The sequence below is a fragment of the Alteribacillus sp. JSM 102045 genome, assembly GCF_041949975.1.
GTDB lineage: Bacteria > Bacillota > Bacilli > Bacillales > Marinococcaceae > Alteribacillus.
On record NZ_JBHFQG010000029.1, the window covers coordinates 1 to 48,821 of the forward strand.

At 42.1% G+C, this 48,821-nt stretch carries 47 protein-coding genes and 2 pseudogenes; 46 read left to right on the forward strand and 3 right to left on the reverse strand.

Going from position 1 to position 48,821, the window contains the following annotated elements; translation table 11 throughout:
- The 23 genes and pseudogenes from ACE1TI_RS16370 to ACE1TI_RS16480 all read left to right on the forward strand — a co-directional run.
- Positions 1 to 222 (forward strand): annotated as a pseudogene (locus ACE1TI_RS16370) (hypothetical protein); the annotation flags it as partial.
- Positions 223 to 294: 72 nt separating this feature from the next.
- Positions 295 to 2,055 carry a thiamine pyrophosphate-binding protein gene (locus ACE1TI_RS16375; protein ID WP_375008630.1) on the forward strand — a complete coding sequence of 587 codons (1,761 nt, stop codon included), beginning with the start codon at positions 295 to 297 and terminating at the stop codon, positions 2,053 to 2,055.
- 34 nt (positions 2,056 to 2,089) lie between these two features.
- Positions 2,090 to 2,923 (forward strand): sugar phosphate isomerase/epimerase family protein, encoded by an 834-nt coding sequence (locus ACE1TI_RS16380; protein ID WP_375008631.1) that lies wholly within the window; start codon positions 2,090 to 2,092, stop codon positions 2,921 to 2,923.
- Positions 2,924 to 4,123: a CaiB/BaiF CoA transferase family protein gene (locus tag ACE1TI_RS16385; protein ID WP_375008632.1), complete on the forward strand. Its 1,200-nt coding sequence runs from the start codon at positions 2,924 to 2,926 to the stop codon at positions 4,121 to 4,123. It begins immediately after the preceding gene.
- A gap of 387 nt (positions 4,124 to 4,510) precedes the next feature.
- On the forward strand, positions 4,511 to 4,792 hold the full coding sequence (locus ACE1TI_RS16390; protein ID WP_375008633.1) for a hypothetical protein: 282 nt from the start codon (positions 4,511 to 4,513) through the stop codon (positions 4,790 to 4,792).
- Positions 4,793 to 4,904: 112 nt separating this feature from the next.
- Entirely contained in the window at positions 4,905 to 5,336 is a 432-nt protein-coding gene (locus tag ACE1TI_RS16395) for a hypothetical protein (RefSeq protein WP_375008634.1), read from the forward strand.
- A 277-nt stretch (positions 5,337 to 5,613) separates the two neighbouring features.
- Positions 5,614 to 6,177 carry a shikimate kinase gene (locus ACE1TI_RS16400; RefSeq protein ID WP_375008635.1) on the forward strand — a complete coding sequence of 188 codons (564 nt, stop codon included), beginning with the start codon at positions 5,614 to 5,616 and terminating at the stop codon, positions 6,175 to 6,177.
- 121 nt (positions 6,178 to 6,298) lie between these two features.
- Positions 6,299 to 6,616, forward strand: a complete 318-nt coding sequence (locus ACE1TI_RS16405) for a terminase gpP N-terminus-related DNA-binding protein (RefSeq protein ID WP_375008636.1) — start codon at positions 6,299 to 6,301, stop codon at positions 6,614 to 6,616.
- On the forward strand, positions 6,610 to 6,897 hold the full coding sequence (locus ACE1TI_RS16410) for a hypothetical protein (protein WP_375008637.1): 288 nt from the start codon (positions 6,610 to 6,612) through the stop codon (positions 6,895 to 6,897). Before ACE1TI_RS16405 ends, ACE1TI_RS16410 begins: the two co-directional genes overlap by 7 nt.
- A gap of 484 nt (positions 6,898 to 7,381) precedes the next feature.
- Complete coding sequence (gene aroQ / locus ACE1TI_RS16415; protein ID WP_375008638.1) at positions 7,382 to 7,831, forward strand: type II 3-dehydroquinate dehydratase; 450 nt, start codon at positions 7,382 to 7,384, stop codon at positions 7,829 to 7,831.
- Between the two features lie 246 nt (positions 7,832 to 8,077).
- Positions 8,078 to 8,155, forward strand: a pseudogene (locus ACE1TI_RS16420) (spore germination protein); the annotation flags it as partial.
- 193 nt (positions 8,156 to 8,348) lie between these two features.
- Positions 8,349 to 8,810, forward strand: coding sequence for a flavin reductase family protein (locus tag ACE1TI_RS16425; RefSeq protein ID WP_375008639.1), 462 nt, complete (start codon positions 8,349 to 8,351; stop codon positions 8,808 to 8,810).
- A gap of 519 nt (positions 8,811 to 9,329) precedes the next feature.
- Entirely contained in the window at positions 9,330 to 11,126 is a 1,797-nt protein-coding gene (locus ACE1TI_RS16430) for a XylR N-terminal domain-containing protein (RefSeq protein WP_375008640.1), read from the forward strand.
- A gap of 295 nt (positions 11,127 to 11,421) precedes the next feature.
- Positions 11,422 to 11,619, forward strand: a complete 198-nt coding sequence (locus ACE1TI_RS16435; RefSeq protein ID WP_375008641.1) for a hypothetical protein — start codon at positions 11,422 to 11,424, stop codon at positions 11,617 to 11,619.
- A 98-nt stretch (positions 11,620 to 11,717) separates the two neighbouring features.
- The gene (locus ACE1TI_RS16440) at positions 11,718 to 13,259 is read left to right on the forward strand and encodes a 4-hydroxyphenylacetate 3-hydroxylase N-terminal domain-containing protein (protein WP_375008642.1); all 1,542 of its coding nucleotides are present in this window, start codon (positions 11,718 to 11,720) and stop codon (positions 13,257 to 13,259) included.
- 28 nt (positions 13,260 to 13,287) lie between these two features.
- Positions 13,288 to 13,851 carry an FAD synthetase gene (locus ACE1TI_RS16445; RefSeq protein ID WP_375008643.1) on the forward strand — a complete coding sequence of 188 codons (564 nt, stop codon included), beginning with the start codon at positions 13,288 to 13,290 and terminating at the stop codon, positions 13,849 to 13,851.
- A gap of 41 nt (positions 13,852 to 13,892) precedes the next feature.
- Positions 13,893 to 14,678, forward strand: a complete 786-nt coding sequence (locus ACE1TI_RS16450; RefSeq protein WP_375008644.1) for a dioxygenase family protein — start codon at positions 13,893 to 13,895, stop codon at positions 14,676 to 14,678.
- 82 nt (positions 14,679 to 14,760) lie between these two features.
- Complete coding sequence (locus ACE1TI_RS16455; RefSeq protein WP_375008645.1) at positions 14,761 to 15,885, forward strand: muconate/chloromuconate family cycloisomerase; 1,125 nt, start codon at positions 14,761 to 14,763, stop codon at positions 15,883 to 15,885.
- 1 nt (position 15,886) lies between these two features.
- A complete protein-coding gene (locus ACE1TI_RS16460) occupies positions 15,887 to 16,357 on the forward strand; it encodes a DUF3237 domain-containing protein (RefSeq protein ID WP_375008646.1) in 471 nt (156 codons plus the stop codon).
- A 25-nt stretch (positions 16,358 to 16,382) separates the two neighbouring features.
- A complete protein-coding gene (locus ACE1TI_RS16465; RefSeq protein ID WP_375008647.1) occupies positions 16,383 to 17,228 on the forward strand; it encodes an alpha/beta fold hydrolase in 846 nt (281 codons plus the stop codon).
- Positions 17,225 to 17,917 carry a CoA transferase subunit A gene (locus ACE1TI_RS16470; RefSeq protein ID WP_375008648.1) on the forward strand — a complete coding sequence of 231 codons (693 nt, stop codon included), beginning with the start codon at positions 17,225 to 17,227 and terminating at the stop codon, positions 17,915 to 17,917. The genes ACE1TI_RS16465 and ACE1TI_RS16470 overlap by 4 nt, the downstream gene beginning before the upstream one ends.
- Positions 17,910 to 18,560 (forward strand): 3-oxoacid CoA-transferase subunit B, encoded by a 651-nt coding sequence (locus tag ACE1TI_RS16475; protein WP_375008649.1) that lies wholly within the window; start codon positions 17,910 to 17,912, stop codon positions 18,558 to 18,560. Before ACE1TI_RS16470 ends, ACE1TI_RS16475 begins: the two co-directional genes overlap by 8 nt.
- Entirely contained in the window at positions 18,560 to 19,762 is a 1,203-nt protein-coding gene (locus tag ACE1TI_RS16480; protein ID WP_375008650.1) for an acetyl-CoA C-acyltransferase, read from the forward strand. The genes ACE1TI_RS16475 and ACE1TI_RS16480 overlap by 1 nt, the downstream gene beginning before the upstream one ends.
- Before the next feature lie 1,352 nt (positions 19,763 to 21,114).
- Here ACE1TI_RS16480 and ACE1TI_RS16485 read toward each other — a convergent pair.
- Together ACE1TI_RS16485 and ACE1TI_RS16490 are read right to left on the reverse strand one after the other, a co-directional pair.
- Positions 21,115 to 22,623 carry a gluconokinase gene (locus ACE1TI_RS16485; protein WP_375008651.1) on the reverse strand — a complete coding sequence of 503 codons (1,509 nt, stop codon included), beginning with the start codon at positions 22,621 to 22,623 and terminating at the stop codon, positions 21,115 to 21,117.
- A gap of 123 nt (positions 22,624 to 22,746) precedes the next feature.
- The gene (locus ACE1TI_RS16490; RefSeq protein WP_375008652.1) at positions 22,747 to 23,604 is read right to left on the reverse strand and encodes a MurR/RpiR family transcriptional regulator; all 858 of its coding nucleotides are present in this window, start codon (positions 23,602 to 23,604) and stop codon (positions 22,747 to 22,749) included.
- 295 nt (positions 23,605 to 23,899) lie between these two features.
- Between ACE1TI_RS16490 and gnd the strand changes: the two genes are divergently transcribed.
- From gnd to ACE1TI_RS16515, 5 genes are all read left to right on the forward strand, one after another.
- Positions 23,900 to 24,796: a phosphogluconate dehydrogenase (NAD(+)-dependent, decarboxylating) gene (gnd, locus tag ACE1TI_RS16495; protein ID WP_375008653.1), complete on the forward strand. Its 897-nt coding sequence runs from the start codon at positions 23,900 to 23,902 to the stop codon at positions 24,794 to 24,796.
- A 123-nt stretch (positions 24,797 to 24,919) separates the two neighbouring features.
- The gene (locus tag ACE1TI_RS16500) at positions 24,920 to 26,017 is read left to right on the forward strand and encodes a TRAP transporter substrate-binding protein (RefSeq protein ID WP_375008654.1); all 1,098 of its coding nucleotides are present in this window, start codon (positions 24,920 to 24,922) and stop codon (positions 26,015 to 26,017) included.
- A 98-nt stretch (positions 26,018 to 26,115) separates the two neighbouring features.
- Positions 26,116 to 26,373: an HPr family phosphocarrier protein gene (locus ACE1TI_RS16505; RefSeq protein WP_375008655.1), complete on the forward strand. Its 258-nt coding sequence runs from the start codon at positions 26,116 to 26,118 to the stop codon at positions 26,371 to 26,373.
- Between the two features lie 292 nt (positions 26,374 to 26,665).
- On the forward strand, positions 26,666 to 27,238 hold the full coding sequence (locus tag ACE1TI_RS16510; RefSeq protein WP_375008656.1) for a TRAP transporter small permease: 573 nt from the start codon (positions 26,666 to 26,668) through the stop codon (positions 27,236 to 27,238).
- A 30-nt stretch (positions 27,239 to 27,268) separates the two neighbouring features.
- Positions 27,269 to 28,549 carry a TRAP transporter large permease gene (locus tag ACE1TI_RS16515; protein ID WP_375008657.1) on the forward strand — a complete coding sequence of 427 codons (1,281 nt, stop codon included), beginning with the start codon at positions 27,269 to 27,271 and terminating at the stop codon, positions 28,547 to 28,549.
- A gap of 479 nt (positions 28,550 to 29,028) precedes the next feature.
- Here the strand turns inward: ACE1TI_RS16515 and ACE1TI_RS16520 are convergent, their stop codons facing one another.
- On the reverse strand, positions 29,029 to 29,217 hold the full coding sequence (locus ACE1TI_RS16520; protein WP_375008658.1) for a hypothetical protein: 189 nt from the start codon (positions 29,215 to 29,217) through the stop codon (positions 29,029 to 29,031).
- 174 nt (positions 29,218 to 29,391) lie between these two features.
- Here ACE1TI_RS16520 and dgoD point away from each other — a divergent pair, with 174 nt between their 5' ends.
- The 18 genes from dgoD to ACE1TI_RS16610 form a co-directional block, all read left to right on the forward strand.
- Positions 29,392 to 30,540 carry a galactonate dehydratase gene (gene dgoD, locus ACE1TI_RS16525; RefSeq protein ID WP_375008659.1) on the forward strand — a complete coding sequence of 383 codons (1,149 nt, stop codon included), beginning with the start codon at positions 29,392 to 29,394 and terminating at the stop codon, positions 30,538 to 30,540.
- A gap of 144 nt (positions 30,541 to 30,684) precedes the next feature.
- Complete coding sequence (locus ACE1TI_RS16530) at positions 30,685 to 31,200, forward strand: TRAP transporter small permease (RefSeq protein WP_375008660.1); 516 nt, start codon at positions 30,685 to 30,687, stop codon at positions 31,198 to 31,200.
- Complete coding sequence (locus ACE1TI_RS16535) at positions 31,197 to 32,477, forward strand: TRAP transporter large permease (protein ID WP_375008661.1); 1,281 nt, start codon at positions 31,197 to 31,199, stop codon at positions 32,475 to 32,477. The genes ACE1TI_RS16530 and ACE1TI_RS16535 overlap by 4 nt, the downstream gene beginning before the upstream one ends.
- 21 nt (positions 32,478 to 32,498) lie before the next feature.
- Complete coding sequence (locus tag ACE1TI_RS16540) at positions 32,499 to 33,527, forward strand: C-terminal binding protein (RefSeq protein ID WP_375008662.1); 1,029 nt, start codon at positions 32,499 to 32,501, stop codon at positions 33,525 to 33,527.
- On the forward strand, positions 33,514 to 34,434 hold the full coding sequence (locus tag ACE1TI_RS16545; RefSeq protein ID WP_375008663.1) for a dihydrodipicolinate synthase family protein: 921 nt from the start codon (positions 33,514 to 33,516) through the stop codon (positions 34,432 to 34,434). Before ACE1TI_RS16540 ends, ACE1TI_RS16545 begins: the two co-directional genes overlap by 14 nt.
- A 144-nt stretch (positions 34,435 to 34,578) precedes the next feature.
- Positions 34,579 to 35,394: an ATP-dependent sacrificial sulfur transferase LarE gene (gene larE / locus ACE1TI_RS16550; protein WP_375008664.1), complete on the forward strand. Its 816-nt coding sequence runs from the start codon at positions 34,579 to 34,581 to the stop codon at positions 35,392 to 35,394.
- Entirely contained in the window at positions 35,391 to 36,164 is a 774-nt protein-coding gene (gene larB / locus ACE1TI_RS16555) for a nickel pincer cofactor biosynthesis protein LarB (protein WP_375008665.1), read from the forward strand. The genes larE and larB overlap by 4 nt, the downstream gene beginning before the upstream one ends.
- On the forward strand, positions 36,146 to 36,871 hold the full coding sequence (larC, locus tag ACE1TI_RS16560; protein ID WP_375008666.1) for a nickel pincer cofactor biosynthesis protein LarC: 726 nt from the start codon (positions 36,146 to 36,148) through the stop codon (positions 36,869 to 36,871). Before larB ends, larC begins: the two co-directional genes overlap by 19 nt.
- Positions 36,872 to 37,366: 495 nt before the next feature.
- Positions 37,367 to 38,413 (forward strand): TRAP transporter substrate-binding protein, encoded by a 1,047-nt coding sequence (locus ACE1TI_RS16565; RefSeq protein ID WP_375008667.1) that lies wholly within the window; start codon positions 37,367 to 37,369, stop codon positions 38,411 to 38,413.
- Between the two features lie 180 nt (positions 38,414 to 38,593).
- Complete coding sequence (locus ACE1TI_RS16570) at positions 38,594 to 39,847, forward strand: nickel pincer cofactor-dependent isomerase, group 22 (RefSeq protein WP_375008668.1); 1,254 nt, start codon at positions 38,594 to 38,596, stop codon at positions 39,845 to 39,847.
- A 6-nt stretch (positions 39,848 to 39,853) separates the two neighbouring features.
- Positions 39,854 to 41,200: a hypothetical protein gene (locus tag ACE1TI_RS16575; protein ID WP_375008669.1), complete on the forward strand. Its 1,347-nt coding sequence runs from the start codon at positions 39,854 to 39,856 to the stop codon at positions 41,198 to 41,200.
- A 28-nt stretch (positions 41,201 to 41,228) separates the two neighbouring features.
- The gene (locus ACE1TI_RS16580) at positions 41,229 to 43,442 is read left to right on the forward strand and encodes a dihydroxy-acid dehydratase domain-containing protein (RefSeq protein ID WP_375008670.1); all 2,214 of its coding nucleotides are present in this window, start codon (positions 41,229 to 41,231) and stop codon (positions 43,440 to 43,442) included.
- Positions 43,443 to 43,738: 296 nt separating this feature from the next.
- Positions 43,739 to 44,680: a U32 family peptidase gene (locus ACE1TI_RS16585; protein WP_375008671.1), complete on the forward strand. Its 942-nt coding sequence runs from the start codon at positions 43,739 to 43,741 to the stop codon at positions 44,678 to 44,680.
- Positions 44,681 to 44,842: 162 nt separating this feature from the next.
- The gene (locus tag ACE1TI_RS16590) at positions 44,843 to 45,619 is read left to right on the forward strand and encodes an IclR family transcriptional regulator (protein ID WP_375008672.1); all 777 of its coding nucleotides are present in this window, start codon (positions 44,843 to 44,845) and stop codon (positions 45,617 to 45,619) included.
- Between the two features lie 309 nt (positions 45,620 to 45,928).
- Positions 45,929 to 46,831: a fumarylacetoacetate hydrolase family protein gene (locus ACE1TI_RS16595; protein ID WP_375008673.1), complete on the forward strand. Its 903-nt coding sequence runs from the start codon at positions 45,929 to 45,931 to the stop codon at positions 46,829 to 46,831.
- A gap of 12 nt (positions 46,832 to 46,843) precedes the next feature.
- Positions 46,844 to 47,152: a UxaA family hydrolase gene (locus ACE1TI_RS16600; protein ID WP_375008674.1), complete on the forward strand. Its 309-nt coding sequence runs from the start codon at positions 46,844 to 46,846 to the stop codon at positions 47,150 to 47,152.
- A complete protein-coding gene (locus tag ACE1TI_RS16605) occupies positions 47,139 to 48,317 on the forward strand; it encodes a UxaA family hydrolase (protein WP_375008675.1) in 1,179 nt (392 codons plus the stop codon). The genes ACE1TI_RS16600 and ACE1TI_RS16605 overlap by 14 nt, the downstream gene beginning before the upstream one ends.
- A gap of 89 nt (positions 48,318 to 48,406) precedes the next feature.
- On the forward strand, positions 48,407 to 48,821 hold a 415-nt coding region (locus tag ACE1TI_RS16610), incomplete at its 3' end, for an aldehyde dehydrogenase family protein (protein ID WP_375008676.1).

Genomic DNA, 48,821 nt, shown 5'->3' on the forward strand with positions numbered 1-48,821 from the left:
ACTCGAGGTCGTATGTCGCCGTTTGGCGGCTTCTCCGGATCATCTTTGTTGTCATGGACACGGAGGACGAGAGGTGCACAGAAAGGCGCTACGCCGCTCCTGCGGGAAAAGCAACGGCTGAAGACCCCGAGGGAGCGTTTTACTCCCGAGGAGGCTGAAGCGTTGCCCGCGGAAAGCGAAGTGTATTTCAACTGTGGCTGTATTCAACAACAAAGTATGTGAAAACAGCCTTAAGGAAAAAGAAAATAAGCTCTTCAAAGAGGGCTTAAATATAATATACGAGGAGGAGCTTTCATGACAAAAGAATTTGTTTCTCACCAGCTGGTAGATTACTTGGAACATAATAATGTGGAACATATCTTCGGACTTTGCGGACACACAAATATTGCTGTGTTATCAGCTTTAGAAAAAAGTTCTGTAAGATTCATTGATGTACGGCATGAACAGATTGCTGCTCATGCAGCCGATGGCTATGCACGAGCAAAAAAAGAAACATCCGTTGTTCTTTCTCACCTTGGACCAGGGTTAACCAATGCTGCAACAGGTGTAGCAAACGCAGCCCTCGACTCTATTCCAATGGTTGTCATCGCAGGGGATATTCCTTCCCATTTTTACGGAAAACATCCTCACCAGGAAGTGAATTTACATGCTGATGCTTCTCAATATGAAATTTACCGTCCTTTTGTTAAACGGGCATGGAGAGTAGACCGTCCTGATTTGTTTCCGGAAATCTTAGACAAAGCATTCTCCCTTGCTCAGAATGGACGTCCCGGTCCGGTTCTGGTATCCGTTCCAATGGACATCTTTTCAGAACAAATCGACACAGCTCTGTTTGATCGGGTAAAACAAAACAACAAAGACTTAACAAAGCCATCGATTAGCGATGCAAAAGCGCGTCAAGTTATTGAAAGATTACTTGAAGCAAAAGATCCTGTATTTTATGTAGGCGGGGGTATTATGCTGGCTGATGCAGCAGAGGAATTCCGCGAGCTGGTAGACCACCTTGGCATCCCTGTTGCCTATTCCCTGATGGGGAAAGGGGCTGTCTCGGATGATCATCCGTTAACCCTTGGTATGACAGGGTTCTGGGGTACGAAGTTTATTAACGACAATTGTCGTGACGCCGATTTAATTCTAGCGCTGGGAACCCGTTTCTCGGAGGCTGATTCGAGCTCATGGTATCCAGAGTACACCTTCGATATTCCAAAAACAAAGCTCATTCACATTGACATTGACGGAAAAGAGCTTGGAAGAAACTATCCAGTAGAGCTAGGCATTGTAGCAGACCTGAAAGAAGCATTAACCGAACTAAATCGGGTGGCCAAAGAGATGGTGCCAGAGGGAAGAAAGAATCCAAAAATGGAAGAAGCCATTGCAAACTACCGTAAAGAATTTTTCGGAAAAATCGAAGAGCATCAAAAAAGTGATGCATTCCCGCTGCGTCCGGAGCGCATTTTAGCTGATGTTCGTTCCGCCCTGCCAAAAGATGCTTATATTACAACCGATGTGGGCTGGAACAAAAACGGGGTAGGTCAGCAATTCCCAGCTTATGAAGCAGGCACTATTTTAACGCCGGGAGGCTACGCGACGATGGGATTCGGCTCTTCTGCAGCTCTTGGTGCAAAACTCGCTGACCCTGAAAGAGTAGTTGTTTCTTTAATTGGAGATGGAGGTTTCGGCCAGAATCCGTCTGTAATGGCAACTGCAGTCGAGGAAAACATTCCTGTTATTTGGGTGGTTATGAATAACAGTGCATTTGGAACAATCGCCGGTCTGCAAAAAAGTCATTATGATACGACCTACGGAACGGTATTTAAAAAAGATGGCGAACCTTACTCCCCTGATTTTGCAGCTGTAGCAAAAGGTTATGGCGTCAATGGTGTAAAAATCACCAAAGCAGAAGATTTTAAACCGGCGCTTAAACAAGCGATCCAAAGCAACAAACCGTTTTTACTTGATGTTTCGATGAAAAATGAACCGGTACCAACGGATGGCCACTGGAATATTATGGATATTTATTCCCCTGGCAAGAACATTTATCACGTGTCTGTATAAAACTTTGAAAACATGGAGGAGGAGCAAAAAGACGATGACAAGAAAATTTTCTTTAGCACACCTTACCGTGCTCGATTGTGCGCCCCCTGAAATGACCTATCTTGCTGCTCGGGCCGGCTATGATTTCGTCAGCTTCCGCCCCATCTACATGGGTCTTCCTGGGGAACCCAATTATGAACTGGCTGAAAATAAACAGATGCTCTGGGAAACCAAGACGGCATTGTCTGAGACAGGTATGAAGCTCTTGGACATTGAACTTGCCAAAGTCTACAATGGGGTCGATCCGAAAAGTTATCTGCCTGCCATGGAAGTCGCTGCTGAACTTGGAGGACGGCACGTTCTCAGCAGCATATGGACAGATGATCGAAACTATGCGATTGAACGTTTTGCAGAAATTTGCGAATTGGCAAAACCTTTTGGCCTCACCATAGAGCTGGAGTTTGTACCGATTGCGAGCGTGCACAATCTCGATGGCGCTTTAGATGTATTGAACACCGCAAAGCAGGAAAATTCCGGTCTTATGATAGATGTCCATCATTTTCATCGCTCGAAAGATAAAGTAGAAGATTTAGATGCGGTGCCGCGCGATTGGTTCCGATATCTCCACCTTTGCGATGCACCAGGAGAAATTCCAGCTTGGAAGCCTGAAATGACCAGGGTCCTTCGAGAAGAACGCTCCCTGCTTGGAGAAGGCGGTATTGATGTTGGAAGCATTCTTAGCAGAATTCCTGACATTCCTTATTCGATTGAACTGCCAAACGCAAAACTTACCCAAGAATTAGGTCAAGAAGAATTTGCGCGGCGCTGTTTACAGTCGGCAAAGGACTATTTAAATACACATCCATTAACAAAGCAGGAGGTGAATTAGGTGAATAGTGCACCGTTAGAAGGAGTAAAAGTTTTAGACGTATCAACGATGATCGCTGCTCCGTATGGATCCGTACTCTTAGGAGATTTTGGAGCAGAGGTTATTAAAGTCGAAATGCCGGGAAAAGGCGATACTTTAAGGCATGTAGGCCCATTTAAAGGAGATGAGCCTCTTAGATGGCCGGGACTTTCCAGAAACAAAAAATCGCTCACCTTGGATTTGCATACAGACGAAGGGATAGATATTTTAAAAAAACTCGCATACGAAGTAGATATTCTGATCGAAAATTTTCGTCCGGGAACTCTGGAGAAATGGGGAGCAGGCTATGAAGAATTGAAAAAAATAAACCCAAACCTTCTTATGATAAGAGTTTCGGGATATGGGCAAACGGGACCGTACAAAGAAAAAGCAGGTTTTGGTACTCCTGCCACAGCGTTTAGCGGATTCACTTATTTACAAGGATATTCAGACCGCCCGCCCGTCAGTCCATCTTTCTCGTTAACAGATTATATCACTGGTGTCTATGTAGCCTTTGCGGCCGTGACCGGTTTATATCATAGAGATACAAACGAAAACGGTGCAGGACAAATTGTAGACATCGCACTTTACGAAACGGTTTTCCGGATGATGGAGTTTCTTGTCGCAGAATATGATCAGCTCGGAAAAGTGAGAGAACGTGCTCCAGGTTTAAGCGGACATTCCAGCCCGGCCGGAACATTTGAGACAAAAGATGGGCATTATGTCGTATTAGTAACAAGTACGGACACGACGTTTAACCGTTTGGCGAAAGCAATGGGAAGAGAAGATCTCTTAGAACATGAAAAGTTTTATACAAATTCAGTAAGACTTCAAAATGACGAGGAAATGGTTAAGATCGTGGAAGATTGGATGAAAACCAAGGAACGGGACGAACTGGTAGAGTATTTAGGCGAATACGGAGTCCCAGTAAGCCCGATCCTCAATATACAGGATATCTTTGAACACCCTCAATATCAAGCCCGGGAAAATATTATTGAGCTTGAACACCCAAGATTAGGAAAAATAAAAACACCTGGAATTGTACCAAAGTTCGAAAAAACACCAGGAAGTGTAAGAAATCTCTCTCCAGATCTTGGGGAAAACAATGAAGAATTGCTATCTTCGATGCTCGGATATTCCGACGAACAAATTGCGGAGTTAAAAGAAAAAGGAGTTATTTAACAATATTCATCGGTATGGGATCCCCGTACCGATGAATTTATTGCAGCAGGAAGCAGGTGAAAAACCATTTTCTTTTTGTATTCTTTTATCATTTTTTTATATATTATCTATCAAGTGTGGCCATTGCCTCTCATAAACTATGCACTTGGTATTTTATCGATCATTGTCCTTTTGTGGACAGTAGGGAAGACAGGACTTTTGTACCGAACGGTCGGTCTTATTTTTTTAGGGCTTGGTTTGATGGTCGTTATTACCCAAGAGCACTGGAAATTTTAACGTATTTCAGCTCGCTGTTTGGGCTGCTCGCATTATTTTTTGTGCTTCCTTTTATGATTACGATTATCAAACTTGGACGCTACGATAAGAACTTAAGCCGAATGATTTGGCTTGAACACCAGCAATGCAGGAACTCTTTACAAGAAAACCTCGTTCGCAACCTACGTGCTGACGTTTTTTTTAAAAATTGCTACCGTTCCTATAATTATTGGTTCTGTTCGCAACAAGGTAAAAGAATTTGGAAATGCATTCATGCAGCAATTTTTCTCCCATGGGATATTTCGTCCATATGCCCTTGTCTTATTTTGGAGTCCTATCGAAATTTTACTTGCTGACCCTCGATATCACGGGGCAAAGCTATTTATGGTTATTGCCGGTATTGTGGGTGAATAGTCTCTTATTTCTATTTGCTGATTGAAGAAAATGGAACAGCTATGATTTAACGGATGACACATGGCAGCATAGATTAGAAAACTTGGCCTCTATTAAAATGAAAGGCTTTGAAATGGGTCTTGCCGTATTAATGTTTATAATGATTGTGTTAACCATCAATCATTGGGGCGGCCTTGGGTTTCTTTTTACGGTAACCGTAACGATTATACCTTTTTCATTTGCCTGGTCTATCGCTATTAAAAAACCAAAAATGTATAGGCGGCTTGGATACTTGATGGCAAAAAATAATACAGATAAGCTTCATGGATTGTTTTTTCTTTTCTTGTTCGCCGGTTTTTTTGTAGAGTTCATGCCGTATACAAGCCCGTTTGCATATATTAATAACGTCATTCAATATGTTTACGAAACCAATATGTATTTTCTGGTGTATTTTCTGTTGTTTTTTCTAATCGGAATGTTTATTTTTGGACTGGCGTTTGCAGGCTTTCATCCACTTGTTACCGTCGCACTGCTGGTGCCATTCATACAATCCTTTTGCAGGTGAGCTTTCATTTGGATTAACGCTTACTATTTTTAAGCTCCGCCGTGTGTACGATGATGATCGGTCCGTTTAACGTAACACCGGCCGTGCTGGGAATGTATATTAACATGAATCCTTACCAGGTCAGCATGAAAAATGTTTTGTTTGCTTTCCTATTTATAATGTGGAACATCTCGATGGCTTATGGAATCACGAAGCTGCTTGGAGCGGTTTGACACTTAATTTGTAAATTGGTTAGAATGAGATCATAATCTACAGGTAGAGGAAGAGTGTTTGTTCTATGGAAAATGTACCTTCGCTAAGAGAAAGAAACATTGCTCTTATTGGTTTTATGGGAGTAGGAAAAACGACCATTGGAGAACTGTTATCTAAAAAATTATACCGTGATTTTGTAGATATCGATAAGGTGATTGAAGCGAAATACGGCATGGAAGTTTCCGAAATCTTCCGAACCAAAGGGGAGAAAGAATTTCGAAGAATAGAAAAGGAAACTTCTATTGATTACTGCAAAAACAGACGCTTAAAAATTCTTTCTCTTGGCGGTGGAGCATATACTCAGGACGAGATTCGTGAGGCATGCATGAAGTACTGCATTGTTATTTCGCTCGATCTCACATGGGATTCATGGAAAGACCGGTTAAGCTTAATTATTGATAACCGCCCGGTTTTGCATAATAAATCGATGGAAGAAATAGAAGCTCTTTTCCAAAAACGCCAGAGCACCTATAATATAAACAGCTTTCAAGTGAAAACGGATGAGATGAACGCAGAAGAGGTGGCCGATGAAATTGTCAGCCTCTTAAAACTCGGCTGGGAATGGTACCAGCCTCATGCGGTTGATTAAAGAATATAAATGGAGCAGTCTGAGGGTGATATTGTACCCCTAAAGTAGACACGAAAAAGAAACTGCCGGTATTCTACAATTACGACAGTTTCTATTCGAGTACCTTTAGGGGGTTTTTTGTGTGTCTGAAAAACGAAAGAAAGGATCTGTTTATCCGGTTAAGCTTAAAAAACAAGCTATTGATTTGTATTATAAGGGCTTTGGACGTACAGATATCGCAAAAGAGTTAAACATTTATAATAAAAAATTAGTAAATGAATGGGTGCGAAAATATGAAAAAGAAGGATTTTCTGGTTTAGAAGATCGTCGTGGCTTGGCACGAGGCGGAAACAAAGGAAGGCCGCGTAAAAAGCCGTTAACGTTGGAAGAAGAAAATGAACGCTTAAAAATAGAAGTGGCGTATTTAAAAAAGCTCATCGCACAGAAAAGGGGGTGTTAAGGAAAGACGAAGAATTTGCTTTTGTGTTGGAAAATGAAAAGAAGTTCTCGATTACCATGTTAACGAATTATATTTTTGCTTCTCGTTCGGGATATTATAAATGGAAAAACGAACATGAGTATCGTTTGAAACACCTACAAGACGAAGAACTTTATGATTTAATATCCAAGGTATTTGAACAATCAAAAGGAACCTATGGGAAGTGGCGCATTAAAGCAGCCCTTTACCGGGAGGCATTTCAAGTGCGAACTGCCATATTTCGGTTCTCCTCAAACCTTTGAAGAGTGCACGAAGCCATTGACGCTTATATCTTTTATTAGAACGAAGAACGTATTCAAAATAAATACGGCATGAGTCCGGTAGACTACCGATCTCAGGCCGCTTAGTAGTACAAAATCTAGAAACTCAGTTGTCAAGGCACCGTGGAATACCGGAGTGAAGCGAGGATATGCCGCGAAAGGCCTTGATCGGCTTTGCTTTTTACAAACTATCCATTGGCGTTCAAGAGACGACACGTCGTCTTGAACGCCTTAACTAAGAAGTGAGTCATTTTAGCACATGAATTTGTCCTGCTAATCAGGATTTGATTTATTAGTGTCTACTTGACAGGTACATGTTCAGGGAGAGGCTGCTCTTTTTTCGTGAAAGTCGTGGGGACGGCCGGAAACCGAGCGGATAAGGGATCCTAAGTCGGTTAAAGCACTATCAGAGCAGTAGTAGTCCGTTCATTCAAATGTTAGAATATTCATACTAGGAGGAATGATTATGAAAAAAGTATTGATGCTGCACGGCATTAACCATAATATGTTTGGCAAAAGAGATCCGAAAATGTACGGGACTATAACACTGGACGAGATTAATAAAAATATGACCGAGCTCGGGGAAGAGCTGGAGTTGGAAGTAGAAACATTCCAAACCAATCATGAAGGAGAAATGGTGGAGCGTATTCACCAGTGCTATCAGGGCAAGGTGGATGCTGTCATTATTAACGCAGGAGCCTGGACGCACTACAGCTACGGTATTAGAGATGCATTGGCTATCTTGGAAGTGCCGTTTATTGAAATTCACATGTCTAACATACATGCAAGAGAAAGCTTTAGGCACCATTCGGTATTTGCTGATATCGCCCACGGCCAGATCAGCGGCTTTGGTGTGGACAGTTATCTGCTTGCGTTAAGAGCAGCTAAAACATTGATAGATGAACGAAATGTATAGCAGGTAAAAATTTCTGCTACTTCTTTCGATTCATGACTTTGATTTTCCAACATCGGATTTTTCAATAAGGGTCTCTCGATCTACTTCTCTCATATTGCAGGAGATAAAACAAATTCTCATTGAACTGCTAAATGGTTTAATGATACACCACAACATATCAGACATGGTGACAACAGATGATATGGAATCAAATCCCGTTATTTATAACAGCTCTGAAAAAGAACGTTTGTTCCTGTTATATCCTATTTTGAAGCTTTACGTGAAGCAGGTTTAAGACTTCCCAAGCAGATTGGTTCTAATGTGAGCATAGTTGGTGCACTTGTATGTCAAGGAAGAGGAATTAGATTTTCATGAAGAAGGAATGAAATTTTTCAATATATTTTCTATCAATTCCTTTTTTTCTGCAAATAAACGGAAGATCATCTATTAGTTTTTGCGGTTATTAACTACATTTAATATTGTTACAATTAAAACGCATTCAGTCACAGAAAAATTACTTTAAAGGAGAGTGCTATAAATGGATCCAAAAGATTTTCGTAACTGTATGGGACACTTTGCTACTGGAGTCACGGTAGTAACGAGTGAGACTGAAACAAAAACGCATGGGTTTACCGTCAACTCATTTACTTCGGTTTCTCTTGACCCTATGCTTGTATTAGTATCAGTAGATCGAAACACAAAGGCTTTAGATGTATTGAAAGATAATAATTTTATAGTCAATGTTTTACGTGACGATCAGCAAGATACAGCAATGCATTTTGCGGGACGTCCTCAAGATCCGAAACCTTTTGAATGGGAGAAAGGTTTGTTGGGACAGCGCATAAAACATTCACTTGCTCACATTGAGTGTGAACCTTGGGTTGCTTATGATGGTGGAGATCATGTTCTTTATCTTGGTGAAGTTAAAAATTTTGAATATTATAGCGGCCAGCCATTGCTTTATTTCTGCGGTAAGTTTTCGGAAGTTACAGGAAAATAGTTGTATCTTTTTGAAATCGCATACAAACGAATTCAGTTTTGTCGAAGAATTTTATCACAAGATTCATTCGATTGACTCGGAAAGAGTAAACGGAATTTTATGAGACATGGAAGGACCTGGAGGTAAAAGACGAAGAAAGCTTTTCTACTTGGCTGTAAGTAGAATCTTCTGAAGCCCCAGCCTTCCCTTTATCTAAGAAAAGAACAGCAAAAGATTGGAAAACTTCGGGATTTTTTATCAAGTAATTGAGTTGTTAGGGCAAGAGCATTCTTGCTGCTGCTTATATTACAATAAAATGAAAACGGTTTCCTGGTGTATAAGGTTAACACTCCATTACAAATATGGACATTTTCATGAATGGTATAGGATCTTGCTGTTTAATACTATATGATATAAGTGCTAAGCTTAAGTATTTTTAATTGAGGTGGCTAAATAAAAACGAACCTTTGTAGGTAATGAAATGTCAGAGGTACATAATTAGATAGAGATAGTCACAAAAGAAAAAAAGGGTGACCATACATGAAAGCTAATCGTTTAATGCTGAATGATTTAATGGAAGTGAATCCGCGAACGGGAGTAATAACACTAAACAATAAACGAATGGCTCTTATGTCTGTCCAAGCTTTAGGTATTTTACGCAGGGATTTAGTTGACACCCTGAGTATGGAACGTGCGAAAGGTTTCTTAATGAGATATGGAAGAGCTTGTGGACAAAAGGCTGCCGAAGATTTAGAACAAACGTATAAATGGGAATCAACGGAAGAATTAATGTTAGCTGGTCCCGCCCTTCATACTTTGGAAGGAGTTGTAACGGTAGAAGCAGAAAATATAGAATATAATGATGACACACTACATTATACTGGTTATTGGAGAAATTCATTTGAGGTTGAAGAACACCTTTATCATTATGGAGAAAGTAAGACTCCAGTATGTTGGATTTTGGTTGGATATGCAAGCGGATTTCTCACGAAACTTTTTGGAAAGCAAGTACTCGTCCATGAAGAAAAATGCAAAGGAAAAGGAGATCCTTATTGTTATTTCGTAGCGAAAACCTTCGATCCTGCGGACAAAAAGCAACAAGCAGATTTACGTTATTATGAAGCAGAGTCCTTAATTTCTGAATTAGATCGTTCCTATAAAGAGATCAAGGAATTAAATGAAAATATCATTGAATCCGAAAGAGTCCAAAAAAAATTAACAGATTTATTATTAGAAGATGAATCATTATCGAGTATGCTTGAAGTAGTTTCTGCTGCTCTTCACAAAAGTATTATTATTGATTATCGATACGGCAAGAATGAAGGTGTTTTTTTAGAAGAAGAAGCATTTATTGAAGAAAATTTGTTGGAGAATCCGAATAACTTAATAGACAATCAAAAGATGATGGAAATGTATCCTATTCATGCAAAGGGTAAAAATTTAGGAAATATGATAGTAATTGGAGAGGAAAAAAACAAAAAGAAAGAGGAATTGATTATTCAACGTGCACTTACTATTTGTTCGATTAAAATTTTTCATGCATTCCAATTAATTCAGTCTAAGTGGCAAAAGAAAGAAGAATTTTTTGAAGAACTGCTGAACAGTGAAAAAGATGAAGAAACACTTCAAATAGGAAGTCATGTGTTTGAGTTTAATTCTCAAAACGACAATCGAGTTCTTACAATATTAGTGGATGATAAAGAAAGCAATGAACTGATTTTAGAGCATCTGAACAGTAAATATACAGCACTGGATATATTTTTGAAGGATAAGTATATTATTTTAATTTTATCTGAAGACTATAATAAAAACCTGGAAAATTTTGCGAAAGACCTTCAAGCTTCCATTGAAAATAAATTTAAGAAAAGCATAACGTATATAGGTGTCGGGAGGGCAGTAAAAGGCCTGAAAAAGCTGGCAAAAAGTTACCAGGATGCTAGTCGTATCTGCGACTTCCTACAACTGGTCCATCCAAATGACAGTCATATATCATACTTTGAAGAGTTAGAACCAATAGTACTTCTTCTCAAAGCCACGGACCAAGAAGATCTTATTGACTTCTGTAAAAAAATGATTGGTGATTTAATTGAATATGATAAGGAAAATCAAAGTAATCTTTTAATAACACTTAAATCTTATTTAGACAATAATGGAAACTTACAAAAAACTGCAAATGATCTACATTTATCGATAGCTGGTTTACGATATCGTCTTGATAAAATTGAGTCGTTTGGTAAGAAAGGGTTAAAGACAGGGTCTGGCCGGTTTAAATATCAGTTGGCCATAAACATGTACTTTTCCATGCAAATCATGGATAATTCTTCGAATATACTTTAATGAAAAAGACTACTCTTTTTTATAAGAAAGGATAAGCCGTTGACAAGAGCACGTAATGTGCCTGTTGACGGCTTTTTTAAAAGCTAAGAAAGTATATATAGTTTTTCAAAACAGCAAATGAATAAAAAATATTATCGGTAAACCATGTTTTTTTACAGTTACGATAATTCAGATAAAAGTCTATACTGTACACATATCATATTTGAAAGCGCTTTAAACTATTGGCTTCCTTTTCAGAAGGCAAAAAAGGTTTAGAGCAAGGGAAATGTAAAACCAAAAGAAAGGGGGAACAAACATGAGCAAACAAACGAGAAAGATTGACATGAAAGAGGGAAGCTCGATTAGTTCAAATTTCACTAAACCCCCAGCCCTAAAAAGTCAATCATTAAAACCCGCAGGAAAAGATAAGATAAATTCAAATAGGAAGCACTCTATTCATCAAGCAAGTGCTGCTACAAGGCATATATTTAAAAATGAATGGGGGGTCGGATAAATTTCAGCTGGATTCGGTAGTTTCCTAGTAACAATAGATTGGAAAGCTACTTTGAAAATTTCTAATAATAACATTGACTATTTGAAGGAGGAAGAATAATGGTAACAACAATAACAAAAAACAGACCTCTTACTGGTGCACAATATTTAGAAAGTTTACGAGATGGCCGGGAAGTATGGTTTCATGGAGAAAAAGTAGACGATGTTACTACCCATCCTGCATTCCGGAACGCTGCTCGCTCAATCGCCAGAATGTATGATGCATTGCATGATGAAAAAACAAAAAATATTTTAACAACCAAAACGGATACTGGCAATGGAGGCTACACTCAAAAATTCTTTAAATACGCTAGAAGTGCCGATGACCTTTTGGCATCAAGAGATGCGATCGCCGAATGGGCTCGTTTATCATATGGTCAAATGGGAAGATCTCCAGATTACAAAGCTGCTTTTATGGCTACCTTAGGTGCGGATCCTGATTATTATGCACCGTATGCCGATAATGCAAGAAGATGGTACAAAGAAGCACAAGAAAAGAACTGGTTTTTCAATCACGCAATTATTAACCCGCCAGTAGATCGTAATAAACCAACAGAAGCTGTCCAAGATGTCTTTGTTAAAGCGGAAGCAGAGACAGATGAAGGGATTATTGTTAGTGGGGCAAAAATGGTAGCCACTGGTTCTGCATTAACCAATTATAATTTCGTTGCTCACTACGGAGCAGTTCCTGTCGGATCCGAAAATATGGCTCTAGCATTTGTAGCGTCTATGGATACACCGGGAGTCAAACTTATTTGCAGACAATCTTATGAAATGAACGCCGCTGTAATGGGAAGTCCATTTGACTATCCACTAAGCAGCCGTTTTGACGAAAACGATGCCGTTCTTGTTTTTGAGAAAGCGCTTATCCCTTGGGAAAATGTTTTCATTTACAAAGATGTAGATAAAGCTAACAACTTTTTCCCAGAAAGTGGTTTCCTGCAGCGTTTTACGTTCCATGGTTTAACAAGACTGGCTGTAAAATTAGATTTTATTTCAGGGTTGCTTATTAAAGCGGTACAAACAAGCGGAGTCGATCAATTCCGCGGAGTCCAAACACATGTTGGTGAAGTTATAGCATGGAGAAACATGTTCTGGTCTCTCAGTGACTCAATGGCATTGAATCCAGACAAGAGCAGAAACGGTTCGGTCGTGCCCAACCTAAATGCTGGACTTTCCTACCGTGTGTTCATGTCTGAAGGATGGCCGAAAATTAAAGAAGTCATTGAAAATGTAGTAGCAGGAAACTTAATCGTTCAGCCATCCAGTGCAGACGATTTCAAAAATCCTGAACTGCGCTCTTTGATCGATAGAATTTACCGTGGATCAAATGATATTCAAGCTTTAGAAAAAATTAAGTTGGTTAAATTGCTCTGGGATGTGGTTGGTTCAGAGTATGCTGGAAGACATGAACTTTATGAAAGAAACTACTCTGGTAACCATGAAAATATTCGGTTTGAAAACTTGACAATGGCACACCAAACAGGAGAAGCAGATAAATTTGTAAAGTTCGCTGAAGAGTGCATGAGTGACTATGATCTCGATGGATGGGTAAATGACACGTGGATCAATCCAGATGACGTAAACTATTTTAAAAAATAATTTTGATGCGTAAGGGGAGGAAATAATTGTGTATATTTATAACAACAATGAATTGAATTTGGAATCTTCTATTATTTCCATTGGAGCTTTTGATGGTTTGCACCGCGGACATCAAACGTTGATAAGACAAGCTGTTCATCGTGCGCGAGAACTAAATGTGCCGTCTGTTGTTTACACTTTTAACTCTCCCCCTCGCGCTTTCTTTCAGAACAGTATCGTTTTAACGTCCTTAAATGAAAAAATAGAACTGATAAAACAGTTTGAAGTGGACTATATAGTCGTTGCAAACTTTAACGAACAATATGCGTCACGCCCTGCGTCAGCGTTTATTGAAGAACTTTGTTCACTTGCACCAAAGGAAATTTTTGTCGGTCCTAACTTCACCTTTGGAAAAGGCAAAAAAGGAGATGTTTGCTTACTCTCTGAAAATTTTAAAGTAAACGTTCAACCCTTGATCACCTGCGAAAATGGAGAAATTATATCCTCTACTAGAATAAGAAATCTACTTAAAAAGGACAAACAAGCTCAAGTAAGTAAGCTGTTGGGCCGAGAATATCACAGAGCAGTAAAACAAGCTGTTTCCCAGTTATAGGGAGAGGGTTATGAATAAATAACTATAGGAGGAAATCACAAATGGGTGAAAAAATTGCTACAAAAAAGAATGCACGAGTAGAAGAAGTATTTAACCTGTTTATCACACACATTCAAAATTTTTTGAGAGAAGCCAACCTGAACCACCAAGAGTACACGAATTTTGTAAACTGGGCGGATCGCTTAGGAAGAAAAGGAGAGCTTCCTTTGTATGCAGATGTATTCCTTGAAACACACGTGCTTGAAGCCATGTACACCAATATGCCTGGTACCCAGCCTTCTCTGTTAGGACCTTATTTTGCAGAAGGATCTCCATTAATTGAAAGCGAGCCAGGTGAACCGCTTGTTTTAACACAGCGTCCAGATGAGCCAGGCGATGTACTGTATTTTAAAGGCCACGTAGAAAACACAGAAGGCAAGCCTCTGGCCAACACCCGTATTGAATTTTGGCAGAATGACAATTCGGCAAAATATTCAAACTTTGATTCTGATGCACCTGACTTTAACCTAAGAGGTCATTTCTATACAGATGAAAATGGAGACTTTGAAGTTAAAACAATAGTCCCTGTTCCTTACTCCATTCCAACAGATGGACCGACAGGAGAGTTCTTGGAATATATGGATCAGCATTCTATGCGTCCTGCCCACCTTCACATCATGTTTGAAGCAGAAGGTCATGACACTCTTATCACTCAAGTCTTCTTTGAAGGTGATGAGTGGCTTGAAACAGACGTAGCAGAAGGGGTGCGTGAAGAGCTTATAACGAAACTGGAAGACAAAGGCGACCACAAAAAAGCATCTTTAAACTTTGTGATGCGTCCTGAATAAAAATTTTGTAAGGGGCATTTTGAATGTCCCCCTTTCTTTTTTCCAGCTGAGAATGAGAGTTACTTTACGATCGGAGGATAATATGGAAAAAGTATCTATTAAAAATGTAACCACACAATTATTGGACATTCCTATCAAAAGGCCGCACCAGTTTTCTGCAGTGAAAGTATCTTCTAAAAGTTTTGTTTTAATTAAAATTGAACTTAGTAACGGGGTCATTGGTATTGGAGAAGGGACAACTCCGGGTATTTTTTGGAATGGAGAAAGCGTTGAAACAATGAAGCTTGTTATCGATCAATATGCTTCTCCTCTTTTGCTAGATCAAGACCCCGTTCATACTGAAGCATTGCTCCAGAAATTGAATCGTCAAATCCGCGGTAACTACTTCGCAAAAGCAACCATAGAAATGGCTCTCTTTGATGCCCTGGGAAAAATGTATAATGTCCCTGTTCATCAATTACTGGGAAGCCTCTATACAGATAAAATTCCAGTTCGCTGGGCCTTGGCATCTGGAACACCAGAAGGCGACATCGAAGAAGCAAAAGGCCATGTTGCCTCTGGAAATTACGAAAATTTCAAAACAAAATCCGGCAAAGAAGCTCCCGAAAATGATGCTATACGTTCTATCAAGATCGCAGAAGGAATTAAAGGTCATTCTAAACTTGGAATTGATCCCAATGGTTCCTGGGACCGTTTAACCACGATGAAATGGATGGACACTTTCTTTGAAACGGGGATCGACTTCCTTGAGCAGCCTCTCCCTCCTGCTGACGTTGAAGGAATGGCGAGATTGGCTGCTATGAAAAAAGTTCCAATTATGGCAGATGAAAGTGCCTCCACTATTGAAGATGCCATGCGGCTTGCAAAAGAAAACGCCGCCGATATTTTTTCATTAAAAATCCATAAGGCTGGTGGGATGAAAAATACGATTAAAGTGGCAGGCATTGCACAAGCATCCGGTATTTCCTGTTTTGGAGGTACATCACTGGAAAGCTCCATCGGTACTGCCGCATGTATCCATGCTTATGCTTCTATTCCCAATCTTGATTATGGAAGTGAATTATTCGGTCCGGATTGGCTAGCCGATGATTTGGTAAAAGAACCACTCACTTCAAAAGGCGGATATGTGCACGTCCCAGGCAAACCAGGTTTAGGGGTAGAATTAGACGAAGAAAAAGTTTCTACCTATTTAAGAAAGGAGAAATAATATGATGAGACATTTACCTGCCCCCCCTCTCTCCTTCTTAGCTGACATGGAATTAACTGTAGAGGGAGCTCATTTACCAGGAAAAACCCCGGCCGGCAATAGACGGATCATCCGGGTAACCGGCGGTGCTCTGCGCGGAGATAAATTGAATGCTGAAGTTGTACCTGGCGGTGATGACTGGATTACCGTTCAGGAAGATGGAACTATCATACAGGATGTCCGCATACTTTTACGTACTGACGATGATGCTTTGATTTTAATGTCTTACCGTGGCATCCGTACTGGAGAACCTGAAGTGTTGAAACGACTCGATAATAACGAGGGCGTCGATCCAGATGAATATTATTTTAGAACGTCTCCGATTTTTGAAACAGCTTCTTCCAAGTATGATTGGCTGAATAGACGAGTCTTTGTATCAAAAGGTATCCGGCTGCCGGGAAAAGTCAACTACTCTATCTACACGGTAGACTAAAATTTGGATTGAAAGGACTGTAAATATGGGAGAGTATGTAACACCAAGAAGCGGACGCACATTATACGTTCATGATACTCCTGGTGATCAGGGGACTATTGTGGCTGCCCACGGTCTCACCGGTAATCATAAGCAGCTCCACTTTTACCAACAAGCCCTTTTTGGAAAATACCGGTTTATCAGCTACGATATTCTTGGACGAGGCAATAGTGATGAAGCAGACCCGGCGACCTCCATTTTTACTCATGCTGACGACATAGTTGATCTTATAGAGGCGTTGAATATAGATCGGCCTATCTTAATGGGGTATTCCATGGGAGCCTATATCTGCTCTCTGGCGGCGGGCCGTTTGTCAAACGTCGAACAGCTCATCCTGCTGGATGGAGCGGGCGAAGCAGATGAGACAACGCAAAATCTTGTTCTGCCTTCATTAGGGCGTTTGGAAAAAGTGTATTCTTCAGCAGAAGAATATGTGGAAGAAACCAAAAACCTCTACCAAAACCTCAACATTCATTGGGACAGTAAATTAGAAGAAATAGCCCGCTATGAAATCAAGCAGGACGGAAGCAATTGGACGCATAAATCAGATTATGATTTAACCAAACAGGATTTTGAGAGCTTTTATTCTTTTAATCCAGCTAAAGTATGTTCTGCTATTTCTTGTGAAACGTTATTAATTATTGCTACTGGGGCGATGAAGGATAACAAATCTCTTTTTAAAGAAGAATCCTATACAGAAACACGGAAAAATATTCAGCACTTACAAACAAAAATAACACCTGTTAACCATTACGAACTTGTGTTTAATAAACAGCAGGATGTTTTGGAACACATTCAACAGTTCTTAGCGAACGGAGGGACAAAATCATGACTGTAACGAAAACAGAGGATGTCCAAAGTGTTATAGAGAGAGTGAAAACAGGGGATGTCGTCATGGTCGGCGGTTTTGGCCTTGTAGGAAGTCCTCTTACTCTTATTGACTCCTTAATAAACCATGACGCTTCGGAGCTGACCATTATTAGTAACAATGTCGGTGAAGCCGGTAAAGGCTTAGGTATTCTGTTAAGACAAGGAAGATTGAAAAAAGCGATCGGTTCGTATTTTACAAGTAACCGTGAAGTGGCCCAGTGGTATAACGAAGGCAAACTTGAACTCGAATTGCTTCCTCAAGGGACTCTTTCCGAGGCTATTAGGGCAGGAGGAGCCGGCATTGGCGGCTTTTATACAAAAACCGCGGTAGGCACAGACCTTGCCAAAGGAAAAGAGACCAAAGAAATTGACGGCGAAACCTACCTTCTTGAGAAAGCATTAAAGGCTGATGTCGCCTTAATCAGAGCTTGGAAAGCAGACACAAAAGGGAACCTTGTCTACTATAAAACAGCAAGAAACTTTAATCCTATCATGGCATCTGCAGCTAAATATGTCATTGCAGAAGTAGACGAGATTGTCGAGGAGGGCGAATTATCACCTGAAGAGATCGCAACGCCTCACCTTTACGTTGATTCTGTTATTAAAAGCCGTTTGATCCTAACAAGAGACGGGGTGGTTGAACGTGAATAAAAAGGAAGTCATTGCAAAAAGAGCAGCGGAAGAACTTTCTCCTAATTCTATTATTAACCTGGGTATCGGTGTTCCAACCCTGGTTGCCAATTACCTGGACAAAGACAAGTATTATTTACACACAGAGAACGGTCTGCTTGGTGTTACTTCCGTAGAAGAAGAAGACATTGACCCTCTGCTGGTAAATGCAGGCAAGCTTCCAGTCGGAGAAGCAGTAGGCGCTTCCTATTTTCATAGTGCCGACTCATTTGCTATGATCCGCGGCGGTCATGTGGACGTAGCCATCCTGGGTGCTCTTCAAGTAGACTCAAAAGGCCTGGTTGCGAATTGGGCCATTCCTGGAAAAGACATTATTGGCGTTGGGGGAGCAATGGATTTACTGGTTGGTGCTAAAAAAATTATTATCACTACCAACCATGTATCTAAAGAAGGGTCTCCTAAATTTGTTGAGGAATGCACGTACCCTATTACATCTAACCGGAGAGCAGACGTGATTATTACAGACATGGCTGTCTTCAAATGGAAAGAAGGCGGTTATGAGCTGACCGATTTAATGGGTGATACTACTTTAAAAGATGTAGAAAAAAACACAACTGCTTCCTATCATATTAGTGACCAACTACTGCAAAAGGAGAGTAAATAATGAGTGAAGTTGTAATTGTTGATGCTGTTCGTACACCCATCGGTAGGTATAAAGGAGCACTCAAAAATGTGCGCCCTGATGATCTCGGTGCAGTAGTGATTAAGGCAATAATGGATAGAAATCCAAACCTTCCACCAGATGAAATTGATGACGTAATTTTTGGTAATGCGAACGGTGCAGGAGAGGAAAACCGGAATGTGGCCAGAATGTCCTCCCTTCTTGCCGGTCTTCCGCAAACAGTCAGCGGAACAACCATTAACCGCCTGTGCGGTTCCAGCTTGGACGCTGTATGTACAGCTGCCCGCGCTATTTTATCTGGCGAACAAGATATCATCATCGCAGGTGGCACCGAAAGCATGACCCGTGCTCCTTTCGTTATGAAAAAACCAGAAAAAGATTTTCCAAGAGGAAATATGGAAATGTTTGATACTACGATTGGCTGGCGATTCCCAAACCCTAAAATGAAAGAAATGTACGGAATTGACTCTATGCCGGAAACCGCTGAAAATGTGGCAAAACGTTTTGGTGTTTCCCGTGAAGCACAGGATGAGTTTGCTTATCAAAGTCAAATGCGTGCTAAAGAAGCCATTGAAAATAATCGTTTCAAAAACGAAATTGTACCTGTCGTTGTAAAAGATAAAAAAGAAAATCAAACCATTGTAGATACTGACGAACATCCACGTCCAAATACAAACCTGGAAAAATTAAGCAGTCTCCCTCCTATTTTCAAAGATGGAACTGTAACGGCTGGCAATGCCTCCGGGGTGAACGACGGGGCTTCTGCTCTATTAATCATGAGTGTCGACCGCGCTAAAGAACTGGGGTTAAAACCATTAGTTCGATTTAAAGCTTCTGCAACAGCCGGTGTGGAACCTTCTATTATGGGTATCGGTCCGGTTGCCTCTACCCAAAAGCTAATGAAGCGCAACAATTTGCAAAGCAGCGATTTTGATCTCGTGGAATTGAATGAAGCTTTTGCTTCTCAATCACTTGAATGTATCAAGCAGCTCGAATTGGATAGAGATAAAGTAAATGTTAACGGGGGCGCTATTGCCTTCGGACATCCGCTGGGTGCCAGTGGAGCAAGAATTTTAACGACACTAATTTATGAAATGAAAACACAGAACGCGGGGTTAGGACTTGCCACGATGTGTATTGGTGTGGGCCAAGGTATTTCTGTGGCAGTAGAAAATATAGTTTAAAATCATTTTTTAGGGAATTAACTACAGCTTCGTAGTTGGCTGGTTTGAGTTTGAAAGAAATAGATTAGATTAAATTAAATGGAGAAGTGCTGTTATGTAAGCAGTAATCCACCTTCATGAATGTCCACACCTGAACTATTATCTAAAATTTTAAAATGCTTTTTTTACTAGGAGATGACTTTTGGGATTGACCCGGAGTCATCTTATTTTTTCCTGTTTTCATGTGTGAACTGGTAAGAAAGAAAAATGCTGACACGTGTCTAATAGGTTGTTCAGATAAATAACAACAAATATTTGTATATGTAACTCAGAAACACTGATAGTTATTATCGATTGCGATAAATTTGAAAATTAAGACAATATAAACAAGGAGGGATAAACATGAGTAAGGTTACATTTCTTGATAAAAATTTTTAGATGAGCAGAGGGATCCAATTAACTACAAAAGTTTTCTTAGGGTTAGGATATAAAACGTTGGACAATAATTGGTTAGCTGTTGCTTTGAAATCCATGCATATCTTTTTACTCAGAGGACTCGTATCTCGTGCAAACCCTTCCTTTTCTGTCATCCGTGAGAGTGATGGGTATATAATTCAGATACATCTTCATTTTGCTCATTAATCGTACCCAGTCTTATTTCTATATATTTTCTGAGAAGGCAATGTGACACCCAGTAATACCAGCGAATGATCATAATGTCAGTTTCTGTCTATTTTATCTCCTTAATCCTTGTTATCTAAGTATTCCAGCAAGTCTTCATGTTTCATTCGTTTCCTCTCCTTATGTCCATGATTTGCTCAAACGTATTGTAATAGATTTCCTCTTAGCAGAAACATCAATCAATCGTTTGATTGAAAAGCCGAGTCTTTGCATGATAAATAGCCGGTCATGAAAAATATCACGACCGGCTGTATTACTTGATGACTACATTTCCTCTCTTCTTCTAACATTGGTCTTCATAACTATTCCTTGGTTACTGTTCCGCTTTTCTTTCTTCGCTGACGGGGGCCAAGCGGCTTTCATGGAGTCCGCTCTTCTAATTAACTATCTCCCCGGGAACCAAGGGTCTGTTTTGAAGCCCATTGTATCTTGAATCCGTCTGTATTGGGTTCCAAGAGTCTTTCTTGGAGCCCGCTTTTTCAAAAATCTACCTAGACAGGGACTCAAGCGGCAGTCTAGAAGCTCGTTCTTTCTTTTACATGCCTGTATCGGGTTCCAAGAACCTCTCTTGATGACTGTTCCATCTATCTTTTTCCAAGACTGGGCGCCAAGGACCTTCCTTGGTTACGGCTTCATCTTTTTCTCCTATCAGCGGGCTTCAATGTCTGACCTGGCGCGACAATCCCTTCATTTTATCTTAAGCTTTTAAAGTGCGGCTGCAGCACAGGATAGAGTTCTTTAAATGTTTGATACAGCTCCGCATACTTTTTGTGGTTTTCTGAAATCGGTTCAATGGTTTTTTTCATAGGAACATGGGCTTTAATGTCTTTATAGCTGGATACTTTTCCGATAGCTTTTAAAGCAATCCAGGCTGCGCCCCAGGCTGAGCTTTGGTGGCTTTCTGGAATATGTATCGGTTCTCCGAACACATCAGCTAAAATCTGCAGCCAAAGCTCAGAGCGGGAAAATCCCCCGCTTGCATAAATGTTGGGGGTGCCGTCTGTCAGCCGGCTCACGGATTCATAAATATGATACAGATTAAACATAACCCCCTCTAATCCTGCCCGTACCATATGCGGCCGTTTATGTGTCATCGAAAGACCGATGTAGGTTCCACGTGCATTTGCATCCCAAAACGGTGCGCGTTCACCGTTTAAATACGGTAGAAACAGGAGGTTGTCTGCACCTGCCGGAACGTTAGCTGCTTCCTTTGTTAACAATTCCATAACATTACTAGAAAGGGCTTCTTCATCTAATGCGTCTCCAAACAATTCTTTTAACCACTGCAGGACGATGGCTCCGTTGTTGGTTGGCCCTCCCATGACCCAAAGGTCTTTATCGACTGCATAAGTAAAAACTTCTTGTTTGTCATCGGTATACGGTTCACTTGACATTTGCCTGATGGCTCCGCTCGTTCCTACTGTTAAGGCAGTATCCACGGGCTGGATCGCCCCGATGCCAAGGTTGGCAAGCGGACCATCACTTCCGCCAATAACAAAAGGCGTTTCAGCGGCAAGGCCCATTTCCTCTGCTATATCTTTAGGAAGACCCTGCAAGATATAGGATGGGGGAACAGGGTCAGAAAGCTGTCCGGAAGAAATGCCGGCAAGCTTTAGTGCCTCCTCATTCCAGTCCAGGTCATAAATGTCAAACAGTCCGCTGGAGGAAGCGACAGAATAATCAACAACTGCTTCTCCGAACCAATGCCATGTAAGAAATTCTTTGATGGAAAAAAATCTACCGGCTTCTCTATATGGAGCGTAATTATTTTCTTTCATCCACGCTAATTTCAACAACGGTGACATCGGGTGTACCGGTGTACCGGTTCGTGAAAAAATAAAGTCATTTCCGTTTTGCTTCCATTTTTCTGCAATATGGCTGCTGCGGCCGTCCGCCCAAGTAATGGAAGGGGAGAGTGCTTTTCCTAACTGGTCACAGCAAATTAATGAATGCATCGCACTAGATATTCCTACCGCAAGGATTGCCTCTTTGGATCCCCTTGAAGCATCGACAGCTTGAGCGATTGCTTTTCTTGCCGCCTTTTCCACGTCATCAGGGTTTTGTTCGCTCCAGCCGGGCTGTGGGTGATGGGTCAGGTAAGCGCTCTCTTTTTCAGCGATAACAATCCCATTCAGATCAAACAAGACAGCTTTTGCACTCGTCGTTCCGATATCGAGTCCAATAACAAATGGTTTCTTCATAGGTTCCTCCTCATACTAAAATGGTTGAATTGCATTTTATTCACCGTTTCTGGTGCTTGGTTCGGCATCAAGCAAAGGTAATTCAGCGGTTCAGGCATTAGGTTCAGCGCTTCATCTAATGCACTATATACGTTTCCGGGAAATGGCTTCCCGTATATTTTGCAGGGAAACATTCATCCGCTCTTTTCGTTTTTTGGCGACGTTTACAAATAAAGCATCAATAATGCTCAGCTGGGCAAGTCTGGAAGCAAGTGCTTCCGAACGAAAATCTGTTTCTTGAGACACGGTATAGAGCGGAATGTCTACTTTTTCGCTTAATGGGGATTTGGCCAATGTAGTAATACCAATCGTAACCGCTCCTTTTTCTGTCACCATCTCCAGCGTATCAAGCATGTCGCGGTTGGCTCCCGAATGAGAGATTATCACGACGGCATCCTTTTCTGTCAGCTGAGAAGCAGACATCATTTGAAAATGCGAATCTTGATAGGCGAAAGTGGTAAGGCCTGTCCGCATGAATTTATGATGAGCATCCATCGCGATAATACCGGAACCGCCATTGCCGTAAAATTCGGTGCGATTGGCATGCAAGATAGCGTCCACGGCTTGCTGCAAATGATCTTTGTTAAACACCTGCAGCGTATCTTCAAGCGTGCGAATGTTTGATTTGAAAACTTTTTCTGCAATGTCTTTTTCGTCATCATCTTCTTGAATGGTTTCATGTATATCTTTCATCGGAGAAACGACTTCCGATGCTAAAGCAATTTTCATCGCTTGATACCCTTTGAAACCGAGCCGTTTGCAAAAACGAAAAATCGTTGCTTCTGCGACTCCCATGTCCTCTGCGAGCTGATTGATGGTAGAATGGATGATTTCATTTGGGTTTTCGAGAATATAATCAGCTACTTTTTTTTCTTTCTCACTAAACAATGGATACGATGATTTTATACGAGGAAGACAGTGCTGTTTCGTGGTTGTCTCCATGTTTTTCCCTCCCTTGACGTAACATCCTGTTTATATTGTATATGAAAAATGCAAACAAAAAAATATTTTTTCATAAAAACGGGTTGTAAAAGAAAATTTTTATCATATAATGAGAACTATAAGAAATAAAATTTCTAGCTTTCACAGATATTAAGAAATTTTTTTCACTGTTAAGAAAGTTAAAATTTTATCGGTAAACAGTATAAGGAAAACTACCATAGGGACTTGGCGACAAGCTAAGTTTTTCTAACAAAAAAATCTTTGTAAGGGCTTTAATAATGAAAGGAGATTGTCGATGAAACTAGGGATGATTGGCCTCGGCAAAATGGGATACAGCTTGGTGCAGAACCTGCTTGACCATCACCATGAGGTAGTAGTAAACGATGTGGATCATCAAACCATTGAAGATCTGGCAGGGCAGGGAGCAGAACAGGCATATTCATTAAAAGAACTGGTTCAAAAGCTCGAGGCACCTCGTATGGTTTGGTTAATGGTCCCGGCTGGTGAAGTGACAGGGAACGTCATAAATGAACTTGCCGAACTTCTTGATAAAGAAGACATCATTATTGACGGGGGAAATTCCAATTACAAACAAACTTTAGAAAGAGCAGACTTTTTAAAGGAAAAAGGAATTTATTTCGTAGATGCTGGCACAAGCGGCGGCGTAAGCGGCGCGAGAAACGGTGCCTGCTTGATGGTTGGCGGAGAAGAGCCTGCTATTAAACAAGTGGAAAAAGTTTTCCTTGATATTACCGTCGAAAACGGTTACCTTTATGCAGGGAAGCCTGGAAGCGGTCATTTCTTGAAAATGATTCATAATGGAATTGAATATGGGATGATGCAATCTATCGCAGAAGGCTTCGATATACTCGAAAAAAGTCCATTTGATTACGACTATAAAGCAGTGGCGAAAGTCTGGAACAACGGTTCCGTCATTCGTTCATGGTTAATGGAACTGTCAGAGAGTGCTTTTTCAAAAGATGCAAAACTGGATGACATTCGCGGGGTCATGAATTCTTCCGGAGAAGGAAAATGGACCGTAGAATCAGCACTTGATTTTGAAACAGCTGCGCCGGTTATCGCGCTTTCCTTAATGATGCGTTATCGTTCACAAGAAAATGATACCTTTACAGGAAAAGTGGTTTCAGCCCTTCGCAATGAATTTGGAGGGCATGACGTAGTAAAAGTTTAAGATGTTCTGCCGGGGAAACGGCGTTACTTTCAAAAGCTGTTTCCCGGTAATCTTACTTACAATTTGCTGAGTCCTATTTGGCTCTTTGCAAGTGGATAAAATTATTTTTTAGGGGGAAGTATTATGTCAAAAAAAATGCTGATGATGTTAATGGCAGCATTGTTGATCTTCATTCTCGCTGGGTGTGGCGGTGGAAGTCAAGAAGAAGAAACAGGAGCAGGTGACAGCGCTTCTGAAGAAAATCAAGATGCAGGCACAGAAGAAGATGCAAGCGAAGAAGCAGCCTCTGGTGATGTGAAAACCATTCGTGCAGGTATTGGTTTGAATAACGAGCATCCTCAATATAAAGGATTAGAGAAATTCAAAGAAATCGTTGAAGAAGAAACAGGCGGCAGCATTGAAGTAGAAACATACCACAGTGGTCAGCTTGGTGACGATCGCTCTATGATGGAAGCGCTTCAGCTTGGTTCTCAGGAAGTTACAGTACCATCTACAGCGCCTATTGCAAACTTTGTAAACGAATTCACTATTTTTGATTTCCCATTCTTGTTCCCGTCCAGTGAAGTAGCAGATGAAGTACTTGACGGAGAAGTTGGTCAGAAGTTTCTTGATATGCTTGAAGAACAAAACATGGTAGGACTTGCTTATTGGGAAAATGGGTTCCGTGATCTTTCCAACAGCTCGCATGAAGTAGCGACAGCAGAAGATTTTGATGGTCTTTCTATTCGTACGATGGAAAATGACCTTCACATTGACGCGTTCCGTGAATTAGGTGCAAATCCGACACCAATGGCATTTACTGAACTTTTCACAGCTCTTCAGCAAGGAACGGTAGATGGACAGGAAAATCCGGTGGCGACAATCTATCTTGAAGGATTCCATGAAGTACAAGACTATGTATCCGACACTCATCATGTTTACAGCCCGTTTGTATTTATGATGAGCAAGCAATTCTATGATTCTCTTTCTGAAGAAGAACAAACAATTGTAGAAGAAGCTGCAGTAGAAGCTGGTGAATTCCAGCGTGAAGAAAATCGTGCTGCAAATGAAGAATATCTTCAAAGCTTACAAGATGAAGGCATGACGTACACTGAAGTAAGCGATGAAGCTCGTGAAGAAATGGCTGAAATTGTACAGCCTGTTATTGACGAGTACGCCTCTGAAATCGGTGAAGACCTTGTAAATGAAGTATATGAGGCAGTAGAAGCAGCTCAAGAATAACCTGTTTATAGGAAAAGGGACTGACCTGAGGGATACTGTTTCCCTCAAGGGCAGTCCCTTTGTTCAAAAAATTTTTCATTAAAAGGAGCCGAGGTAATATGGAAAAAGAAATTACAATTCATATAAGTGAAGACCAGACGATTATTGAACTAAGCAGTTTGCTGCAGCCATATCGTGCAGAAATTTACCTGCAGAAAAGAGATGAATCTAATATAGTAGAAGTAAATTTAAAAAGCTTTCTCGGACTGATTACTATGCGTCTGCAGAACGGCGATAAAGTAAACGTCCGCACAGAAGGAGAAGACGCCCAAAGCGCACTTGAAGCCGTTGTTAATTACTTAACGAAAGGTGAATAATTTTGGGAGAAAAGAGGTTTTTCTCCGGAGAAAGAGATTCCCCATCAGCTGTTTCTCCGGAGAAGCACCTCCTGTTCTATAATATGACTAATCAATGAATATGTTAGAAAAAACTGAAAAGTAAATTGACTATCCTACTATCTTATAATATTATAGATTGTAACAAAATACAAAACTTAATTTTATAATGTAAAACTTATAAGATTCGAGAAACCTTTTCTTTTCTGATCAAAGGAGTTTCATAGACTTCTAGAGACATGCAGAGTTTTTAATAGGAAGGCAGGGAGAGATTATGAGAGCTTTAAAGTTTCTAGATGACCATTTTGAGGAAATACTCCTTGTTGTATTTACCTTTATTATGGTAGTCGTTATCACACTTCAAGTGTTTATGCGTTATGTGCTTGGCAACTCATTATCCTGGTCAGAGGAGCTGGCAAGGTATTGTTTTATCTGGCTAGTGTACATAGGGATCAGCTATGGAGTGAAAAAACAGCGGCATATTAAAGTAGATGTGCTATTGGTTCTTCTTAAAGAAAAAGGGAAATTAGTGCTGGGTATTGTGGCAAATCTATTTTTTCTTGCGTTTGCAGGCTTCGTTATTATTTTTGGTTATGGAGTAGTAGAACAATTAGCAGGATTTGGTCAGACTTCTCCTTCGTTAAAAATCCCAATGGCTCTTGTATATGCAGCTACGCCAGTTGGTATGGGATTAACCGCCATTCGTATTATTCAGCAGATTATCAAGCAGGTCCGTGCTTTGATGGGAAAAGAAGATTTCTATATAAAGACGGAAAAAGACGACGTTTTAGAAAGCGGTATCATCGAAGAAAATGTAGATTCCGAGCCCAAAACAACCACGAGATAATGATATACGGAAGAGGGAGGAGCAGGTATAATGACAACCTTAGTTTTATTTGGTAGTTTTGCAGTGTTTTTACTGTTAAGTATACCGATTGGAATTTCACTGGGGCTGGCGACATTATTATCGATTATGTATTCAGGATCACTGCCAGTCGACTTCTTAGCACAAGGACTTGTTACCTCTGTTGATTCTTTCCCGCTTATGGCTGTGCCATTTTTTATTCTTGCTGGGGAAATCATGGGAAAAGGCGGCGTGTCCGACCGGTTGTTTGGAGTAGCGAATGCCCTTGTAGGTAATAAAACGGGCGGTTTTGCAATCGCTACCATAATTACTTGTATGTTTTTTGCGGCCATTTCAGGTTCAGCTCCGGCAACGGTTGCAGCGATCGGTGGTATTATGATTCCTGCAATGGTTCGTCAAGGCTATGATAAACGGTTCGCCACAGCGACAGTGGCAGCTGCCGGCTCCCTTGGGGTTATTATTCCTCCAAGTATCCCGATGGTTATTTACGGGGTAACAGGCAGCACTTCCATTGGTAATTTGTTTATCGCAGGTATTTTACCAGGCTTATTAGTAGCCGGAGGTCTCATGCTTTACGCTTACTTATATTCGAAGAAAAAAGGCTACAGAGGGTTAGATGAAAAAACAAGCTTGAAGAAAATAGGACAGGCAACGTGGGATGCCAAATGGGCATTATTAATTCCTATTATTATTTTAGGCGGTATTTACGGCGGTGTTTTTACTCCGACGGAAGCAGCGGTTGTGGCTGTGGCTTACGGACTACTCGCCGGACTGGTTCTGTACCGTGAAATGAAAATTACCGACTTGCCAAAAGTGTTTGCAGATGCTGCACTCACAACGGCAACTGTACTTATAATTGTTGGAACAGCAACGGCATTCGGACGTCTTTTAACGATTGAACAGATTCCGAATCAGGTAGCTCAGGCAATGCTTTCGGTATCTACCAATGAAATCATTATTATGCTGTTAATTACACTGCTGCTTTTAGTAGTAGGCTGTTTCATGGATACCCTTGCAGCCATTATTATCTTAACACCAATCTTGCTGCCAATCGCTGTCAACCTTGGATATGATCCGATTCATTTTGGTATTATTATGATCGTTAACCTTGCCATTGGTTTTATTACCCCGCCGCTTGGAGTTAACCTCTTTGTCGGTTCAGGGATCTCAGGTTTATCGATTGAAGCATTATCGAAGGCGATTATTCCCTTTTTCTTTGCAATGTTGATTACATTGTTAATTATCATATTCCTTCCACAGCTTTCCTTATATTTGCTTGAATTTAAGCAATAAAAAAGCTTATGTTGGATATGAGATAATTAAATATTTCATTACCCCCTTATTTTTTATATAGCAACATCTTTGCCTCTCATCTATTCCCTGGATGAGGGGACTTTTTTTGTTGTTTAGAAAATTATGTTTTTACAAGTTGTGGATAACTATCTCCATATTGTTTGATCCGCGTCTAGCTTCAGCGCCCAGCCTCTCGGAGGCCCAAGACGGTTTAAGGAACTTTTGCTAGAATCGCGAACATCGTGTTCGCGATTCTAGCAAAAGTCAGCACATCCTGTGTGCAAGCCAGTTCAACGTTGTCACAGGACGTGACGTTTTTGGAGACGAAGTGCAATGCAGAAGTCACCACATCCTGTGGAAGTAAGAGCGCCTTTAGTGACTGGAGAACATTTACCTGTCGAGGCTGACCAGGGCGCTTGCGCTTTTGATCTGATAGTACTGTGATCCGGTATTCTGCAGTTCAATCAAAGGGTTATGTTTTAATAGTAATGTGTCAGGCTCCCAGCCCATCCCGACGTTTTTGAAAGACCGAACAAGTCTCCGCTCGGGGAGTTAAGCAGCAGGTTTTTATTTAAAGGAAGCGAACCTTCTGGACCTGTAGCTTTTGTTTCTATTTCATAGATGTCGTTTTTTTCTTGTTTCATTAAATGATCTAAAGATGAAAACATAATAACCCTCCACGAATGAAAAAAATTTTCAAAAAATTGTATTGAAATTAAAAGCGGTTTCATATAAAATGTAACTCAATACTAAAAGGATTTTTCTTTTTGTCAATTTGCTAGAATTCAATTTTATAATATAAAACAAACAACCTAATATACTATGAAATTGGAGTGAAAGTCATGAAAATAACAGAGCTGGAATGCTTTATTGTTCCGCCTAGATGGTGTTTTTTGAAGATCTCGACAGATGAAGGAATTTCAGGTTGGGGAGAGCCGGTAGTAGAAGGAAGAGCCGCTACTGTAAAAACAGCCGTCAAAGAACTTTCCGACAACCTGATTGGGGAAAACCCTCTTCATATAGAAGATTTGTGGAACAAGATGTACCGAAGCGGCTTTTACCGCGGGGGCCCTGTATTAATGAGTGCCATTGCCGGGGTGGACCAGGCATTGTGGGACATAAAAGGAAAGTATTATAACGCTCCTGTCTTCGAATTAATGGGAGGAGCCTGCCGGGATTCCATTAAAGTGTATTCCTGGATTGGTGGCGATCGTCCGAGTGATGTCGGAGAAGCCGCGAAAAGTGTAGTAGACACAGGATTTAAAGCCGTAAAAATGAACGGAACCGAAGAACTTCAATACATTGATACATACGAAAAAATCGATCAGGTGCTGGAAAGAGTCGCTGCCATTCGTGAAAAAGCAGGGAAAGATGTCGGTATTGGTATTGATTTTCATGGCCGGGTTCATAAGCCGATGGCAAAAGTTCTCGCTAAAGAGTTAGAACCATACCGGCCGATGTTCATTGAAGAACCGGTGCTGCCGGAAAATAATGAAGCACTTCGGGAAATTGCTTCACACACCGTCATCCCGATTGCTACCGGAGAGAGAATGTACAGCCGCTGGGATTTCAAACCGTTGTTTGAAGCAGGGTATGTGGATGTGATTCAACCGGATTTATCACATGCTGGCGGCATTACGGAATGCAAAAAGATCGCATCCATGGCAGAAGCTTATGATGTGGCACTTGCACCGCACTGTCCGCTTGGCCCAATCGCACTTGCTTCCTGTCTGCAAGTGGATGCAACTTCTCACAACGCGTTTATCCAGGAGCAAAGCCTCGGCATTCATTATAATAAAGGAAATGATATCTTAGATTACATCACAGACCGCAGTGTATTTGAATACAAAGACGGGTATGTGAGCCTTCCTAAGGGTCCTGGTCTTGGGATTGAAGTAAATGAAGAATATGTAAGAGAAAAAGCAGAAGAAGGCCATGCCTGGAAAAATCCGGTCTGGAGGCATAAAGACGGTACCATCGCGGAGTGGTAAACCACTGCTCCGCAATACACCCTGTGTAAGCCAATGCAGCAGCCAGTCCAGGGTGAGTCGGTACCTTGTCTTTTCATATATGTCAAAACCAAGTTTTATAATAATGAACCGTCCACGAAGACGAAATGAAAAGAGGTGAAAAAAATGAAAACGATCGTCTCATTATTAGAAGGAATTTTAAAATGGATGATAACGATATTTTTTACGGTGATGATAGGTCTTGTTTTCTTTAACGTGGTGCTTCGTTACGGGTTCAGCTCAGGGATCACATGGTCTGAAGAAATGGGAAGGTACTTATTTGTCTGGATTGTGTTCCTTGGCGCGATTGTTGCCTACAAAGAGAGAGCTCACTTAGGTGTTGATTTGTTGATAGGAGCTCTGCCTCGCCCCGCGCAAAAAGGCTTGTATGTCTTAAATAACCTAATTGTTATTGCTGTCCTTTTTATTGTGATAGATGGAGGCTTTCAAATGATTGATAGTACTTCTTCTAACTATGGTCCGGCTACAGGCATTCCTCTATCCTTTCTGTTTATAGCAGGGACGCTTTCGGCTATAGCAATGGTGCTGATTAACATTGTACAGACCGTTCAATTTGTAGTTTTTGGAACAAACCCGCCGGATTGGGCGAATGAAAAACGAGAGGAGGTGGATTCGACTTGATTTGGATCTTTCTCGGTGTGTTATTTTTCTTCCTTTTCCTCGGTGTGCCTGTCGCGTTTTCCATGCTAGTCAGCGCCATCGCGTTAACGTTTGCTCTTGGTATTTTTGATGCTAAAATTATTACACAGAATCTTGTAAACGGTGCCAATAATTTTCCTTTAATGGCCATACCGTTTTTTATCCTAGCCGGTGAAATCATGAATGCGGGCGGGATCTCAAAGCGGGTTGTACATTTTGCAACCACGCTTGTCGGCCATATCCGCGGCGGTCTCGGGTATGTAACCATTTTAGCAGGGATTATGTTTGCCGGGCTTTCTGGCTCAGCGGTAGCTGATACGGCTGCGCTTGGTGCCATACTTATTCCAATGATGGCTGCAAAAGGATATGATATAAAAAGAGCATCAGGTTTGGTAGCATCTTCTGGGATTATTGCTCCGGTTATCCCGCCAAGTATCCCGCTCATCATGTTCGGGGTTATCGGCGGCGTCTCCATTACCCAGTTGTTTATGGGCGGAATTGTGCCAGGTTTGCTGCTGGCGCTTGGATTAATGGGAGCATGGTATCTCGTTTCTCGGAAAGGGAATGTTGAAGTGATGGAAAAAGCCAGCGGGCGCGACCGTTTGAAAGCGTTTTTCCAGGCGATTTGGGCTTTGTTTCTTCCATTTATTATCATTGTCGGCTTGCGCGGAGGAATTTTCACCCCGACTGAAGCAGCTGTGGTAGCCTGCGTATATGCTTTTGTTATTAGTGTAACCGTTTACCGAGGGGAGCTGAAACTTCGCCATATGCCGGATGTGCTGGTGAACTCAGCCAGAACGACAGGTGTTGTCATGTTTTTAGCTGCATCTGCGATGGTTACCGCCTGGGTGATTACAGTGGCGCAGGTTCCGGCCGAGCTTGTTTCATACTTAACGGGTATTACCGATAACCCAACACTTTTATTACTTATTTTGATGGTGTTTTTACTGCTTGTAGGTTTCGTCATGGATATGACGCCGGCTATCCTGATTTTCACACCAGTGCTTCTGCCGGTCGTGCAGGCAGTAGGCATTGATCCTGTCTACTTTGGGATTTTAATGGTTATTAACCTATGTATCGGGCTGATTACGCCTCCGGTAGGTACAGTGCTCTATGTCGCCTGTGGTATTAGTAAAATCAGTATTATTGATATTACAAAAGGTATTTGGCCGTTTTTGGCCGTCCAAGTTACGATTCTATTATTACTTGCTATTTTCCCGGAACTCGTTACCGTTCCGCTCGAATGGCTGTATGAATAATTACAATATGAGGTGAATGAAATGGGATTTAAAGTAGTTATTACCGATTATGAATTTGCAACACTCGAACCAGAAGAAAAAGTATTGCAGCAAGCAGATGTGGAATTCGTTAAAGCTCAATGTAAAACAGAAGAAGAAGTTATTGAAGCATGCAAGGATGCAGACGGAATAATCAATCAATACGCCCCAATTACAAGAAAAGTTATTGAAAATCTAGACAACTGTAAAGTGATTTCCCGTTACGGTGTTGGCGTAAATACTATTGATATCAATGCAGCAACAGAAAAAGGAATAATCGTTGGAAATGTAACAGATTACTGCATGGATGAAGTATCTGACCACGCTTTTTCGCTTCTGCTCGCATGCGCGAGAAAAGTAACCCAGCTCAACAACGAAGTGAAAGCCGGCAACTGGGACTTTAAAGTGGGTGTTCCGATGTACCGACTTCGCGGCAGAACGCTGGGCCTTGTAAGCTTTGGTAAAATTCCGCAAACTCTAGCTGTGAAAGCACAGGCGTTTGGTATAAAAACGGTGGCTTATGATCCGTTTGTAGACCAGGAAACTGCTGCTAACCTGAATACGGAACTCGTTGATCTAGACGAATTATGCAGACGCTCTCATTTTATTTCTGTTCATGCTCCGCTTGTAGAAGCAACAAGAGGAATGATGAGCGATCATCAATTTTCATTAATGAAAAAAGAGGCTTTCATTATTAATACTGCGCGCGGACCGGTCATTGATGAAAAAGCATTAGCACGGGCTCTTGAAAAAGGAGAAATTGCTGGCGCGGGTCTTGATGTAGTAGAAGAAGAACCAATCCCATCTGACAGCCCGCTGTTAAAAATGGACCAAGTTATTTTGAATCCGCACGCTGCCTGGTATTCCGAGGAAGCTCAGCAGGAATTAAAAACAAAAACAGCACAAAATGTTGCAGAAGTATTAAATGGAAAATATCCAAAATACCTTGTTAATCAAGATGTGAAAGAAAAAGCAGAGGTTTTCGTAAAACAGATTAATAGGAAAGCTGGTGTTGGAGATGGCAAAAAATGAGTGGAAAGGAATCATCCCTCCTGTCGTAACTCTAATAAATGAAAATTATTCGATAGATGAAGCAGGGATGCAGACCCATATTAATGAATTAATAGATAGTGGTGTAGATGGTCTGTTTTTTATGGGGACAGGCGGAGAGTTCGCTCAAATACCTGTACCAACTAGAAAAAAAGCAGCAGAAATAGCTGTAGCAGCAGCAGCAGGACGTGTTCCGGTACTCATCGGAACCGGTGCTGCCGGCTATGAAGAAACAAGGGAATTGTCTCTGCATGCAGAAGATGCCGGAGCAGATGGTTTAGTTGTGATCAACCCTTATTATTGGAACGTGCACGATGATCATCTTTATTCTTATTATGAACAACTATCACAAGTAACCAATTTACCTATTATTCTATATAATTTTCCGGGCACTACAGGCCAGGATCTCACACCTGACTTTGTCGCCCGCCTCGCAAAAAATATTCCTTCCATTGTCGGTGTGAAAGAAACTGTTGACGAGGCTGGCCACATTCGGGAAATGATTATTAAAACAAAAGCAGTCCGGCCTGACTTCCGAGTTCTCTCCGGGTATGATGATCACTTGCTGAACACGCTGACACTTGGAGGAGATGGAGCTATATCAGCCGGGGTCAACTTTGCACCAGAGCTTCAAATTGGTATTTATGAAGCGTATCAAAACAAAGATTATGACCGCGCAATAGACCTGCACCGCCGTCTTGCTTACGTACCGTTAATGTATAAGCTCGATACACCGTTTGTTAACGTCATAAAAGAAGCTATGATTCTGCGTGGCAAAAATATTCAGCCATATGTATTCCCGCCAGGTAAACCTGTTAACGATCAGCAGCGGGAAGAAATCAAAAAGATTATGCAGCAGGCAAGGATTTTAGAAGATACGAAAGTCTAGTCAAAATGGGCTGATGATCACCTCAAGCGCCAGGATCCACCCAGCTGGATTGAATAACTTATCTGTCAGGGCGTTTGGAGTACACTTAAAAACAGAGCCCTCTAACCAGCACCGCTAAAGTATGAAGGATAGAGGTGAAAGAGCATGTCTCTTCGGGAAAAGAACAAACATTTAGGCGAGATTTTACAAGACATGAAAAAAGTGATGGTAGCTTTTTCAGGCGGAGTGGACAGCACGTTTCTGCTGGCTCGTGCTCAGGAAGAGCTTGGAGATAATGTGGTTGCGATTACAGCAGCATCGGAAACCTTCCCATCACGTGAATACAACGAAGCGATCGCCTTAGCGAAAACTCTCAACGTTCCGTACATGGAGACAAGGGTCAGTGAATTTGCGAACGAAAACTTTGTCAACAACCAGCCCGACCGTTGCTTTCACTGTAAAGATGGATTGTACGATCATTTAAATGCAGTCGCAGACAAGCATGATTACCCGTACATTTTAGACGGAGCCAACAGAGATGATGTCGGGGATTACCGTCCAGGCATGAAAGCGGCAAGAGACCAGGGAGTGAGAAGTCCATTGCTGGAGGCGGGATTTCGGAAGGATGAAATTCGGATGCTCTCAAAAGAAATGGGGCTCTCCACCTGGAACAAGCCTTCTTTTGCCTGCTTGTCTTCACGTATCCCTTACGGCACAAAAATTACACAAGAAAAAATTGACCAGCTGGACATCGCCGAAAATTATTTAATCCGCTCCGGCTTTAAACAGGTGAGAGTCAGACATCACGAAAATATTGCCCGAATTGAAATCATGCCCGAGGATTTTCCGAAAATGATGGAATGCCACGATGAAGTTAATGAAGCATTAAAAGCGGCAGGATTTCAATATGTCGCCCTCGATTTGCAAGGGTACCGCACGGGCAGCATGAATGATGTGTTGAAAAAGGTGCAGTCCTCATGACCCCATCGCTGAAAGATATTTTACAAGCTGTCGAAAAGGGAGACATCACCAGTGAGCAGGCACATGAACAGCTGAAAGGGTATGAAAACTTAAGCTATGCTCGTGTGGACTCTCACCGCGGAAAACGAAAAGGCTTTCCGGAGGTCATCTATGGAGAAGGAAAAACACCAGAACAGATTATTGAAATAACAGGCACACTTAGGCGTGAAGGACGTTCTGTTCTATGTACAAGAATAGACCAGGAAAAAGCTGCGCAAATACTCGCTTTTCATTCGGAGTTCACCTATGATCCTGTCGCTAGAATCTTGCATTATCAAGAAGAGGATGTTCTTGTCACCGGGAGGACAGTAGGGGTTTTATGCGCCGGGACGTCTGATCTTCCTGTAGCAGAAGAAGCCGCCGTCACAGCGGAAACGATGGGGAATAAAGTTGTCCGGGTATATGACGTAGGGGTCGCAGGCATTCACCGCTTAATTGATGCTTTACCAGAAGTAAAGATTTGCGATGTACTGATCGTTGTAGCAGGCATGGAAGGGGCGCTTCCAAGTGTAATCGGCGGTCTTGCTGACCAGCCGATTATTGCAGTTCCTACTAGTGTCGGCTATGGTGCTCATTTTGAAGGATTAGCTCCACTCTTAGGGATGCTGAACTCCTGCTCTTCAGGGATTTCTGTGGTAAACATTGATAACGGATTTGGAGCAGCCTACAGTGCCACGTTAATGAATCGGATTGGTTTAAAAGGAGGAGAACGATGCGAATCCTCTACTTAGATTGTTCCATATCAGGTATCAGCGGAGACATGACGCTTGGTGCACTGCACGCACTCGGGGCAGATATGGAGAAAGTGGAGAAGGAACTTAAGGCGTTTCCTATTGAAGCCTTTTCCTTAAAAACCTCCGGGGAAATGAAAAAAGGAATCTATGCTTCGAAAGTAGATGTTATTCCTGAAGAAGAAGCGCACCATCACCGTCATTACTCTACCATCTGTCAAATGATTCTAGATTCAGACATTGCGGAAAAAGCAAAAGCCTTGAGTCTTCAAATATTTGAACCTATTGCGAAAGCAGAAGCGCACATTCATCATACCACCATCGATAAAGTCCACTTTCATGAAGTGGGGGCGGTCGATTCCATCGTAGATGTCGTAGGAACAGCGCTTGCACTGGATCAGCTTGAAATAGAAGAAGTGTTTTCTTCTCCGGTTGTCCTTGGAAATGGAAAACAGAAAATGGCGCACGGCATTTATCCTATTCCTGCTCCGGCTGCATTAGAAATGATGAAATGGCTTCCCGTACAGGCGACCGATGTGGATGGCGAATTAACCACTCCCACCGGTGCCGGAATTTTAAAAGGCTTAGTCACTTCTTTTGGTCCGATTCCTTCGATGGGAATTGAATCTATCGGGTACGGAGCGGGGTCAAAAGATTTCCCGTCTCACCCCAATGTGCTGCGGGCAATTTTAGGGGAGAAAAAATAAGATACATTCATTTGTAAACGTTTTAAATCTTAATAAAAAGGGGGGAGAGCTTGAAAATAACTGCGGTGGAGACGGTTCAGCTCCCTGCACATCCTCAGCTGCTTTGGGTACCCGCACCTATTCCGGTTCCTTCTGGTTTTTGCATGTAACCATTTTTCACTTGAACAGGCTGAGTCACTACGTTTTCAAAATAGCGTGTGATAGAAAGCGCGGACAGCTTTACTGATAAATAAATTAGGAATGTTCAGACGCAAATGGGCATGAGCAAGATTCATATTAGGCCCCCCAGTTGAAAAGATGGTGTTTTAGAAAGAAGCGATATTCAAAAGGAACCCTCGGAAGGCGGATCGGGAGGCAGCCACTGGGCAGCTGGAGATCCGTGGAAAGACGACTTAGGAGATCGATTTTAAGTAAGAGGAATAGCTTCTTTTTTTAACAATATATAAGAACAAAGTTTTATATTATAAAATTAATTCTATGTGAGGAGGAGAAAAAATGAAAAAGTTTACAAAAACATGGATGACAGGAGCCGTAGCTTCCATGGTATTTTTATCTGCCTGTGGAGGCGGCGGAGGAGACGAAGCCAGCTCTGAGGAAAATGGAGGAGAAAGCAGCGGAGATGCGAAAACAGTAAAGGTAGCTAACTACTTTGCAGCGGATCACCCGCAAAATGTTGCACTAGAAGAAAAGTTTAAGCCGCTTGTCGAAGAAAATTCCAATGGAAGTTTAGAAGTTGAAATTTATCCAGACAGCCAGCTTGGTGCAGAAGAAGAATTTTATGAAGGGGTTCGAAACGGCACCATTGAAATGGGGATCCCTGGTATGATTATGCAATCCTCTGTTGATAAGTTAGGTGTTCCAGAATGGCCGTTTTTGTTTGAAGATTACGAACACGTACAAAACGTATTGAATGGTGAAATTGGTGAAGAGCTGACAGAAGACCTGGAAGAACAGCACGGAGTTAGAGCGCTTGCCTGGAGTGCAAATGGTTTTCGGATGTTTTCTTCTAACAAGACATTAGAAAGCATCGTAGATTTTGACGGGCTGCGTTTACGTATGCCGAACATTCCAAACTATATCGAACTTGGTGAACAGCTTGGAGCTAACGTGTCACCGCTCGCTATTTCTGAAGTGTTCACAGGACTCGAGCAAGGAGTTATCGATGCACAGGATAACCCGATTGCAACGTTAAGAGCATCTGGCTGGTATGAAGTGCAAACCGACGTGTTGGAATCAAGACATATGTTCAGCCCAAATATGTATGTGATCAATTCTGATTTCTGGAATGGTCTTTCTGAAGAAGAACATCAGGTCATAGAAGAAGCATCTAAGGAAGCAGCAGAATATGAATTTGAAGTGATGCAGAAAAGTTATGAAGAAGATAAAGAGTATTTAGAAGGAGAAGGAATCACATTTACCGAACCTTCTGATGAGTTCAAGCAGTCTATGCAAGAATCAGCAGAGCCTATGTATGATGCCTTTTATGAAGAGTATGACTGGGCGGAAGACTTAGTAGAACGAATTCGTGAAGAAGCTGAGTAGAAAAGAAAAGGTAAAGGAGAAGGGGGATGACTCACTTGCTTGTGTGAGTGTTTCCTCTTTTCCAGTGGGAAGGGATACGGAACGGACAAAACTCATCACCCAACGAAAGGAACCATTGTCCGTTCGTTTGACTTCCGCTAATAACAGCTTCTTCCATGAAAAAGAAAGAAGGGAATTACCATGGCTATTATTGAGGAATTGCTAGAACCGATTCCGCTTCCAAAAATGGTGAAGGTGCGGCAGCATTTTGACACTAAAGAAATTGCTGATACAGCGGCTGAAGTTCAGCGGGTACTAAAAGAATCCGGCATGCTTGAAAAAATTCAGCCCGGCTGTAAAACAGCAATTGCTGTAGGCAGCCGCGGCGTTGCTGATCTCCCCATTCTAACAAGAGAAACAGTAAAAGCAGTAAAAGACGCAGGGGGCGAGCCCTTTATCGTCCCGGCAATGGGCAGCCACGGCGGCGCAACAGATGAAGGTCAAAAAGAAGTGCTGGAAGAACTTGGCGTAAGTGAAGAAACAGTAGAAGCCCCGATTCGCTCAAGCATGGAAGTTGTTCCAGTTGGAAAACTGCCAAATGGATTGCCTATTTATACGGACAAAAATGCGTATGAAGCAGACCACATTATTGTGATTAACCGGATCAAGCCCCACACCGCATTTCGCGGAAGAGTCGAGAGCGGCCTGATGAAAATGGTAACCATTGGACTTGGGAAGCAGAAAGGGGCAGAAGCAGCTCACTTATATGGGTTTAAACATATGGCAGAACATGTTCCGGACATGGCTAAAATTGTTTGTGATCGTGCACCTGTTTTATTTGGCCTCGGGTCCTTGGAAAATGCTTATGACCGTCCAGCTAAAATAGTCGTTGTGCCTGCCGGAGAATTTGAAGAAAAAGAACCAGGGCTCTTAGAAAAAGCAAAATCATTTATGCCAGGGATTATGGCAGACCCGCTCGATGTGCTGATTGTTGATGAAATCGGAAAAGACATGTCCGGCGACGGGATGGATCCTAATATTACCGGACGATTTGCCACTCCTTATGCCAGCGGCGGAGCAAACGCTGCTAAAGTGGTTGTTCTTCGTCTTACGGAAAAAACGCATGGAAATGCCAACGGTCTCGGGTTAGCAGATGTTACGACCAGACGTGCATTTGAACAAATTGAATGGCACAAAGGTTATGCGAATGCATTAACGAGTACCGTGCTTGAAACCGTGAAAGTTCCGATGTTTTTAGACACAGAAGAATTAGCTGTGAAAGCAGCCGTGAAAACCTGTAATGCTAAAGACATGAAGAAGGTAAGAATGGTGCGGATTCCAAACACACTTGAAGTCAAGGACATCTATGTATCAGAAGGGCTGCTTGATGAGGTGCGCAGTAATCCAAAGTTAGAAATTTTATCTGATCCTGAGCCCCTTTCGTTAGACAGGTAATTTCTATTGCTCTATCTGCTCATTTACAGCGCCCTTGTTTTTGCCTATGGAATAACCATCTTTTGGGACTCAGGAGTGGTTATGTACCTTACTGGGCTGTTTGCCTTTTTATCTGTTGTGATTTCTTTTCCTAAAGCACAGCGATTGTATAAAGTGACCGCCTCTATCTTTGTCATCATAGCCTTGATAACTGCTGCTTTTGAAGGAATAGCGGTAGTGCAGTTTCCGTATTACATGACGTCTACCGCGATATTAATCATGATTTTTTATGTGCTTCCATTTATCAACAGTGTTATCGTTGTCGGCCGCTATGACCAGAAGGTAAACCGTCTATTAAAAACAAAGATCAGCCACCTTGGTCAGCTGTATCAGCGAACGGCGCTTGTAAGCTTTTTGCTAGGTTCGTTTTTAAATATTGGAACGATTCCTCTCGTTGTCAGTGTATTAAAACGCAATTTGAAAGAGCAGTCCGCTAACCTGGTGAGCCGTTTTATCAGCTCAGCCATGCTTCGAGGCTATGCGCTTTGTCTTGTGTGGACGCCAATGGAAATTCTTGTAGCCATTTCAATTGATATTACAGGAGTAGGCTATGTAACACTGCTTCCATATTTACTGTTGTTTTCATTAACCCTGCTTCTTATCACTTTTTGGGCAGGAAAAAGCTATAAAGGCTATACGCTTGAGTCCGTCTCAGGGCAGATTGACATGACAGCCGTTTATAAAAAAATCGCAAGCCTGTCCTTTTTCTTAATTCTCTTTATCAGCATCATCATTTGGCTGCGGCCGCTGCTTAACCTTTCTTTTTTGGAAACCGTAGGACTTGTGATCATTCCATATTCGTTTTTATGGGCGCTTGTGATTAAAAGAATCCGTTCCTTTCTCGTATATGGCCTGCGGACATGGCAGGCGCGTACTTCTTCTTTGCAAAACTACGTGGTGCTGTTTTTATCTGTCGGTTTTTTTATCAGCATTTTAGGAGAATCCAAGCTGATGGGATATTTACAGTATCCGTTTCTGATACTAGAAGGTCTTCCGGTTCTTTTATTCATCGTTATACAAATTTTATTTTTAGGTCTTGCGATGGTTGGGTTTCATCCGCTTGTTACCATCAGCCTTGTCGGTGAAATGCTGCAGCCTATATTAGGATCTGTTTCACCATTAGCCGCAGCGATTGTCCTTATTACTTCGGGACTCTCTACGGTGATGGCCGGTCCGTTTAATATTTCTGTTTCGTTAACGGGGATGCTGCTTCACCAGAATCCATACAGGGTTTCTTTATGGAATGTCGGGTTTGCGTTTCTATTTAGCAGCGGCGGAACTTTATTGGCAACGATCATTTTATTATTCCCTTGACCAATATTTCTTAGAAAGGTGTGAAACGATGACGAGACCATTTCCGATGATTGAAAACTCAGTGAATCCGTATCGGGACAATGTGCAAGGAAAGGCCAATGAGCCAATTACCGTAGCTGGTCTTCTGGACCGTTCCAAGCAAGTGCTTGGCAACACTTATGAAGGAGATGCCCCGGATTGGACGTTGGATGAAATTTATAACCGCCTGGAGAAAAACGCACCGAGAATCGCAATTATCGGCGGTTCTTCTGACCATCCAGCGCATATTATGGATTTTCAAACCTCTTCAAGAGCAGCCATACGTATCTGGCAGAACGGGGGAGTTCCTTTCTATTTCTCGACTCCGGTTATGTGTGACGGGACGGCGCAGAATAACCAGGGTATGAGCTATTCGCTGCAAAGCCGTAATGCAGTTGCTCAAATGATTGTAAACCAGCTCGAAGCGCACAGCTATCACGGTGCTTTTGTCATTCAAGGATGTGACAAACAGCCGCTAGGGGTAGTCAGCGGACTTGCTCATCTCGACCGTCTGCGTCAAGAAAGAGGAGAAGCACCGTTTTTCGCTACATTTGCACCTGCTCACGTTTTGGAAGGCGGCACCATTCCGGAGCCGCTGGTAAGAGAATTGGGAGAAGTAGCAAAACAGGCGGTAGATCAGGGTTTTGAGGATATTTCAGATGATCTTCATGATGCAATGGCTTATATTTTGCAGTGTTCTTCTAATACCTCCTTTCAAGGAGTGTTCGAACGTGCTGTAGAACGCGGGATTATTACGAAAGAGGAACACAAATATTTTGAAAAAGAGCTTGCGGTGAACACTTGTGACGGCTCAGGAGGGGTTTGTGCATTTAACGGGACAGGAAACAGTTCGCGCCACATCGTAGCAGGCTTTGGGCTTGTTCATCCATCGGTGGAACTATTGACTGCTGCTCCGGAGCAGCATCAAGTAAACGATGCCATTGACAGCCTGGCAGACATGATGAATAAACCTGAATTCGGGGTGTCTCGTTTAGCCGCTGCCAATATTCGCAATACGATTCGTATTCACAGTGCATCTGGTGGTTCTACTAATCTCATGATGCACATCGTTTCAGCGATGCTTTTCGGAGGCTACCGCTTCAGCCTGTGGGATTTAGATAAACTTCATCACGAACAAGCCATTCCAGATTTATTTAACTACAGTCTTACCGAAGGACGTGACATCTTCCAGCTTGCGATTCAGTGCTGTGACAGCGACAGCCGCGGTATGGAGAGCCTTTTCTATGAGCTCATGGAAAATGGAGTCGATATGGATGTGAATGCCCTGACTGTCACAGGACAAACATGGGCAGAGCGTCTCAGTAAGGACCGCGAAGCACTATCAGCGGATAATGTAAAAGATAATCCTATTATTCTATCAAAGCCACGCCGGGTGTTCAGCGGCGTAGATGTGCTGCAAGGAAATTTCTTTGAAAGTGCCGTTGTGAAAATCAGCGGTATGCCGACTCCGCAGCTTGATCAGTTTGATAAAAAAGCCGCGATGGTGCTGTACTTTGAAAATGAAGAAGAAGCGAACAAAAATTTATTAAATTCAAACCTGGTTGATGAATTAAGAGATGCACGTTCATTTAAAGAAGAGCTTCTCCGTCCGCAGCTCCGGCATAATGAACCAGACTATGACAAAACACTTGATAACGCGGATTACGATACACTGTTTGATTATATGGCAGGAAGCGGTGCTCTGAAAATCGCAATTATCATTGCCGGCCAGGGACCGGAAGCGTTTGGAATGCCGGAAATGTTCACACCAATGCAGCACATTAATACGAACAGAAAGCTTAAAAAATTAGGCACCATCATCAGCGATGGGCGCTATTCCGGAGTAACCTTTGGAGCCGCAATCGGACATATGACACCAGAAGCGAAAAACGACGGCGGCATTTTGTATTTGCAAACCGGAGATGTTCTCTATCTCGGCCTTCGGGAAAGAGTGATTGAATTTGTGAAAGCAGATGCGTTTGTAAAAGGGGAAACCGTTTATTCGTTTGATGGCATTCGAGAAAAACGGGCAGGCCTTGCTGCTGAACGCCTGCAGAGCATTCGCAAGCGTCAGTGCCGCATTGCTGCCAGCAATCGCATGGCAGGGCATACCGATGCAGCAAACGGAGTCGTTCCATATTCGGTATGGGAAGAAGCAGAAGATGATTATACTCCAATTTTGAAAAAAGCGGAGCCAGCATTTAAAACAGCAAGTAAACAATAAGATACCTGCAGAATAAGTTAACAGGTAGACTCCTGCGGGAAAAGCAACGGCTGAAGACCCCTCCAGGAAGCGCTTTACTCTAAGGAGGCTGAAGCGCTGCCCGCGGCAAAGAAGACACTGCCAGAACGAGCAAAGAGAGTTGCATCAGTAGATGTCGCACTTGTGCCCTGAGGGTGAAAGAGAAGTGTATTTTCAACTGAGCCTGTGAACAAACATCAAAGTATAAAAAAAGTTTTAAAGAAAGAAAATGAGCTCTTCCATAAGGGCTTAAATATAATATACGAGGAGAAATCACTATGGAAAAAACAAGAGATTTTATTGAAAAGTTAGGTTTTGCAAGAGGAGATTTAAATGATCTGCCCACCTCGTCTAAACGGTTTCCAGATGGGGCCCAGTACCGGGTTGAAATTCCGAGTGTGGAAGGCCCGAATGCGATGAAAGCTGCTGTAGAAACCGGAAAGCAATATGGCATTGATTTTCACCGTGTTTCACAGGGAAGCGGCATAATGCTGCAAACAGATGAGGAAATTGAGCAGATGGCTGCTATCGGCCGTGAAGAAAAACTCGAAGTAAGCTTATTTGTCGGCCCGCGCGGCACGTTCGATATTTCACCGATGCAGCGCGCCAGTGCCGGACAGGTAGCCGGCCTTCGTTCTCAAGGTATTGATCAACTCGTTTACGCGCTAGAAGATGTGAAACGTGCATGCGAGCTTGGCATCCGCGGTATTTTAGTGGCCGATGAAGGGCTTTTGTGGCTTGTAAATGAAGCAAAAAAAGCTGGAGAACTGCCTCAGGATCTTGTGGTTAAAGTTTCAGTACAAGTAGCACAAGCCAATCCATTTTCCATTAAATTAATGGAAGATATCGGGGCAGACACGTACAACGTTCCTACAGATTTAACGCTCGCTCGTCTAGCAGCTGTCCGCCAGGCAATTGACATTCCGATTGATATTTATATAGAAGCGCCTGATGATATCGGAGGGTTTATCCGGCATTACGATATCCCTGAAATTATTCGGGTGGCAGCACCTGTTTATATTAAATTTGGCCTTCGCAACGCACCAAATATTTATCCATCCGGTACGCATCTAGAAGACACAGCTATTAAGCTGACAAAAGAAAGAGTAAGAAGAGCTAAAATCGGGCTTGATTTGTTAAATCGTTACGCACCGGATTTAAAAACATCAGAAAAAGGTGCAGCAGGGATTGCGCTTCCAGCTTCCAAAGTAACTCAATAACATATGTAGTAAGTTAAGGGTAAAATTATATAGTATTATGTGCTATAATATAGAAAACGTCTAAAAAGTAGTTGAACATTCACCATTTGATGGCTCCGTATACCGCCATCTCCCCAAATATTCAACTAACTACAAGACAAGACCGAAAAGGGGGGAAGCTTTATGCCCATCATTCAATCTGTTGATCGCGCGCTGAAAATCCTGGATTTGTTTGATGAATTCGAAACGGAATTGAAGATTACGGATATAAGCGATCGCATGCTATTGCATAAAAGTACTGTTCACTCTCTTTTGAAAACGCTGCAAAAACATCAATATATAGAGCAAAACCCCGAAAATGGAAAATACCGTCTAGGCATGAAGCTGTTTGAACGGGGGAATTTTGTCATTCACAGCCGTGATATCCGCTCTATTGCCAAAGAGTATTTGTATGATTTGTCAAAAGATACCGGCCAGACCGTTCACCTCGTCATTCAAGATGGGAAAGAAGGCGTTTATATAGACAAGGTAGAAAGTGCTTCTGCCACTGTTTTATATTCCCGGATCGGACGGAGAATTCCGCTTCATTGCAGCGGTGTCGGAAAAGCCCTCTTAGCTTTTCAGCCGGACCGTGAAATAAATAATGTGTTATCCGATTACGAGTTTATTAAAAGAACCGAAAACACAATAACAGACAAACAAGAGTTTCTAGAAGAACTGAATCATATCCGAGAGCAGGGTTATGCAGAGGACCGGGAAGAAAATGAACCAGGCGTACGCTGTGTAGCTATTCCTGTTCGAGACCATACCGGGGCAGTTGTTGCCGCAATCAGTATTTCTACACCTACGATGCGCGTGAGTGAAGAAGACATCCAGCGTTATGTAGCTAAGTTAAAAGAAGCAAGCGCACAGCTTTCTCAAAAATTAGGCTACGGATATCAAACATTAAAAGGGCATTAAACGACAAAAGTTGAATATATATTAGTAAAAGCAGCGGACATGAGATACGCTATTTTCACGTTTTTGTACCATTTACATGCAGTTGGGGACAGGGGTTCCGTTATATGCTTAAAATCAGACGAAATAAGGCATTATTTTGGATAATAGCGAATCACGGTCCGCGGGGCTTCTAGACCGCCCTTATTCTAAAAAATAACGGAATGAGGGTCCGCCCCAGGGTGCGCATTGCACTCAACTTCTCTTTTTTTGTCCATTTATTAAAACCTAGTTTTATAATATTAAACTATCAAACTATCAGGGGGTTTCATAATGAGAATTGTCCGTTTTGAAAACGATAACACAACGAAAATTGCTGCTGTAACCGATCAGGAGGAAATTTTTTCTTTGCCATCTGCAAGTGTACTAAGCTTATTTAATAAAGCAGAACAAAAAGGAGTGTCCGTACTTGCACTCGTCCAGGAGCTTATTAAAGACCAGTCTCCGCTTTCCGTAAAACTTGAAGAGCTGAATTTACTTGTTCCGCTCGAAGTTTCTGAAGTATGGGCATCTGGTGTTACATATCAAAAAAGCCGTGAAGCAAGAAACTATGAAGCAACGGATGGAAAGCTCGACAGCCCAGCAACATTTTACGATAAAGTATATGATGCCGAGCGCCCAGAAATTTTCTTTAAATCCACCGGCCAGCGCCTCATAGGACAAAATGAAGACGTATATTTGCGCACCGATTCCAACTGGCAGATTCCAGAACCGGAGCTTGGACTTGTCATCAGCAGGAAAGGAAATGTAATAGGCTACACTGTAGGAAATGACATGAGCTGCCGTGACATTGAAGGAGAAAATCCGCTGTACTTGCCGCAAGCAAAAATTTGGAAGAATTCATGTTCGGTAGGTCCGGCGATTCGACTTGCAGATACGGTAGATAACCCATATGAATTCCAAATCATCTGCCGGATTTTCCGGGGCGGAGAAAAGGTTTTTGAAGGGGATGCTTTTGTCAACCAGCTCAAGAGAAAACTTGATGAACTAGTAAATTACTTGGTTAAAGATAACGATGTCTTTGATGGAACAGTTCTTTTAACTGGAACATGTGTCGTACCCCCAAATGAATTCACGCTTCAAGATAGAGATGACATTGAAATTGAAATCCCTGGTATCGGTACGCTTCGTAATTCTGTGAAGCATCCGGCTGAGCAGTCTGTTGCTTCATCTTAAGGAGGAAAAGAAGTGAGTGAAGAACGCTTTCAAACGATGATGATGAAGCCCGAAGATACGGTCGCTGTTGCACTTGCTGACATTAAAAAAGGGACCACTTTAACGGTTGCCTGTCAGCAGGAACGATTTCAAATTACATTGAAGCACTCCATTGAATTTGGCCATAAATTTGCAGTGAAGCCAATGGAGAAAGGAGAGGATGTGCTTAAATACGGTGAAATTATAGGAGTCACAAATCGTTCTATCGAAGTCGGCGAACATGTCCATGTTCATAATGTCGAAGGAAAACGAGGAAGAGGTGACAGAATTGCCGGAGCTTAAAGAAGGTCAATTTTTAGGATATCGAAGACCTGATGGAAACGTAGGAGTTCGGAACCATGTGTTAATTCTGCCTACCATTACTTGCGCGGTGCAGGCCGCCAAGCAAATTACAGAGCTTGTCGACGGAACGGTTTCATTTATTCACCAGCATGGCTGCGCCCAGGTGGGAGAGGACTATGAGCAAACCTTCCGAACGTACGCCGGAATGGGAATGAATCCTAATGTTTACGGTGTCGTGGTACTCGGGCTCGGTTGTGAAACCCACCAGGCCTGGACGGTGGCTGATGAAATTGCTAAAAAAACAGGGAAACCAGTGGAAACCGTGTCTATTCAAGATCACGGCGGTACCCTCACTACAGTTGCTCAAGGAGCAAAAGTGGCTGCCAAAATGGTACAGGACGCTTCTATGGTGCCGCGAGAACCGTGTGATTTGAGTGATTTGATTGTCGGCACGGAATGCGGCGGTTCAGATGCGTGTTCCGGTTTATCTGCTAACCCGGCAGTAGGAACCGTATCGGATATGCTTGTAGAGCGCGGAGCCACTGCTATTTTGGCAGAAACGACGGAGTTAATCGGTGCAGAGCATCTTTTAGCTGAGCGGGCAGCAGATGATCAAGTCGCTAAACGGGTGTATGAAGTAATCGAAGCAATGGAAAACCGTTCCCTGCAAATGGGTGTAGACATTCGCACGGGCAACCCGAGTCCCGGGAATGTTCGCGGCGGTTTGTCTACGCTGGAAGAAAAGTCTCTTGGAGCAGCTAATAAGTCTGGAAGCAGTCCGCTTCAAGAGCTGATTAACTATGCAGAGCGTCCTAGCAAAAAAGGCTTAGTATGGATGGATACACCTGGACACGATATTGAACAGCTGACAGGAATGGTAGCCGGCGGAGCTCAGGTTGTACTTTTTACAACAGGTCGTGGGACGCCGACAGGATCTCCAATCGCACCCGTTATTAAAATAGCAACCAACACAACCATGTATGAAAGCATGGGAGATAACATGGATGTAAACACTGGGATGATTATTGAAGGAAAAGAAACAGTAGATGACGCAGGAGGTCGTATTTTAGAAGAAATCAGACAGGTCAGCTCTGGCAAAAAAACAAAAGCAGAAATCTTAAAGCAGCACGATTTTGGGATCTGGCGCATCGGACCAACCTTTTAAGTACAGTCAGGGCGGGTGGAGGGAGTACGAAAAGGGATATTTAAACGATCATCTCTATCTTTAATTTTTTCATAGAAAGGAAGATGAAAATGGCAACAGCAACGGAAACAAAAACTTATCTCAACTTTATTAACGGAGCATGGGTGAAAGGCTCTTCGAATGACACTTCAGCCAGCATTAATCCAGCCAACACAGAGGACATTGTCGGCCGCGTCCAAAAATCCACCCGTGAAGATTTAGACAAAGCCGTGGCCGCAGCAAAAGAAGCTCAAACACCATGGAGAAAGCTTGCTGCACCAGAACGCGGAAACTTATTGTATAAAGTGGCGGACGTTTTGGAATCCCGTGTAGATGATATTGCTAAAACGATGACGCGTGAAATGGGAAAAACATTCCCGGAAGCAAAAGGGGAAACGGCTCGCGGGGTAGCTATTCTTCGCTATTATGCAGGAGAAGGCATGAGAAAAGTAGGTGACGTGATTCCGTCTACCGATAAAGATGCTT

Bases quoted from the DNA above. Each gene is read 5' to 3' on its own strand.
- ACE1TI_RS16400 (WP_375008635.1), top strand. From the start codon at position 5,614: ATGGAAAATGTACCTTCGCTAAGAGAAAGAAACATTGCTCTTATTGGT.
- ACE1TI_RS16430 (WP_375008640.1), top strand. From the start codon at position 9,330: ATGAAAGCTAATCGTTTAATGCTGAATGATTTAATGGAAGTGAATCCG.
- ACE1TI_RS16485 (WP_375008651.1), bottom strand. From the start codon at position 22,623: ATGAAGAAACCATTTGTTATTGGACTCGATATCGGAACGACGAGTGCA.
- aroQ (WP_375008638.1), top strand. From the start codon at position 7,382: ATGAAAAAAGTATTGATGCTGCACGGCATTAACCATAATATGTTTGGC.
- ACE1TI_RS16380 (WP_375008631.1), top strand. From the start codon at position 2,090: ATGACAAGAAAATTTTCTTTAGCACACCTTACCGTGCTCGATTGTGCG.
- ACE1TI_RS16565 (WP_375008667.1), top strand. From the start codon at position 37,367: ATGAAAAAGTTTACAAAAACATGGATGACAGGAGCCGTAGCTTCCATG.
- ACE1TI_RS16455 (WP_375008645.1), top strand. From the start codon at position 14,761: ATGGAAAAAGTATCTATTAAAAATGTAACCACACAATTATTGGACATT.
- dgoD (WP_375008659.1), top strand. From the start codon at position 29,392: ATGAAAATAACAGAGCTGGAATGCTTTATTGTTCCGCCTAGATGGTGT.
- ACE1TI_RS16530 (WP_375008660.1), top strand. From the start codon at position 30,685: ATGAAAACGATCGTCTCATTATTAGAAGGAATTTTAAAATGGATGATA.
- ACE1TI_RS16590 (WP_375008672.1), top strand. From the start codon at position 44,843: ATGCCCATCATTCAATCTGTTGATCGCGCGCTGAAAATCCTGGATTTG.
- ACE1TI_RS16545 (WP_375008663.1), top strand. From the start codon at position 33,514: ATGGCAAAAAATGAGTGGAAAGGAATCATCCCTCCTGTCGTAACTCTA.
- larC (WP_375008666.1), top strand. From the start codon at position 36,146: ATGCGAATCCTCTACTTAGATTGTTCCATATCAGGTATCAGCGGAGAC.
- ACE1TI_RS16450 (WP_375008644.1), top strand. From the start codon at position 13,893: ATGGGTGAAAAAATTGCTACAAAAAAGAATGCACGAGTAGAAGAAGTA.
- ACE1TI_RS16480 (WP_375008650.1), top strand. From the start codon at position 18,560: ATGAGTGAAGTTGTAATTGTTGATGCTGTTCGTACACCCATCGGTAGG.
- ACE1TI_RS16425 (WP_375008639.1), top strand. From the start codon at position 8,349: ATGGATCCAAAAGATTTTCGTAACTGTATGGGACACTTTGCTACTGGA.
- ACE1TI_RS16585 (WP_375008671.1), top strand. From the start codon at position 43,739: ATGGAAAAAACAAGAGATTTTATTGAAAAGTTAGGTTTTGCAAGAGGA.
- ACE1TI_RS16470 (WP_375008648.1), top strand. From the start codon at position 17,225: ATGACTGTAACGAAAACAGAGGATGTCCAAAGTGTTATAGAGAGAGTG.
- ACE1TI_RS16510 (WP_375008656.1), top strand. From the start codon at position 26,666: ATGAGAGCTTTAAAGTTTCTAGATGACCATTTTGAGGAAATACTCCTT.
- larE (WP_375008664.1), top strand. From the start codon at position 34,579: ATGTCTCTTCGGGAAAAGAACAAACATTTAGGCGAGATTTTACAAGAC.
- ACE1TI_RS16595 (WP_375008673.1), top strand. From the start codon at position 45,929: ATGAGAATTGTCCGTTTTGAAAACGATAACACAACGAAAATTGCTGCT.
- ACE1TI_RS16435 (WP_375008641.1), top strand. From the start codon at position 11,422: ATGAGCAAACAAACGAGAAAGATTGACATGAAAGAGGGAAGCTCGATT.
- ACE1TI_RS16440 (WP_375008642.1), top strand. From the start codon at position 11,718: ATGGTAACAACAATAACAAAAAACAGACCTCTTACTGGTGCACAATAT.
- ACE1TI_RS16515 (WP_375008657.1), top strand. From the start codon at position 27,269: ATGACAACCTTAGTTTTATTTGGTAGTTTTGCAGTGTTTTTACTGTTA.
- gnd (WP_375008653.1), top strand. From the start codon at position 23,900: ATGAAACTAGGGATGATTGGCCTCGGCAAAATGGGATACAGCTTGGTG.
- ACE1TI_RS16490 (WP_375008652.1), bottom strand. From the start codon at position 23,604: ATGGAGACAACCACGAAACAGCACTGTCTTCCTCGTATAAAATCATCG.
- ACE1TI_RS16570 (WP_375008668.1), top strand. From the start codon at position 38,594: ATGGCTATTATTGAGGAATTGCTAGAACCGATTCCGCTTCCAAAAATG.
- ACE1TI_RS16500 (WP_375008654.1), top strand. From the start codon at position 24,920: ATGTCAAAAAAAATGCTGATGATGTTAATGGCAGCATTGTTGATCTTC.
- ACE1TI_RS16375 (WP_375008630.1), top strand. From the start codon at position 295: ATGACAAAAGAATTTGTTTCTCACCAGCTGGTAGATTACTTGGAACAT.
- ACE1TI_RS16580 (WP_375008670.1), top strand. From the start codon at position 41,229: ATGACGAGACCATTTCCGATGATTGAAAACTCAGTGAATCCGTATCGG.
- ACE1TI_RS16395 (WP_375008634.1), top strand. From the start codon at position 4,905: ATGGGTCTTGCCGTATTAATGTTTATAATGATTGTGTTAACCATCAAT.
- ACE1TI_RS16505 (WP_375008655.1), top strand. From the start codon at position 26,116: ATGGAAAAAGAAATTACAATTCATATAAGTGAAGACCAGACGATTATT.
- ACE1TI_RS16520 (WP_375008658.1), bottom strand. From the start codon at position 29,217: ATGTTTTCATCTTTAGATCATTTAATGAAACAAGAAAAAAACGACATC.
- ACE1TI_RS16465 (WP_375008647.1), top strand. From the start codon at position 16,383: ATGGGAGAGTATGTAACACCAAGAAGCGGACGCACATTATACGTTCAT.
- larB (WP_375008665.1), top strand. From the start codon at position 35,391: ATGACCCCATCGCTGAAAGATATTTTACAAGCTGTCGAAAAGGGAGAC.
- ACE1TI_RS16540 (WP_375008662.1), top strand. From the start codon at position 32,499: ATGGGATTTAAAGTAGTTATTACCGATTATGAATTTGCAACACTCGAA.
- ACE1TI_RS16460 (WP_375008646.1), top strand. From the start codon at position 15,887: ATGATGAGACATTTACCTGCCCCCCCTCTCTCCTTCTTAGCTGACATG.